Origin of the sequence: Streptomyces sp. CC0208 (assembly GCF_003443735.1) — a bacterium.
Lineage (GTDB): Bacteria > Actinomycetota > Actinomycetes > Streptomycetales > Streptomycetaceae > Streptomyces > Streptomyces sviceus.
In genome coordinates, this window is record NZ_CP031969.1 from 2,802,736 (window position 1) to 2,859,629 (window position 56,894).

Consider the following 56,894-nt stretch of genomic DNA (forward strand, 5'->3'; position numbering starts at 1 on the left):
GCCGCCAAGGCCGAGGACGGGAAGACGTACGGCGTCCCGGACGGCACCGACACCCGCGGGCTCTGGTTCGACAAGGGCATCTTCGCCAAGGCGGGCCTGCCCGCGGACTGGCAGCCGAAGACCTGGGACGAGGTCCTCGACGCGGCCCGCACCATCAAGCGCAGGGTCCCGGACGTCACGCCCCTCAACGTCTACACCGGCAAGCCCGCGGGCGAGGCCGCCACCATGCAGGGCTTCGAGATGCTGCTCTACGGGACCGAGGACCGGCTGTACGACGACTCCGCCAAGAAGTGGGTCGCCGGCAGCCAGGGCTTCGAGGACGCCCTCTCCTTCGTCGAGACGGTCTACCGGGAGAAGCTCGGCCCGGACGTCTCCACCGCCCTCGACCCCAACATCCAGACCATCGTCCGCGGCGACCTGCTCCCCAAGGGCAAGCTCGGCATCGACCTGGACGGCTCCTGGCTCCCGCAGGACTGGCTGCCCGGCAGCGGTCACGAATGGCCGGAGTGGTCCAGCGAGTTGGGGCTCGCGTACATGCCGACCCAGCACGGGCAGGCCCCCGGCAAGGTGAGCATGTCCGGCGGCTGGACCTGGGCGGTCCCGGCCAAGGCGGGCAACCCTGATCTCGCCTTCGAGTTCGTGAAGACCATGCAGACCAAGGCCAACGCGCAGAAGTGGTACGTCGCCAACTCCGGTATCTCCGTACGCGAGGACGTGGCCGCGGACCCGGCGTACGCCAAGGCCCAGCCCGGCATCAAGTTCTTCACCGATCTGGTCGTGAGCACCCACTACCGGCCCGCCTACCCGGCGTATCCGAGGGTCTCCACCGCGATCCAGGAGGCGATGGAGGGCGTGACGACCGGGGACCTCTCCGTCGAGGACGCGGTGAAGGGGTACGACGACTCGCTCAAGGAGGCCACGAACAACCAAGTGATCGAAAAGTGATCCCGCGCTCCCTCACCCGGGCCCTCCCCGTCACCCCCGCGCTCGTCCTGCTGCTCCTTTTCCTGGCCGGCCCGATCGCCTACTGCGCCTGGATCGCCTTCACCGACCTGCAGTTGACCGGCCAGGCGCAGTCGTCCTTCGTCGGCTTCGAGAACTTCCGCACGGCCTTCCGGGACGAGGAGTTCCTCAACGCCGTATGGCTGACACTGGTGTTCACGGTCGTGTCCTCGCTGCTCGGGCAGAACACGCTGGGGCTGGCCCTCGCTGCGCTGATGCAGCGCGCCTCGAAGCCCGTGCGCACGCTCACGGGTGGCATCGTCATCACCGCGTGGGTCCTCCCCGAGGTGGTCGCTGGCTTTCTCCTCTACGCGTTCTTCCGCAAGGAGGGCACCCTGAACACCCTGCTCGACCTGCTCCATCTCCCGTCCCAGAACTGGCTGTTCACGCTGCCGATCCTGGCGGTGTCCTTCGCGAACGTGTGGCGGGGGACGGCCTTCTCGATGCTGGTCTACTCGGCGGCGCTGAACGAGATCCCGAAGGAGATCACGGAGGCCGCCGAGGTCGACGGCGCGGGTGGCTGGCGCCGGATGTGGCACATCACCCTGCCCATGATCCGGCGTTCCATCGGTACGAACCTGATGCTGAACACCCTCCAGACGCTCTCGGTGTTCGGGCTGATCTGGGTGATGACCAGGGGCGGTCCGGGCGACAAGAGCCAGACGCTGCCCCTGTTCATGTACGAACAGGCCTTCCAGAACAGCATGATCGGCTACGGCACCGCGGTGGCGCTGCTGCTGCTCCTGGTGGGGTCCGTCTTCTCCGTGGTCTACATGCGCCTGCTGCGGACGGAGGTGTGACGGTGGCCAGGACACCGCTCGCCGACCGCCGCCGCAACCGCCGACTGGCCGCCGACGCGGGGCTGTTGGTGGTCGCCGCCGCGTTTGTGCTGCCGCTCGCCTGGGTGGTCCTGTCGGCGCTGGACCCGCATGCCGACCTGCGGGTGAAGGTTCCCGACGGTGTCACGCTCGGGAACTTCGACGCGATCCTGACCTCGGAGATCACCTTCACGCCGTTGCTCAACAGCCTGATCCTGTGCGGTGGGGCGACCTTGCTGACGGTGGTCTGCGCGGCCCTCGCGGCCTATCCCCTGTCCCGCTTCCGCTCCCGCCTCAACCGGCCGTTCCTGCTGTCGATCCTCTTCGCGACCAGTCTGCCCATCACGGCGATCATGGTTCCGGTCTACGCCCTCTTCGTGCAGGTCGACCTGATCGACACCCTCCAGGGCACGATCCTGTTCTTCGCCGCCTCCCAACTTCCCTTCGCCATCTGGCTGATGAAGAACTTCATGGACGGCGTGCCGAAGGAACTGGAGGAAGCGGCCTGGACGGACGGCGCGGGTTCCCTCCAGTCCCTGATCCGGATCGTGCTGCCCCTCATGGGCCCCGGAGTCGCGGTCGTGACCGTCTTCTCCTTCGTCATGATGTGGGGCAACTTCTTCGTCCCGTTCATGCTGCTGCTCACCCCGGACCAGATGCCGGCGTCCGTCAGCATCAACGAGTTCTTCGGCAACCGCGGAATGGTGGCCTACGGTCAGCTCGCCGCGTTCTCGATCGTCTACTCGACCCCGGTGATCCTGCTGTACGTGCTGGTCGCGCGGCGGTTGGGAGGCGGGTTCGCACTGGGCGGGGCGGTCAAGGGGTGACCGTGGGGATCACGCCCTCAGGGTCCGAAATCCCGCACCCGAAAGCAGGCTTGCCGACCACACCAGGGTGGGCTGCCGAGATGGGGCACCTGGTCGGGCCGGGGGCCGAGAGCAGGCTGCTTCGAGGCGTGCCCGAAGGGGAATGGACCCGGACCTGGAAACGGACACCGTTCCACGCCATCGACCGCGCCACGGGCCCAGGGCACGAAATCCGACTGCCATCCACCGACGAAGTTCACCGGGGACCAGCCCACCGCCCCCGCCCCACCGGCACCCAACCCCCAAAGCCCGGCACGACCCGCACCGGCCCACAGAACCCCTGCCCGACCGCACCCAGACCTGGAGACGGGCGGTCTACGAAGCCGGCTTGGGCCGCCCCGGACCTTAAGACGGGCACGTCCCACGACATCGACCGCGACGCGAGCCCAAGGAACGGAAGCCGACTGCCACGCGCCGACGAAGTTCACCGGGTTGCGACCCCGCGGCCGAGCCCGCCCGACCGGCAGCCAGCTCCCAGAGCCCGGCACGACCGACACGGGCCCACGCAACCCTGCTCGGCTGGACCCGGACCTGGAAGCGGGCGCCGTTCCACGAAGCCGGCCGGGCCGCCGGCCCAGGATGCAGGGGGCAATAGCCAGGCGCGGGCGGAAACCACCGACCCAGTCTCCGACCCCGCCCCACCGGACAGCCCGGCTGGACCCGGACCTGAAACGGACGGCGTTCCACGAAGTCGGCCGGGGCGCCGGCCCAGGGAGCGCGGGGGCACTAACCAGGCGCCGGCGGAATCCACCGCCCCCGCCCCACGGGCACCCAACCCCCAAAGCCCGGCACGACCGACACGGGCCCACACAACCCTGCCCGGCCACAACGGCATGTGCTGCGAAGCCGGCCGGGGCGCCGACCCAGGTTGCTCGGGCCGACTGCTAGGTGCCGGGTACCGGTGGGTGCGAGGAGGGGCCGGCCGCGGTCTCACTCCTCGGGCAGCACCCCGGGGCGGAACGGTTCCACGCCCACCACCCTGCGCACCCGCACCGGCTCGATCAGCAGCATCACCCGGCGCTCCCCCGCGAGCAGCCACGGGTACCGTTCCTCGCCGATGTACTTCCGGGTGAGCCGGTCCATGGAGCGTTCCGCCTCCTCGCCCTCCACGAACCGCACCACTCGGCCCCGGATCTCGACCCGGTCGTAGGGGTTCTCGGGGTCGTGGTGGGAGAGGGAAACGTTCGGATTGCGCCGCAGGTTTTCCTCCTTCACACGTCCGATCGCCGTGTTGACCATGACGTACTCACCTTCGAGGTCCGCCCACATGGGCGAGACCTGCGGCGCGCCGTCCGGACCGACCGTCGCGAGGTGCCAGAAGTTCGGCGCCAGCAGCCGCTCGCGAATATGCCCCTCTACCTTGCCATTCACTTCGTACACGAAGATCACACCTCTTTCCGGCCACCCGTCCGGGCACCCGGCGCCATCCTCGCCACCGTGCCCGCGCCCCCGACAGACGATCTTCGGCCAGCCCGAACCCACGGCCGAAACCGTAGGTTCCTACAATCCGTGATCCTGGCCGAACAGACCGTAGTCACCGCACTCCGGCACCCCTAGCTTGTGGCCCGTGCGCCGACCCCCCGCCCTGCCGAACCAGCCCGGACCGCCCTTCGACAACCTCACCGCCCGCAGACTCCGTGTCGCGCTCGGCATGGGTCCCGAGCACGTGGCCTACGGGCTGCGCGTCTCCTACGGGCTCCCCTACGTCACCCCGGATCTCGTGCTCGCCTGGGAGCGCGGGATCGTCTGTCCCACCAGCCCGGAACTCACCGCGCTCGCCGGTGTGTTGTGGTGCTCCCCCGGTGAACTCATAGGCCGCCCCCGCACCCTGCGCGAGCACCGCGTCTCGCGCGGCATCGCCCCCGAGGACGTCGCCCGTGCCGTGGGGGTCGAACTGCTCGTCTATCTCGGCATGGAGGAGCGCGACGAGTGGCGCGGCACCGACCGCCAGTCCGCCGCCCTCGCCGAGCTGCTGGAGCTGACCCTGCCGGACTTCGTCGCCGTCACGGGACGCGAGAAGCGGCTCGCCGAATGCCTGCGCGGCGCGGTCAGCACCCGCTGGCAGGCCTACGTCCGTCAGGTGGCGAAGATCGTGCCCCTGGACCGGCGCCTGGTGGAGGAGACCCTGATGGATCTGCACCGGCAGTACCAGGGGCAGATGGTGTCCACCCTGAGCTGGGGCGGGGGCGGCGAACGGTCCGGCGAGGCCGGCCAGGAGTTCCTGGACGAGATCGTGGAGCGGTTTTGGGAGGCGGTCGAGAGACGGCCGTAAACGCAGGTGGAAGGCCTAGAAGACCGACTCCGCCTCGTCCATCCGGTCCTTCGGGACCGTCTTCAGTTCCGTGACCGCCTCCGCGAGCGGCACCATCACGATCTCGGTGCCCTTGAGCGCGGTCATCCTGCCGAACTCGCCCCGGTGCGCGGCCTCCACCGCGTGCCAGCCGAAGCGGGTGGCGAGGACCCGGTCGTACGCGGTGGGTACGCCACCGCGCTGGACGTGACCGAGGATGACCGGCTTGGCCTCCTTGCCGAGGCGGCGCTCCAGTTCGTACGCCAGCGCCGTACCGATGCCCTGGAAGCGCTCGTGGCCGAACTTGTCGATCTCACCCGTGCCGTAGTCCATGCTGCCCTCGGCGGGGTGGGCGCCCTCGGCGACGCAGACGACCGCGAACTTCTTGCCGCGGGCGAAACGCTCCTCGACCATCTTGACCAGGTCGGCCGGGTCGAAGGGGCGCTCGGGCAGGCAGATGCCGTGGGCACCGGCGGCCATGCCGGACTCCAGGGCGATCCAGCCCGCGTGCCGGCCCATGACCTCGACGACCATCACGCGCTGGTGGGACTCGGCGGTGGTCTTGAGGCGGTCCATGGCCTCGGTGGCGACCCCGACCGCGGTGTCGAAGCCGAAGGTGCGGTCGGTGGAGGAGATGTCGTTGTCGATCGTCTTCGGGACGCCGACGACCGGGAGACCGGCGTCGAACAGCATGCGGGCGGCGGTCAGCGTGCCCTCGCCGCCGATCGGGATCAGCGCGTCGATGCCGAACTCGTGGATCATGTCGGAGGCGCTCTCGCACGCCTCGCGCAGCCGGTCGCGCTCCAGCCGGGAGGAGCCGAGGATGGTGCCGCCGCGCGCCAGGATGCCGCTGACGCTGTCCAGGTCGAGGGCGCGGTAGCGGCCGTCCAGGAGGCCGGAGTAGCCGTCCTCGAAGCCGATGACCTCGTCGCCGTAATTGTCGACCGCTCGGTGCACGACCGACCGGATCACTGCGTTCAGACCCGGGCAGTCGCCGCCGGCGGTGAGAACTCCGATGCGCATCGTGCTGTGTCTCCTGCTCGCTGTTGATACCGGTGAGCCTGTCCCGATTCTTTCACGTCCCGCGGAGCCCCGTCGCATCCCGTGCTGACGGGCGCCTTATCCATCGATCGGGGTACTGTCAAGAGGGTTTCCGCTCACCTCGGTGGGCGATTTTCATGACGCGAGTTTTCGTAGGCGATGAACGGAGATCAGGCGTGACCCGCAGCGTGTACGTGACCGGGATCGACCGCGGCGACGGCCGCCAGGTCGTCGAGCTGGGGGTCATGGAGCTGCTGACCCGCCAGGTCGACCGGGTGGGGGTGTTCCGGCCGCTGGTGCACCACAGTCCCGACCGGCTCTTCGAGCTGCTGCGCGCCCGCTACCGGCTCTCCCAGGACCCGGCCACCGTCTACGGCCTCGACTACCACGAGGCCTCCGCGCTGCAGGCCGAACGCGGCACCGACGAGCTGGTCTCCACGCTCGTCGACCGCTTCCACGTGGTGGCCCGCGACTTCGACGTCGTCCTGGTCCTCGGCACCGACTTCGCCGACACCCAGCTCCCGGACGAGCTGGCGCTCAACGCCCGCCTCGCCAACGAGTTCGGCGCCTCCGTGATCCCGGTCGTGGGCGGCCGCGCGCAGCCCGCCGAGTCGGTGCTCGCCGAGACCCGTAACGCCTACCGGGCCTACGACAGCCTGGGCTGCGATGTCCTCGCCATGGTCACCAACCGGGTGACCCGGGAGGACCGGGACAAGATCGCCGAGCGGCTCCGGGGGCGGATGCCCGTGCCCTGCTATGTCGTGCCGGACGAGCCCGCGCTCGCCGCGCCCACCGTCGCCCAGATCGGCCAGGCGCTCGGCGCGAAGGTGATCCTCGGCGACGACTCCGGGCTCGCACGGGACGCGCTGGACTTCGTGTTCGGCGGCGCGATGCTGCCGAACTTCCTGAACGCCCTGACCCCGGGCTGCCTCGTGGTCACCCCGGGCGACCGCGCGGACCTGGTCGTCGGCTCGCTCGCCGCGCACAGCGCCGGGACCCCGCCGATAGCCGGTGTGCTGCTCACCCTGAACGAGGTGCCGAGCGACGAGGTCCTCACCCTCGCCGCCCGCCTCGCCCCCGGCACCCCGGTGCTCTCGGTGCCGGGCAACAGCTTCCCCACCGCCGCCGAACTCTTCGCGCTGGAGGGGAAGCTGAACGCGGCCACCCCGCGCAAGGCGGAGACCGCGCTCGGTCTCTTCGAGCGGTACGCCGACACCGCCGAGCTCGCCCGCCGGGTCTCCGCGCCGAGCAGCGACCGCCTCACGCCGATGATGTTCGAGCACAAGCTCCTGGAGACGGCCCGCTCCGACAAGCGCAGGGTCGTGCTCCCCGAGGGCACCGAGCCGCGCGTCCTGCACGCGGCCGAGGTCCTGCTGCGCCGGGGGGTCTGCGACCTGACGCTGCTCGGTCCGGTCGACCAGATCCGCAAGAAGGCCGCCGACCTCGGCATCGACCTCGGCGGCTGCCAGTTGATCGACCCGGCGGCCTCCGAGCTGCGGGACACCTTCGCCGAGAAGTACGCGGCCCTCAGGGCCCACAAGGGCGTCACGGTCGAGCTCGCCTACGACGTAGTCTCCGACGTGAACTACTTCGGCACCCTGATGGTCCAGGAGGGCCTCGCCGACGGCATGGTGTCGGGCTCGGTGCACTCCACGGCCGCCACCATCCGCCCGGCCTTCGAGATCATCAAGACCAAGCCGGACGCCGACATCGTCTCCTCGGTCTTCTTCATGTGCCTCGCCGACAAGGTGCTGGTGTACGGCGACTGCGCCGTGAACCCCGACCCGGACGCCGTGCAGCTCGCCGACATCGCCATCCAGTCGGCGGCGACGGCCGAGCAGTTCGGCGTGGAGCCGCGGATCGCGATGCTGTCGTACTCCACCGGTACGTCGGGCTCGGGCGCCGACGTCGACAAGGTGCGGGAGGCCACCGAGCTGGTACGGCAGCGGCGGCCCGACCTCAAGATCGAGGGGCCGATCCAGTACGACGCCGCGGTCGAGCCGACCGTTGCGGAGACCAAGCTGCCGGGCTCCGAAGTTGCGGGGCAGGCCAGCGTGTTGATCTTCCCCGACCTCAACACGGGCAACAACACCTACAAGGCCGTGCAGCGTTCGGCCGGGGCGATCGCCGTCGGCCCGGTGTTGCAGGGCCTGCGCAAGCCCGTCAACGACCTGTCCCGGGGCGCGCTGGTCTCGGACATCGTCAACACCGTCGCCATCACGGCGATCCAGGCCCAGAACCCGACCGTCGCGACAGAGAAGGCTGCCCAGCTGTGAGCGCCACCCGCGTCCTCGTCCTCAACTCCGGCTCCTCGTCGGTGAAGTACCAGCTGCTCGACATGCGGGACAGCAGCCGCCTGGCCATGGGGCTCGTCGAGCGCATCGGTGAGCAGTCCTCGCGGCTGAAGCACACCCCGCAGGGGGGCGGGTCCCGGGAGTGGACCGGTCCCATCGCCGACCACGACGCCGCGCTGAAGGCCGTGGCGGAGGAGCTGGCGAAGGACGGGCTCGGGCTGGACTCCCCCGAGCTGGCCGCGATAGGCCACCGTGTGGTGCACGGCGGGAAGACCTTCACCGAGCCGACCGTGATCGACGAGGCCGTGCTCGCCGAGATCGAGCGGCTGATCCCGGTCGCCCCGCTGCACAACCCGGCCAACCTCACCGGCATCCGCACCGCGCGGGCGCTGCGCCCGGACCTGCCCCAGGTCGCCGTCTTCGACACCGCGTTCCACACCACGATGCCGGAGTCGGCGGCGCGGTACGCGATCGACGTGGAGACCGCCGACGCGCACCGCGTCCGGCGCTACGGCTTCCACGGCACCTCGCACGCGTACGTGTCCCGGGCGACGGCGAAGCTGCTCGGGAAAGCGCCGGAGGACGTCAACGTCATCGTGCTGCACCTGGGCAACGGCGCGAGCGCCTCCGCGGTCCGGGCAGGCCGGTGTGTGGACACCTCCATGGGGCTGACGCCTTTGGAGGGGCTCGTGATGGGTACGCGCTCGGGAGACATGGACCCGGCCGTCATCTTCCATTTGATGCGCGTTGGCAAAATGTCCACGGACGAGATCGACACTCTTCTCAACAAGAAGAGCGGTTTGATCGGGTTGTGCGGGGACAACGACATGCGGGAGATCCGCCGCCGGGTCGACGAGGGCGACGAACAGGCGAAGCTCGCATTCGACATCTACATTCACCGGTTGAAGAAGTACATCGGCGCCTATTACGCGGTGCTCGGCCAGGTGGACGCGATCGCGTTCACGGCCGGCGTCGGGGAGAACGCGGCACCGGTGCGCGAGGCCGCCGTGGCGGGCCTGGAGCCCCTGGGCCTGGCGGTGGACGACGCGCTGAACGCCGTACGGAGCGACGAGCCGCGACTGATCTCGCCGGCGGACGCCCGGGTGGCGGTGGCCGTGGTGCCGACGGACGAGGAATTGGAAATCGCGACACAGACCTACGCACTGGTCGGAGAAGAAAGCAACTGAGCAGTAACCGCAACTGAGCGCGGCCGCGCCCATTTGTATCTTCCGCCAGACGGAATATTCCGTTGCGAAACAAACCGATAGGATCGCCCCATGCGCCGTTCGAAAATCGTTTGTACTCTCGGCCCCGCGGTCGACTCCCATGAGCAGCTGGTCTCGCTGATCGAAGCCGGCATGAACGTGGCCCGTTTCAACTTCAGCCACGGCTCGCACGCCGAGCACCAGGGCCGGTACGACCGCGTCCGTGCCGCCGCCAAGGAGACCGGCCGGGCCATCGGTGTCCTCGCCGACCTCCAGGGCCCGAAGATCCGTCTGGAGACCTTCGCCGAGGGTCCGGTCGAGCTGGAGCGCGGTGACGAGTTCGTCATCACCGCCGAGGACGTCCCGGGTGACAAGACCATCTGCGGGACGACGTACAAGGGCCTGCCCGGTGACGTCTCCCGCGGCGACCAGATCCTCATCAACGACGGCAACGTCGAGCTGAAGGTCCTGGACGTCGACGGCCCGCGGGTCAAGACGATCGTCATCGAGGGCGGTGTCGTCTCCGACCACAAGGGCATCAACCTGCCCGGCGCGGCGGTGAACGTCCCGGCGCTGAGCGAGAAGGACGTCGAGGACCTCCGTTTCGCGCTGCGCATGGGCTGCGACATGGTCGCGCTGTCCTTCGTGCGGGACGCCAAGGACGTCGACGACGTCCACAAGGTGATGGACGAGGAGGGCCGCCGGGTCCCCGTCATCGCCAAGGTGGAGAAGCCGCAGGCGGTGGACAACATGGAGGGCGTCGTGATGGCGTTCGACGCCGTCATGGTGGCCCGTGGTGACCTGGCCGTCGAGTACCCGCTCGAGAAGGTCCCGATGGTGCAGAAGCGCCTCATCGAGCTGTGCCGCCGCAACGCCAAGCCGGTGATCGTGGCGACCCAGATGATGGAGTCGATGATCACCAACTCCCGCCCGACCCGCGCCGAGGCCTCCGACGTGGCCAACGCCATCCTGGACGGCGCGGACGCGGTCATGCTGTCGGCGGAGTCGAGCGTGGGCGCGTACCCGATCGAGACCGTGAAGACGATGTCGAAGATCGTCGTCGCGGCCGAGCAGGAGCTGATGTCGAAGGGCCTGCAGCCGCTGGTCCCCGGCAAGAAGCCCCGCACCCAGGGTGGTTCGGTCGCCCGCGCGGCCTGCGAGATCGCCGACTTCCTCGGCGGCCGGGGCCTGGTGGCCTTCACGCAGTCCGGCGACACCGCGCGCCGCCTGTCGCGCTACCGCGCCTCGCAGCCGATCATCGCCTTCACCACCGACGAGAACACCCGCAACCAGCTCACCCTCAGCTGGGGCGTGGAGTCGCACGTGGTGCCGTTCGTGAACACCACGGACGAGATGGTCGACATGGTCGACCAGGAGATCGCCAAGATCAACCGCTTCAACCCGGGTGAGATCGTCATCATCACCGCCGGCTCGCCCCCCGGCGTGGCCGGCACCACCAACATGCTTCGCGTCCACCACATCGGCGGCACCGCGCAGTAAGCACCCTGTACGACGCTGAGGGCGCCCCCCGTGACGGGGGGCGCCCTCAGTTTTTGCCTTCGGTGACTGGTGTGAATGCGGCCGTCCGAGCGCGGCGCTTCCAGCGGAGCGCTCAGCGCTGCCGGAGGGCGTCCACGGCGGCCTGCCTGATCCTCTTGGTCCGGCCCCTTCGTGAAACCACGCGCAGGACGTCCTGGTCGGCGGTCACGTGGACCGCTCTCCCCTGAAGCCAGTCGGACCATCCGTCGATGAGATCGGCGACGGAATCCGCCGGCACGGCGCCCCGCTGGAGCGATTCCAGGACCCCGAGGTCCCGCGCCCGGCGCGCGGAGAAGTCGCGCACCGCCGGCGGGAGGATCCCTACCCATCGCTCGCGCTCGTCCTCCGGCACGCGTTCCAGTACCTCACCGACGACTCCGGAGGCCAGCGGACCGTCCGGCTCCAGGGACACCGCCTCGAACAGCAGCGGCAGTGCAGCGGAGGTGTCCAGCGCCGCACGGTAGAGGGACCAGCGGTCGTGACCGTCGGCGAATGAGGCATCGTCCTCGGGCCGGCCGACGGCCCGAGCGAGGTGCCGCAGCGCCTCGACCATGGCCGGGGAAGGATCAGCAGCCACGCGCCTTGAACCTTTCCATGGCGACTCGGATGTTCTCCCTGATCGTACGGATGTTCTCGGTGACCACGGCCTGCTGATGCCTGGACAGTTCCGGGTCGCCGGCCAGCGGCTTCCCGTTCTGGCCGATGCGGACCTCGTCACCCTTGCCCTTCACGTGCGCGTGCGCCGGTGCGTGGTCGTTCGAGTAGATCTGGATCCTCACACCGTCCTGGCTCACGATGGTACCGACGCCCGGATACTCGGCGGCGGCCGCAGGGGCCGGCGCCGAGGAGGGCCGCACGGTCAGGCCCGTGGCGGACGGCACCATCAGAGCCTTGGGCTTCACCGGACAGGTCTTCACCTTCCCCTCACGGATGTCCTTGATGAGGGTGCGCATCCTGTCCAGCGTCCGCTTTGCCGTCACGGACTTCTCCAGGAAGCCGGTGATGCCTCTGGCGACGCGTACGACGGCCTTGGCGACCGCGGGGAACTTGAGGACCGGAATCGCCACCGACACGGCGTTCACCAAGGTCCACAGGCAGCTTTCGACGTCCCCCTCGTTGAAGCACCGCTTGACGTCGTTCACGCCGATGTACTCAAGCAGGATCTCGGCGCCGTTGGCCTTGATCCACTCCACGAAGCCCTGACCGGTGAGTGCTCTGGCCTCCCGGAACTCCTCGACACACTCCGGTCCGCAGCCGTCCAGGAGCAGCGACTCGTCATCGGCCGTGAGGTCTGCGCCGGCCCCGGAGCCGTCCGCCTCCAGCAGGGCCTGGGCGGCCTTGCGTTCCCGCTCCCGCTCCTCGGCCTCGGCGCGGGTGGCGGCAGCGTCCGCCTCCTTCGCCGAGTTCTCCGCGTTGGACGCCGCCTTCTCGGCCTTGACCGCGTCCGATTCGGCGTTGGTGGCGGTTCGGTCCGCTGCGGCCGCGTCGGACTCGGCTGCGGACGCCGCGGAGCGGGCGCTCGACGCGTCCCTCTCGGCCTCCGTGGCGTCGCGGGCGGCCTGGGCGGCCGCCGACTCGGCGTCGTTCGCGGCGAAGTTGGCGTAGAACGCGTCGGTGCCCGCCTGCTCATCGTACTTCTGAGCGTTCGCGTCGGCCTTCTTCGCGGCTGCCGCGTCGGTCGCCGCCGCGGCCGCCGAAGCGTTGGCCGCCGCCGCGGAGTTGACCGCCTGGACCGCATAGTCCGCGGCGTCAGCCGCCGCCTGGAGGGCGATCTTCGCGTCGCCGGCGGCTTTGTCGGCCAGTGCCTTGGCCTGCGCCGCCGCCTTCTTCGCCTCGTCCGACTTGGCCTTGGCCGCAGTGGCCTGCTGCTCGGCAAGGGTCTTGGAGGTCTGTCCGATCAGGACGGCGTACGCCGCCGAGGTGTCGCTCTCGCGGTACGGGGAGCCAATGGTGATCGCCTCGTCGGCCGCCTTGGTCACCGCGGTCGCGGCATCCCGGGCACCCTGCGCGTACTGCGCCGTGGCGGCAGCGTAACCGGCGGTCTTCGCCGACCACACGGCCGTCTTGGCGGCCTCGGCCACCGCCGCGGTGGCTTCCTTTCGCGCGGTGATCGCTGCGGCTTGAGCCTTCTTGGCCTCGGCGTCCGCCTTCTTGGCGTTCTCCTTCGCCGACGCCGCGGCGACGATCGCCTCGGCCGCCGCGGCATGCGCGGTGGCGGCGGCCGCGGCCGTCTTCGCGTACGCCGACTGCGCCGCTTCGGCCGCGGACCGGGACCGCTTGGCCGCCCCCTCGGCACGGGTCGCCGCCGCACGGGCGTTCACCGCGGCGGTGGTCGCCTCATTGGCCGCGCTGCGGGCTCGGGTCGCTGCGCCCGCCGCCTCGTTGGCGGCGGTACGGGCCTCCGTGGCCGCCTGCCGGGTCTCGGCCGCGGCGCTGGTGCCCTCCGCCGCCGCGGCTGCGGACTCCAGCGCGGCCGCTCGGGAGGCCGTGGCGTTCTTTTCCTGCTCAGCCTTGACCGCCTGATTGCGCGCGGTGAACGCGCGTGCCTCGGCGTCCTCGGCCGCCGCCAGCTTCTCCTCCGCCGTCGAACCGGCGGTCTCCGCGTCGGAGCGGGCCTGGCGGGCCTTGCCCTGCTCGCCCCGCGCACGCTCCTCGGCGGCGTTCGCCTTCGCCCGCTCGCTCGCCGCGTTGTCCCGCTCCCGCTCGGCGGTGGCCTTCTCGGCCTCGGCGATCCCGCGCTGCCGCTTCGCCTCGGCGGCCTGGGTCTTTGCGGTCTGCTCCGCCTTCTCGGCGGTCACACGGGCGGTTTTCGCGGTGGCGGCGTTGGCCGCTGCCTCAGAGGCCAGCTTGGCGGCGGACTCAGCCGCCGCCTTGGCCTGCGCCTTCGCCTCCAGCGCCGCCGTCTTGCGGAACTCCGTGTTCAGCGCGTGCGTCTGGGTCTTCGCCAGTGCCAGCAGCGTCTGGGAGTCCGCCACGGTGGCCTTCGCCGCGTTCGACGCCGTCAGCGTGGCCTTCGCCGCCGCCTGGGTGGCTGCTGCCGAGGCCTTCGCAACCTGCACCGACTGTTGCGCGTGCAGCAGGCCACGACCGCGCGGCAGCCGCGCGGCGTCCGCGATCGCCCATGCCTTCGTCTGCTGAGTGCTCGCCGTGTTCGCGGCCGTCTTCGACCGCGTCGCCGCCGCGTCCGCAAGGGGCACCTGCTTCGCGGCCGCCGCCTTCGCGGCGTTCAGATTCGCTGTCGCCTTGGTGAATTCGGCCTTCGTCGGGTAGAAGAGGGAATCCTTGTGCGCGGCCCAGTACTTCTGCCAGTACAGGATCTGGTCCGCCAGCCAAGCCTGCCGGACCGCCTCGATCATCGCCTCAGTGGCGACCCGCGTCTCCTTCGACGCGGCCGCCTCGGCGGTGACGATCTGCTTACGCTGCTCGGCTTGGCCGGCGTACTCCGCTTCCCATTCCGAGTACGCCTGCATGACCGGACCGGTCAGCACTCCGTAGCCGTCCAGCGGGTTGGCGCTGTCACAAGCAGCCCAGGCGGTCTTCAGGGCCTCGACCTCGGTGCGGAACTCCAGCGAGTCCGGCTCGGGGGCCGTGGTCGGGAAACCGCCGAACCGCAGGAACGTCGCGACGTCGTTCGCCGACGAGTAGCCCAGTTCGCTGGTGTCGAGCAGTTCCCGCCCAGCCCACTCTTTGTACGCGGCGGCCCACTCGTCATCGCCTGGGTCAAAAGCGTCGAGTACTTTCCTGGCCTGGTCCAGCGATGCCTGGCCCGGCCTTGGCGTCGGGTTGTCTGCCGCCTTGTAGTGCAGTTCGCGCTGGGTGCTGAGGGTGAAGGAGACGATGTCCTGGCCGAACTCGGGTGCCCAGTAATCCCGGCCGCCGTCGTCATTCACGGCGGCATAAGGCTTGTTGCTGGTGTTCAGTTTGTCCTGGCGGTCCCGGAAGGTGTTCAGGTCGGCGAGTCCCGCGTCGTCGTCGCGCTGGGCGGCCTGCTGCCAGTCCACGCCGAGGTGGCCCCAACGCACGAACTCGCGCAGGTCGGCATCCGTTCCGGTGAGCTTTGCCGCCGCGACCAACTTGAGCTCAGGGCCGCCGTAGTGCACGGCCCGTCCCGCTTGGCAGCGGTCCTTGCGCGCCTGCGCGCCCAGGCTGAGCCGCTTGGTCAAGTCCCAATCGGTCGGGTTGCCTCCCGGTTCGTCGGCGCTCGCGGGGGCGGCGGAGACGAGTCCGCCGAGCACAGCCGTAGCCGTGGCAAGCGCGATGGCCGCTACACCCCGCTGTAAGCGGCGTCGTTGAGGTTTTCTTCGAGCTGTCTGCACGTCGATGCCCTACCTGCATGGTCAGTCCGGATGGTCGGTCTCGTCCGAGCGGGAAGAAGGCATGACGAATCGCCGGCCGAGGCCGGTCGGTGGTCATGCCGACAGGCCTGGCGCACCGGAAGCAGCCAGGAAGTAGAGAGATCCCCGTTCATGCCGCATGCGGTCAACACGCGGGCCCCCGCAGCCCCTCCCCAGGGGACCGGATCATCATGGCAGTGGGAAAGTGTTTACGGAACCCTTAATTCGCCTTTAGGTTCGACACCTACTCCGCCCCACGCGTCCCGCTGGTGCATGAGGACGAGCGCCCCGGCCTTCTCACCGCCGCCCCCTCACCCAGGCACGACTGTGCCCCACCGGGCGGCACCCGGTGGGGCACCCGGCGGGGCACAGTCTTCTCGCGGCTCCCGGAAAGGTTCGTGAGGGGCGTCGGTCAGCCCTCGCTGTACTGGTGCATCCGGGGCACGGTCAGCGTTCCGCCGTACTGGGCGGCCTGCTGGACCGTCACTTTGGTGAAGTAGATGATCGGGATGTTCAGCGGCGGCGGGTTGTCCGGGCTGAACGTGATCGGGATGAGCCCCAGCAGGTTGCCGGAGATGCTCTCGGTGTACATGATCGTCTTGCCGTTGGTGATCGTGGACTTCGTGCCCTTGCCCGCCTGCACGTGGTACGTCTTGCCGCGCTCGGTGACGATCTGGTGGAGGTCACCGATCTCGGTGCCGTCGGATATGACGTACTTCAGCACCTTCTTGGTCTTACCGCTGGCGGTCTTGACCTTGACGATGCCCTGATAGTCGGCGCCCTTGAGGAGCAGCGAACTGGCCTTGAGGGTCCAGGCGTTGTCCGCCACCGTAATACCGGGCTCGGTGTCGCCCACGTCGTCCGTGGCGGCCGGGCAGTCCTCGGGGTCCGTGCTGGAGCTCGCCGAGGGGCTCGGGGAGGCCGTGGCGTCGGCCGCCGCCTCCTCTGCCGCCTTGGGCGCGTCCTCGACGGCCTTGGTGGTGTCCTCGGTCGCCTTGGACGCCTTGTCGGTCGTGTCCTTCACGGTGTCCTTCACCGTGTCGGTGACCTTCTCGGTCGTCTTGTCGACGGTGTCACCCGCGCTGTCGTCCGCGCTCTTGGACGCCGAGGCCGAGGGGGTCGGCGTCGGGGTGGCACTGGACGAACCGCTGGAGCCGGAGCCGCCCGTGAAGATCCCGGTGATCGCGTCGCCGATGTCCGTCAGGAGGTTGCCGTCGTCGCTCGCGGAGGCCGACGGGGACGGCGTGGTGCTGCCGGAGCCGGAGGAGGAGCTGCTCCCCTCCTTGCTCGCGGAGGCGGACGCCGAGGGCGTGGGGGTGGGCGTGGCCTGGTCGTCCGAACCTGAATCCGCCGAAGACGAACCGTCCGAGCCCGAGCCGGAGTCGGATCCCGAGCCGGAGTCCGATCCGGAGGAAGCCGACGGGGACGGTGTCGCCGTGACATCGCCATCGGAGTCCGGCGACGAACTCGCCGAGGCGGACGGGGAGGCGCTGCCGCTCAGTGCCGCGACGCAGTCCTTGTACTCGTCCGCCGTCAGGCTCTTCGCGGTCGGCGCGTCGTCGGCGAGGGCGAGCGTCGGCGTGAACCCGATGCCCATGAGGACGGCCGTCGGCATCGCCGCCATGGCTATCGCTTTGCCGGCCGGCATGTGGAACCTGTTGAACAGCGGTTTCTTGGGCGCCGCGTGCCGGGGGCCCGTTCTGACCTCCGCAGTGGCCGCGGAGCCCTCGCCATGAAGGTTCTCAGCCGACACGGTACCCCCCGTTCGCGTCGTCGCGGCCGGCCCAGGCACCCTCGGGCGTCCGGTCCGACGATCCGTCACGACCGGCCTCAGGCGCCTGGTACGCGGCGCCGGGCTCGTCCACCACGGGCCTGAGGATCGCGGTGTCGGGGTCGGCGCCCTGGGGCGCACCGCCCTCCGTCCCGCCCTCGCCCAGCGGCTGGGGCCGGGGCGGCGCGCCGGGTGCCCAGGAGACCGCGAGCGCTCCGCCGACCAGCGCGAACACGAAGCCCAGGATGAAGCCGCCGATGTTGGAGACCACCAGGGACACCAGGGAGAGGACGATCGCGGCGACACCGGCGAAGATCCGCGTGGCCTGCTGGAACCACATGGTCAGGCCCAGCGTGAACAGCAGTACGCCGATGATGAGGGAGCCCGCGCCGGCGGTGGTCGCCATGGCTAGGGACATGTTGCCCAGCTTGAGCGTGGCGTACGGGAAGTAGGCGATCGGCACACCACCGAGCAGGGTGAACAGACCTGCCCAGAACGGGCGGCGGCCTCGCCAGGCACGGAATCGCAGGCGCAACCGGGTGAAGGTCCCGGCGCTCTGGACCGGAGTCTCGGCACTCATGGAAAAAGCTCCCTGGGTCCGGAAGTACATACCGGCTCGGCCGTAGGCGTGGAGAACCGGAAAGTCTGTCTGGGTGCATGCGGTCCGGCGGGCACCGGACCGGCCATGCGGGGCGGAGAAGCGCCTGCCTCCCCGCCCCGGGGCCACTCAGCTGGGCCGAGTCACCCCTGCGGCCTCAGCCGTCAGAAGCACTCCATGGTGGAGTTGGTGCCGAGACGCATCTTCAGGCCGCTGAGCTTGAAGGTGCCGGCAGTGGTGGCCCACGCCGTCTGCTCGACCTTCGTCAGGTCGGCCGACTCCGCCTGCTGGGCGAAGCCGCCCGGCAGGACGTTGTCGCCGGACTTGAGCTCCGGACCCCGGCCACCCTTGCTCTTGGCCGTGTCCTGAGCCGCAACGCCGATGTCGATGTTCTTGAACGTCGCGTCGGCGTCGAGCTGGGCGACGTCGATGTAGAGGTTCTCGGCCTCGACCTTGTGGTCAGCGTCCGGACCCGCGTCAAGACGAAGGTAGACCGTCTTGCCTATGAGCGGGATCTCGGTCTTGACCGACTGGCACATGTTCGTGATCTGCGCCGTGCGGAACGACGAGATCGCGACCGGGTGGATCGCGCCCTTGTTCTTGCCGTCGGTCGACGTGTAGCCGCTGTCGATACCGCCGTACTGGGCGAAGCCCTGGCCCTCAAGGTGGCCGGCGGACACCTTGAACTCCTGGCCGGACACGCTGAACGACGCGGCCAGCGCACCCTGCGCCAGCCCGACACCCACACATGCGGCCGCGGCAACGCTGGGCACCATCACCACAGCGAACCGCTTCCATCTTGTCCCGCCACGCACCTGGGACTCCATATTTCCTCCTTCTCGGACGTACATCTCCTGGCCCTGACTGCCCTGTCGAAAGGACGGCTCAGCCGGGCAGGGATGGGAGAAGTGCTACGTCCTCGGGAAGGAGAGCGCCCGCACTCGGAGGCGCGAACCGCGCACCGATCACCGGCGATCACCCCCGAGCGACAACCACTGGTCGCGCCTGACACGCATCACGCACAACCTTGCTGGACAGGCTTCGCCGTTGGGCGAAGACCCCCCTGTCCAAGAGCCGGCGCACCTGTTCACCTGCTCTGCTCGGTGGGGACCCAGGGAATCCCGCGGCCCGACCGGCTGTCGGGGTACGGGAAAGGACCGAGCGTCGCCGATCGTGGTGCATTCTCGCCGCCCGCACAAGGGGCTTCGTTACTCAGTAGTAACGGGCGGATAACCGAACAACGACCCGCTGGTCTCGGTCGGCGACGCTGGGTGGCAAACAGGGGGAGGGCAAAGCAGTTGATCGATGGACAGAACCCGACAGATCAACGCGCCTGGCTTACTGGAAGTAACAGCGGCCACGATTACCAAGTTTTGGTAAAGCGCGGCCGCAGTGACACCCCGACGACGATTTTTTCACTCCGGCATCACATGCCGGGATGTTTAGCGACTGGTCAGAACAGGGCGCGGGACAGCGCCCTTCGGGCCGCCGACACCCGCGGATCGTCGGCGCCTACCACCTCGAAAAGCTCAAGGAGCCGCAGCCGTACGGTGTCCCGCTCGTCGCCCGCCGTGCGCCGCACGGTGTCGATGAGCCGTCCGAAGGCGTCCTCGACATGCCCACCGACCAGATCCAGGTCGGCGGCGGCGATCTGCGCCTGCGCGTCACCCGGCTTCTCGGCCGCCTCCTTGCGTGTCCGCTGCGGGTCGAGGCTCTGCACCCGCTGGAGCAACTCGGCCTGGGCGAGTCCCAGTTTGGCCTCGCTGTTGCCGGGGTCGTCACTCAGTACGTTCTTGTACGCCTGGACGGCCCCGCCGAAGTCCCCGGCGTCCAGGGCGTTTACGGCGGCTTCGAGGAGTGCGTCGTACGGCCCCGCCGGCACGGTCGCGGGCTGCGGAGCGGCGCCGGGGCCGGCGTCCGGGTCGACCGCGAGACCGGTCAGCCCGAAGCGCTGCTCGGCGACCTGCACCAACTGGTCCAGGGTCTGCTGGATCTGCTCCTTGCCGGCCGCGCCCTGGAAGAGCGGCAGGGCCTGGCCTGCGACGACGGCGAACACGGCCGGGATGCCCTGCACCCCGAACTGCTGCATCAGCATCTGGTTGGCGTCGACGTCGATCTTGGCGAGGAGCAGGCGTCCGTTGTACTCGAGGACGAGCTGCTCCAGCACCGGGCTCAGCTGCTTGCAGGGCTCGCACCACTCGGCCCAGAAGTCGATGACGACCGGGACCTCGGTGGACCGCTGCAGGACATCGCGCTCGAAACCCGCCTCGTCTACGTCGATGACGAGATCGGCCGGAGAGACGGCACCCGGGCCGCCGCCCTGCCTGGCCGCTTCGGCGCGCGCCTGCTCCGCCTTCGCCTTGGCCTCCTGGGCCGCTTTCACCGCGGCGAGGTCGACGACTCCGCTCATGGACATGTTCCGTGGCTGCATGCGTCTATCCTCCCCCGTGCGCGCGCGTCTGTGAAAAGCATGGTGAAAGCCGGTCGTGCAGCGCGGTCCTGACGCCGGGTCCCCACCCCGCGCCGTACGCACCGTCGCCCGCGTACGTCCCTCGCGAGCTTTCGCTACGAGTCGTAGCGTAATGGCACTGAGTGCCTGCCCGATACCCCACCCCGGTGATCTCCCTCACTGCACCTCGAGAACCGCCCGTTATGGTCGGAGAATGCAGAGCCGCACCCCCGCCCCCCGCGCCGCAGGACGCCCGCGCAGCGCTGCCGCGGACACGGCGATCCTCGCGGCGACGAGGGCGGCGCTGGTGGAGCTGGGCTGGTCGAAGCTCACGCTGGGAGATGTGGCTACCCGTGCGGGGGTCGCGAAAACCACCCTGTACCGCCGCTGGGCCGGCAAGAACGAGCTCGTCGTGGACGCGGTGGCCGAACTCTTCGACGAACTGGAACTCCCCGACTGCGGCACCCTGGCCGACGACATCGAGGGCGTGGTCCTGCAGTTCGCGGCGATCCTGGCCCGTCCGGAGGCCCAGAACGGGCTGATGGCGGTGGTGGCGGAGTCCTGCCGCGACGACGCGCTGCGGGAGCGCATCCGCGCGTCGATCGTCGACCGCCAGAAGCGGCTGGTCCTCCAGGGCCGGGAACGCGCCCAGGCCCGCGGCGAACTCCCTCCGGAGGCGGACCCCGTCGAGGCGGCCCGCACGGTCGACCTGATCTTCGACATGGTGGCGGGAGCGGTGGTCCACCGCACGCTGGTCAGCGCGGAGGCGGCGGACGCGCAGTGGGTGCACGACTTCACCCGGATCCTGCTGACGGGCCTGACGGGACCGTCCGCGGAGTAGCGGAACAGGGGACGGCCGCCGTCGCCCTCAGAATCCCGGCGGTTCCGTGTACACCCCCCACTCGTCCCGCAGCACCCCGCAGATCTCCCCGAGCGTCGCCTCCGCCCGCACCGCGTCCAGCATCGGCCCGATCATGTTGGACCCGTCGCGGGCGGCAACGAGCATGGCCTCCAGGGCGGTTCGCACGGCCGCTTCGTCCCGCTGCGCCTTGCGGCCGCCCAGGGCCCGCACCTGCTCCCGCTCCACCTCGTGACTCACCCGCAGGATCTCCAGGTCCCCGGTGACCGACCCGTGGTGGACGTTGACCCCCACGACCCGCTTCTCGCCCTTCTCCAGGGCCTGTTGGTACCGGAAGGCCGCTTCCGCGATCTCCCCGGTGAACCACCCGTCCTCGATCCCTCGCAGGATCCCGGACGTGATCGGGCCGATCGGGTGCCGCCCGTCCGGATGGGCCCTGAGCCCCCGCTCCCTGATCTGCTCGAAGATCGTCTCCGCCTCCGCCTCGATCCGGTCCGTCAGCTGCTCCACGAACCACGAACCTCCCAGCGGATCGGCCACGTTGGCGACCCCGGTCTCCTCCATCAACACCTGCTGAGTCCTGAGCGCGATCTCCGCGGCCTGCTCGCTCGGCAGCGCGAGGGTCTCGTCCAGGGCGTTGGTGTGCAGGGAGTTGGTCCCGCCGAGCACCGCCGCGAGCGCCTCGACCGCCGTACGGACCACGTTGTTGTACGGCTGCTGCGCGGTGAGCGAGACCCCCGCCGTCTGGGTGTGGAACCGCAGCCACTGCGCCTTCTCGGACCGCGCCCCGTACACGTCCCGCATCCACCGCGCCCAGATCCTGCGCGCCGCCCGGAACTTGGCGATCTCCTCGAAGAAGTCGAGGTGCGCGTCGAAGAAGAAGGAGAGCCCGGGCGCGAACACGTCCACGTCCAGACCGCGCGACAGCCCCAGCTCCACGTACCCGAACCCGTCCGCGAGGGTGTACGCGAGCTCCTGCGCGGCCGTCGAACCGGCCTCGCGGATGTGGTACCCGGAGACGGACAGCGGCTTGTAGGCGGGGATGCCGGCCGCGCAGTACTCCATCAGGTCGCCGATGAGACGCAGGTGCGGCTCGGGCTGGAAGAGCCACTCCTTCTGCGCGATGTACTCCTTGAAGATGTCCGTCTGGAGCGTGCCGTTGAGAACGGACGGGTCCACGCCCTGCCGCTCGGCCGCGACCAGGTACATGCAGAAGACGGGGACGGCGGGCCCGCTGATCGTCATGGAGGTCGTCACGTCGCCCAGCGGGATGTCCCGGAACAGGACCTCCATGTCGGCCGCCGAGTCGATGGCGACCCCGCAGTGCCCGACCTCGCCGAGCGAACGGGGGTCGTCGGAGTCCCGCCCCATCAGGGTCGGCATGTCGAAGGCGACCGACAGGCCGCCGCCCCCGTTGGCGAGGATCTTCTTGTACCGCTCGTTGGTCTGCTCGGCGTTCCCGAACCCGGCGAACTGCCGGATGGTCCAGGTCCGCCCCCGGTAGCCGGTCGGATACAGCCCGCGCGTGAAGGGGTACTCCCCCGGCCACCCGATCCGCTCGAAGCCCTCGTAGGTGTCCCCCGGCCGTGGCCCGTACACCGGCTCCACGGGATCGCCGGAGAGCGTGCTGAAGTCCGCCTCCCGCTTCCGCGAGGCGTCGTACCGGGCCTGCCAGCGTCGGCGGCCCTCTTCGATGGCGTCAGCGTCCATACCATCGAAGTTACTAGGACGTCCGAGTAAACGTCGAAGGACTACCGCCGTACGCGTGCCGTACGGCGGTGGGGGTTACGCCTTGACGGGCGCCGGGGTCCCGTCGACGACGCTGCCTTCCAGCTCGTGCGTGATCTTCCGCTCGACGAAGAACGCGGCGGTCGGGATCGTCCCGGAGAGCAGCACCCACGCCAGCTTGCCGAGCGGCCACTTGGCCTTGTTGCCCAGATCGAAGGCGAAGACCAGGTAGATGATGTAGAGGACGCCATGGATCTGCGAGACGACCAAGGTGACGCCCTCACCCATGTCGAAGCCGTACTTGAACACCATGCAGGTGCACAGCACGAGCAGCATGACGGCGGTGACATAGGCCATCACCCGGTAGCGGGTGAGCACGCTCTTCTTCATGGCGTCGAGCGTAACCGTACGTTCCGGGAGATCTTGCCCCGGGTCAGTCCTCGTCGAAGTCCCTCGCGGCGATCCTCAGCGGGCGCAGCATCGCGAAGATCTCCGCGCACTCCTCGGCGTCGTACACGCCGAGCCCGAAGTCCATCGCCATGAGGTCCCGCGTGGCGGCCTCGACGACCTCGCGGCCCTTGTCGGTGATGGAGGCGAGGGTGCCGCGGCCGTCGTTGGGGTTGGGGCGCTTGTCGACCAGGCCGGACCTGACCAGGCGGTCCACGGTGTTGGTGACGGACGTCGGATGCACCATGAGCCGCTCGCCGATCTTCGACATCGTCAGCTCGCCGGCCTTGGAGAAGTTCAGCAGCACGAGCGCCTCGTACCGCGCGAACGTCAGTCCGTACGGCTTGACCACCGCGTCGACCTCGCCGAGCAGGATCTGGTGCGCACGCATGATCGAGGTGATCGCCGCCATGGACGGCACGTTTCCCCAGCGCTGCTTCCAGAGTTCGTCGGCGCGGGCGATGGGGTCGAAGGGAAGACTGAGCGGCTTCGGCACGGCAACGACCTTACCGGCCGGTCACATGGTGGTCAGCAGTGTCTCGCCCTTCAGACTGTGTGGGTGCGGGTTGGGTGGGGGCGGGTGTTTTTGCGCAGTTCCCCGCGCCCCTGATGCCTGCGGCGGCCTGCGCGGCCTCGGTGGGGGCTTGTGTAGCGCGTGCGGTGTGGTTTGGGGTCGGGGCCGGGGTGGGGGGTGTCCGTCCTCGGTCCGGCGGCTCGGCTGCTTTAGCAGGGCCCTGTAACGGACGCCGGCCGCTGCGGGCGGACACCCCCCACCCCGTCCCCTTCCCGCCGTACGCGGCCAACGGCCCATTCCGACGCAGGGTGACTGCACCCACCCAGGGGCGCGGGGAACTGCGCGACCAGCCCCCACGCACCCGCACCCGCCCCACAACCGAACCCGGCACCCCCATAGGCGCCCCGCCCCAGCCCAGCGCAGCTACCGGCGGCCGGTTCTGCGGAGGTGGTGGCGTACCGCGCGTTGGGCGACCGGTCCCAGGTCCTCCAGCGCGGCGACGAGCACGCCGAGCTGCTCCAGGGCGTCCAGGGCCGCGGTGGCACCGGACGCGTCGACCCCTTCGTACAGCTCGATGCCCACGAAGGACGCGGCCACCGCCCGGGCCAGGCCCGCGGGGTCGGCGAACTCGCCGAAGGGCGTGGCCGCGAGGACTCTGGTGAGGACCTGCTCGATCTCGGTGATCCACAGCTCCAGGCCGGCAGCGGTGGCGGGGCCGAGGGTGGCGTGGGTCTGGGCGCCGGCCAGCAGCTGGCCGAGGAGGGCCACATGCCCTCCGGCCCGCTCCTCCTCGTGGACCTTGCGTCCCACCGCGAGGAGTTCGGACAGCGAGGTCACGGCGGCCAGCCGTGCCCGGTAGCGGGCCACGGCGCGCTCCGCGCCGTAGCGGCAGGCCGCGGCGAGGAGTTCGTCCACGGAACCGAAGTGGTAGAAGACCAGCGCCTGGTTGACCCCGGCGGCCGCCGCGACCGTACGGGCGGAGGTCTTGGCGATGCCCTGTTCGGTGAGGGTGCGCAGGGCGCCCTCCAGGAGTTTGGCCTTGGTCTCCAGGGACTTGGCGGACTCCGGGCTCACGCGCGCGCCTCCTCGCGGAGGGGACGGAGACCGGGGCGGACTCCGCAGGCCGCGATGTCGCTGTACGTCGCCTCGAAGCTGCCCTCGTAGCCGAAGAGCGGGCCGAAGTACCGGTTGACGACCCGGACGCTGATACGGAAACGGCCCGCCCGCTCGTCGTACGACTCCCTCACCTCCGCCGTCGCGCCGATCAGCTCGGGCACCCGGACGTCCACCAAGCCCTCCCGGAACCGGTGCTCCCCGGAGCGGATCAGCAGCGAGCCGTCGGGCTCGGCGCGGAAGTGCAGCTCGCTGGCCAGGTGCTGGTGGGTGCCGAGGTAGTCGAGGACGCGGTCGCCCTTGGGGCTCAGCACCATCTGGGCGTCGAAGCGGCGGGGGCGGCCGGGCAGGTGGAAGGTGCGCACGAAGGTCACCGTCTCACGGCCGTAGGTGTCCGCGTAGGGGACGTTCTCGATCACGAACGGCACGCTCCGCCCCGGTCTCGGCACCAGGATGTTGCGGGTCGTACCGAGGGCCAGGAAGGGCTTCACGAATGCCCCGCCGTGCCAGATGCGGTCCATGACGCCCCTGCCCGTGCAGGCCTCGCCGGTGGTCAGGCCGACCGAGAAGCGGCGCTGGAGCTGCGGGTGGAGGCGGTCGAAGTCGGCGCCCATCACCGTGCGGAACATCGAGGTCATCGCGGGGTCTCCAGGGTGCGAAGGACGCGCGGCGCACGCACGCGCGTGGGGGGCCGGCGCAGACACCGACGGGCGGCGGGGGTGCCGGGCAGGGGGGACTTGAACAGGGCCAGGGAGATGGCGAGGGCGAGGAGCAGCGGCGAGACGTAGGCCATGGACGCCGCCAGAGGGCCGAAGAAGTCCAGGAAGCGCTCCAGGGCGAGGCCGGTGCCGGCGACGAGCACGACGAGGGCGCGGACCAGGAGCTCGGCCAGCCAGTTCCACAGCGCCCGCTCTGGGGTGATCCCGCGCTCCAGCCACAGCCGCAGCCGGTCGAAGGACCAGGCCGTCGCCCAGCCGATGAGGGGGCGGAAGAGGAGGCGGTCGGCCACCGCGCCGACGCGGCCCCAGCGAGGGCGGTAGTCGTAGCCGGTGAGGAAGGTGACGCCGTCGCCGTCGGGGACGTAGCGCCAGTAGCCGCTGCCCTCCGCCAGGAGCGAGAGCGGGTGCGGGGAGGCGAAGCGCAGGGCGGAGGTGCGGGTGCCGTCGGGGCGTTCCCGCTCCCCGGCGGAGACACCGGTGCCCGCGACGGTGAGACCGGGCAGCACACGCGTGGCGTAGCGGAAGCGCTGTGGCTCGCCCTCCACGCGCGGGAGGTAGGTGATCCGGGTGAAGCGGAGGTCCCAGCGCTGGTGTTGGGACGGTTCCTGCGTCCGGGTCCAGAGGTCGTCGAGATCGGCACGGATGCGCGCCTCTATGTAGAGCCCCATCGATTCCCCTAGGTGAGCTCACTGTTTGAGCGACTGCTCAAACTCACTGGGCAGGAAGATACATGCTTTTGAGCGATCGCTCAAACATGAGGTACGAGAAAACCCCGGCCCGCGCGGGCCGGGGTTCGGGGACTCACTCAGTCGGCGAGGTGCCGCTCCACCGTCTCCACCTTGGAGGTCAGACCGTCCGTGACGCCGGGCCGGATGTCGGCCTTGAGCACCAGCGACACCCGCGGCGCCCGTGCCTCCACGGCGGCCACGGCACGCTTCACGACGTCCATGACCTCGTCCCAGTCCCCCTCGATCGAGGTGAACATGGCGTCGGTACGGTTCGGGAGCCCCGACTCACGGACGATCCGCACCGCGTCGGCGACGTACTCCCCCACGTCCTCGCCGACCCCGAGCGGGGTCACGGAGAAGGCGACGATCATGCGTTCACCTTTCCTTCCTGGCGAGCACGGGAGGCGATGACCGCGTCCTCGGCCTCACGCTTGAGCCTGCGCTCGGCGAAGAAGCCGCCGGTGGGCAGCACGGAGAGCACGAAGAACCAGATCCCCGTCTTCGCGGACCACTTGGCGCGGTTCCAGGCGTCCAGCCAGAAGATCACGTACAGGATGAACAGGACGCCGTGGACCATGCCCATCACCGGCACGGCGTTGAAGTCCGTGGTCCGCTTCAGCACCGAGCAGACGAGCAGGAGCAGGAACGAGACCGCCTCGGGCGCGGAGACAAGGCGGAGGCGTCGGATGGCGGAGGCTGTCTTGAGGTCCACGGGTCACCTTCGGTGGGAGGTCGCGGTTTGTGAACGAACGCACAAGCGTGCGTCCATTGTGACAAACGGTTCCACGGTCCAGTCCGGGGGGTCTGGCGCATACGGGGGTGCCGGGTCGGGTCGTCGGGCGGGTGCGGGCCGGTGGGGGCTGGTCGCGCAGTTCCCCGCGCCCCTAAGGAGTTGCGGTCACCCTGCGTCGGAATGGGCCGTGGGCCGTTGGCCGCGTACGGCGGGAAGGGGACGGGGTGGGGGGTGTCCGCCCGCAGCGGCCGGCGTCCGGTGCCGAGAACAGGAAAAGGGGCCGAGCCGCCGGACCGAGGACGGACACCCCCCACCCCGGCCCCGACCCACCCACCGAACCGAACGCGCTACACGAGCCCCCACCGGGCAGCAACGGGCCGCCGCAGGCATCCAGGGGCGCGGGACTGTGTCCGTGTGCGGCTCCGCCGCGTGGGCGCAAAACGCCCGCCCCCACCGAACCCGCACAAGAACCGCCCAACCGCCGAAGACTCCCGCAAGAGCCTTCCGCCAGCTACCTTCACTCCGTGGCGATGTTTCGACTCCAAGGCAGCAAGGTGCTCGCCGTCGACATGACCGGAGACGCCGTGAAGGCGAAGAACGGCTCGATGGTCGCGTACGACGGGCAGATGGCGTTCAAGAAGATGAGCGGCGGTGGTGAGGGGATCCGCGGCATGGTGACCCGGCGCATCACCGGCGAACAGATGACCGTGATGGAGGTGTCGGGGCACGGGACGTGCTGGTTCGCGGACCGGGCCTCGGAGATCAACCTCGTCAGTCTCCAGGGGGACAAGCTGTACGTGGAGTCGAGCAACCTGCTCGCGACCGACGCCGGGCTGAGGACGGGCACGTCCTTCACCGGCCTGCGCGGCGCCTCCCAGGGCAACGGGCTGTTCACGACCACGGTCGAGGGACACGGCCAGGCGGCCATCATGTCGGACGGCCCGGCGGTCGTCCTGCGGGTCAGCCGGCAGTACCCGCTGACCGTCGACCCCGGCGCCTACATCGCCCACCAGGGCAACCTGAGCCAGTCCTTCCAGTCCGGTGTGACGTTCCGCACGTTCATGGGCGAGGGCGGCGGCGAGGCCTTCCAGATCCGCTTCGAGGGGGACGGTCTGGTGTACGTCCAGCCCAGCGAGCGCAACACGATCGCGGGAGATGTGTGACATGCCCTTCCGCGAGATCAACTCCAAGATGGTCGAGGCCACGGTGATGCCCGGCCAGCGCCTGTTCAGCCAGCGCGGCGCGATGCTGGCGTACAAGGGCGAGGTGTCCTTCACGCCCAACATCCAGGGCGGCCAGGGCGGCGTCATGTCGATGATCGGCCGCCGCGTGGCCAACGAGGACACGCCCCTGATGACCGTCGAGGGCAGCGGCACGGTCCTGTTCGGGCACGGCGGGCACCACGTCACGGTCATCAACCTCTCCGGCGACACCCTGTTCGTCGAGGCGGACCGCCTGCTCGCCTTCGAGGGCACCCTCCAGCAGGGCACCATGTTCATGGGCTCCCAGGGGGGCGTCATGGGCATGGTGCGCGGCCAGATCAGCGGCCAGGGCCTGTTCACGACCACGCTGAAGGGCCACGGCTCGGTGGCCGTGATGGCCCACGGCGGGGTCTTCGAGGTCCCCATCACCCCACAGCGCCCGGTCCACGTCGACCCGCAGGCCTACGTCGCCCACTACGGCGACGTCCGCAACAAGCTGTCGACGGCGCTCGGCTGGCGCGACATGGTGGGCCGGGGCTCCGGCGAGGCCTTCCAGCTGGAGCTCAGCGGGAACGGCGTGGTGTACGTGCAGGCGTCCGAGGAGAAGCTGTGAGCCACTACCCGGGCGCGGGCCCGACCGTGTTCGACCCGATGACACTGCCGTCGGACGACAACGTCAACAACTACACCTTCTGCGTGGAGCTCAAGGGGAGCCAGTGGTTCCTGCAGAAGGGGAAGATGATCGCCTACTACGGGCAGATGGATTTCAACGGCATCGGACACGGTCGGCTCGACGGTCTCGTCCGCACGTCGTTCCATTCGCCTCTGCACGCGAGCGACTGGGTCGTGGCGCAGGGTTCGGGCAAGATGCTCCTCGCCGACCGGGCCTTCGACGTGAATTCGTACGACCTCGAAGACGGCAACCTGACCATTCGCTCGGGCAACCTGCTCGCTTTTCAGCCAAGTCTCGCGCTCAAGCAGTCGATCGTGCCCGGCTTCCTGACCCTCATCGGAACCGGAAAGTTCGTGGCCGCCTCCAACGGTCCGGTGGTGTTCATGGAGCCCCCGATCCGGGTGGACCCGCAAGCGCTTGTGGGCTGGGCGGACTGCCCCTCGCCCTGCCACCACTACGACCACGGCTACATGACGGGTCTGATGGGCGGTCTACGTGCGATGACGGGCCTCGGCGGGGCCTCCGGGGAGGAGCACCAGTTCGAGTTCGTGGGGGCAGGCACCGTACTGCTCCAGTCGACCGAGGTCCTGATGGCCGAGCAGGCCACGGGGGTGGTTCCGTCCGAGCCCGGAGTACCCGGCGGTTACGGGGCACCCGCAGGCCAGCCGCAGCAGCCGGGCGTACCGCGCCTTCCCGGACAGCTGGGGGACCTCCAGCGTCGCTTCGGGCTGTGAGCGGTAGTCTGCGGAGTGTGACATCGAACGCGTGCGCACAGTCACACCACCCTCATTAGTTCGCCTTTCAACATTTTAGGTAGACTTCATTCATGGAGACCGAGACGGCCACGCGCTGGCTGACCGATGCGGAGCAGTGCGCCTGGCGCACCCACCTGGAGGTCAACAGGCTGTTGACGTATCAGCTCGAGCGGGACCTTCAGCCGTTCGGGCTGACGATGAACGACTACGAGATCCTGGTCAATCTCTCCGAGTCGGAGGGCGTACGGATGCGGATGAGCGACCTCGCGTCCGCCACCCTCCAGTCCAAGAGCCGGCTCTCGCACCAGATCACCCGCATGGAGAACGCGGACCTGGTCCGGCGCGAGAACTGCGAGTCCGACCGCCGCGGCCTGTACGCCGTGCTGACCGAGCACGGCATGGAGACGATGAAGAAGGTCGCGCCGCATCATGTGGCGTCTGTACGGAGGCACTTCATCGACCTCGTGCAGCCCGAGTCCCTGAGGGAGCTGGACAAGGCCCTGAAGCCCATCGCGGAGCACCTGCGGGGGCACCGGGGACGTCCCTGACACCGGGGCACGGCTAGGCGGTCGGCAGGCGGAGTTCGAACAGGGCTCCGCCTGCCGGCGCGTCCCGGACCGTGAGCGTGCCGCCGTGCCGGGCGGCGACGTCCCGGGCGATGGCGAGACCGAGCCCGGCGCCCCCGTCGTCCCGCGCCCGCGCCTCGTCCAGCCGCACGAACCGCTCGAAGATCCGCTCCCGGTCTCCGGCGGGCACCCCGTCCCCGTCGTCGGCGACCTCGACCACCGCGTGGTGGTCCCCGTCCCGTCGTACCGTCACCACGACCGCCGACCTCGCGTGCCGCCGCGCGTTGTCCAGCAGGTTGTCGAGCACCCGCTCCAACTGCCCCCGGGACCCCGTCACTTCCACGGCCTCCGCCCGCACGCTCACCCCGGACCGCCCGGCGGCCCGCTCCCGTACCAGCGCCGCCAGTTCGACCCGGGCGTCGGCGACCCGCTCCCCCGCGTCCAGGCGGGCCAGCAACAGCAGGTCCGCGGCCAGGTGCTGGAGCCGTACCGTGTCCTCGACCGCGCCGTCCAGATCCAGCAACGCGGGGTGCGCGGCGGCCACTTCGAGCTGGGTGCGCAGTGAGGCGATCGGACTGCGCAGCTCGTGCGAGGCGTCGGCGACGAACCGGCGCTGCCGCTCGACGGAGGTCTCCAGGGCGGCCAGGGTCTCGTTGGTGGTGCGGGCGAGCCGGGCCACCTCGTCGTGGGTGTCCGGCACCGGCACGCGACGGGCGAGGTCCTCGGAGGCGGTGATCGCCGCCATCTCGCGGCGGATGGCCTCGACCGGGCGCAGGGCCCGGCGCGTGACCGTCCAGGTCACCCAGGCGACCACCGCGAGCAGCAGGGGCAGCCCGACGAGCATGACCGTGGCGGCGGTGTGCACGGCGTCCTGCTGGGCCTCGAGCGAGGCACCGGCGTACACCCGGACCGTCCGGTCGCCGCGGTCCGTGACCTCGACCTGGGCGAACCGGTACGCGACGCTCTCCCCGTCCACGGTGGCCCGGCCCTGGCCGTGCCAGGTGACCTCGCCGACCTCGCCCGCCTCGGCGTCGTCCTCGTCGCCGTCCGGCCGCGCGTCGGGGCGGGCGACGGGCGTGACGTCGCTGACGCCGGTGCCGCTGATCGCCTCCAGGTCCTCGCTCGCCGCGAGGACCCGCCCGTCCCGGTCGACCACCTGGGCCGGGTGGTCCCCGTCCAGGTCCAGCTCCCGGTACGGCACGCCCTGTGCGATCTGCGACGCCACATTGCGGGCGGCGCCGTCGGCGGCCGTGTCCGCCTGCCCCACGAGATTGCTGCGCAGCGACAGCAGGACGACGGCGCCCGCGGCGACCAGGGCCACGGCCACCACCGCGGTCGCGGCCAAGGTGGCCCGCGCCCGGACCGAGCCGAACAGCCGCCTCATCCGCCGGTCTCCAGTCGGTACCCGGCGCCGCGGACGGTCCGGATGAGCCCCGCGTCCAGTTTCCGGCGCAGGGTGCTGACGTACACCTCGACGATGTTGGGGTCGCCGTCGTACGCGAAGTCCCAGACGTGCTCCAGGATCTGCGCCTTGGACACCACCTCGCCGGCCCGCAGCGCGAGCTGTTCCAGGACCGAGAACTCCTTGGCGGTGAGGGTGACTTCGCTGCCGTCGAGGAAGACCCGGTGGGCGGCGGTGTCGATCCGCAGTTCCCCGAGTTCGAGCACCGGCGAGGCCCCGGCGCCGTTCCCGCGCCGCCGCAGCAGGGCCTTGATGCGGGCCACGAGGACGACGTAGGAGAAGGGCTTGGTCAGGTAGTCGTCGGCGCCGGTGTCCAGGCCCTCGGCCTCGTCGTACTCGCCGTCCTTGGCGGTGAGCATCAGGATCGGCACCTCGTGGCCGGCCGCGCGCAGGGCGGCGCAGACCCGGTAGCCGTTGAGGCCGGGCAGCATGATGTCGAGGATCACCAGGTCGTACGACCCCTCGGTGGCCCGGTGCAGTCCCTCGCGGCCGTCATGGACGACGTCGACGGCGTAGCCCTCGGCGGTGAGGCCCTTGGCGAGGGACAGGGCTAGGCGGCGTTCGTCCTCGACGATCAAGAATCTGAAGGGGGGACGCGAAGCGTCTCGAGCAGGGTGGTGGTGGGCGACGGGCGGGCGCATGCGTACAGACTCGCAAAGTGAACCTGAAGACGCCTTCAGGAGGCTTCAGGTCCGCTTCAGCTCCCCTCCGGCAGCTTGGTTGTCGTCGAAAGCCGACGCAGCAGAACGAAGCAGACCCGCTCTGGAGGAATCCCCATGAAGCGCAACATCGTCATCGCCACCCTCACCGCCGCCACGCTGGCCACCGGCGGCACCGTCGCGGCCTTCGCGTCGGGGAACGACGAGGCGACGGCGACGCAGCGCCAGGCCGACACGAGCGCCCAGGTCGCCGCGGACCGCGACGACGACTCCGCCGACGACCGGGACGACGACGCCTCCGAGGACCGTACGGCGGTCTCCGGCGGCAAGGTCAGCGCCGCGGAGGCGATCGCGGCCGCCCTGAAGCACACGCCGGGCACCGCCCTCTCCGCCGACCTGGACGACGACGGGGCCGACGCGTGGGAGGTCTCCGTGGTCAAGGGCGACGGCACCGAGTACGACGTGCGGATCGCCCCGGACTCCGGCAAGGTGCTCGGTGCGCAGCGCGACACCGACGACGACCGCGACGCCGACGACCGCGCAGAGCTCACCGCGGTGAAGGGTGCGCACACCGACGCCCGCGAGGCCGCGCTGGCCGCCGCCGCGAAGGGGACGGTCACCGAGGTCGGCCTCGACGACGAGCGGGGCACCGTGGTCTGGACGGCGGACACCGTGAAGGACGGCAGGCACAGCGAGTGGACGGTCGCCCTCGACTCGGGCAAGGTCACCCAGGACCGTGACGACGACGGCGACGACGCCTGAGTCGGCCGCTACCCGGCGGGCGTGGCGCTCCTCCCCACGGCCGGGGCCGTCAGGACGACCGCCACGCCCGTCGCCGCGAAGCACCCGGCCACCGCCCTGACGAGGGCGAGAGTGCCCGGACCGGGGGCGAGTCCCGCGCCGAGAACATGGCGGTCGACGTACCAGGGGCTCAGCCCCGGGTCAGGCCCTCGACCAGTTCGTCCGCCGCGCGGTAGGGGTCCAGCTCGCCGGCCACGATCCTCTCCGCTAGGGCGTCCAGGCGCCGGTCGCCGCGCAGGTCGTCGATGCGTTCGCGCAGGGCGGTGACGGCGATCGTCTCGACCTCGTGGGCGGCGCGGGTGCGGCGGCGCTCGGCGAGGACGCCGTGCTCCTCCATCCAGGCGCGGTGCTTCTCCAGGGCTTCCACGACCTCGTCGACGCCCTCCGCGCGGGAGGCGACCGTCTTGACGATCGGCGGGCGCCAGTCGCCGGGGGCGCGGGACTCGCCGAGGCCCAGCATGTGGTTGAGCTCGCGGGCGGTCGCGTCGGCGCCGTCGCGGTCGGCCTTGTTGACGACGTACACGTCGCCGATCTCCAGGATTCCGGCCTTGGCGGCCTGGATGCCGTCGCCCATGCCCGGCGCGAGCAGCACCACGGAGGTGTCCGCCTGGGAGGCGATCTCCACCTCGGACTGGCCGACGCCGACCGTCTCGACCAGGACCACGTCGCAGCCGGCCGCGTCCAGGACCCGGATGGCCTGCGGGGCGGCCCAGGCGAGGCCGCCGAGGTGGCCGCGGGTCGCCATGGAGCGGATGTAGACGCCGGGGTCGGAGGCGTGCTCCGACATGCGGACCCGGTCGCCGAGCAGCGCGCCGCCGGAGAACGGCGAGGACGGGTCGACGGCCAGGACGCCGACCCGCCTGCCCTGCTTGCGGTAGGCGGTCACCAGGGCCGAGGTGGACGTCGACTTGCCCACCCCGGGCGAGCCCGTCAGGCCCACCACGTACGCGTTGCCCGTCAGCGGGGCGAGCGCTTCCATGACCTCCCTGAGCTGCGGGGACGCCCCCTCCACGAGGGAGATCAGCCGGGCCACGGCCCGCGGCCGGCCCTCCCTGGCCTGGGCCACCAGGGTGGAGACGTCCTGCATCACAGCTCCGTTCACAGCGAGGTCCTGCACAGAGGTCCTACAAAGGAGAACTCAGGCCTTGGGTACCCGCACGACGAGCGCGTCACCCTGACCGCCGCCGCCGCACAGGGCCGCCGCGCCCACGCCGCCGCCGCGCCGCCTGAGCTCCAGGGCGAGGTGCAGGACGAGCCGGGCGCCGGACATGCCGATGGGGTGGCCGAGGGCGATGGCGCCGCCGTTCACGTTCACCTTTTCGGTGGACACGCCGAGGTCCTTCATCGACTGGACGGCGACGGCCGCGAACGCCTCGTTGATCTCGATCAGGTCGAGGTCGGAGACCTCCAGGCCCTCCTTCTTGAGGGCGTGCAGGATCGCGTTGGACGGCTGGGACTGCAGGGAGTTGTCCGGGCCCGCCACATTGCCGTGGGCGCCGATCTCGGCGATCCACTCCAGGCCGAGCTCCTGCGCCTTGGTCTTGCTCATCACGACCACGGCCGCCGCACCGTCCGAGATCTGCGAGGCGGAGCCGGCGGTGATGGTGCCGTCCTTGGTGAACGCGGGGCGCAGCTTGCCCAGGGACTCGGCGGTGGTGTCGCCGCGGATGCCCTCGTCCTTGCTGAAGACGACCGGCTCGCCCTTGCGCTGCGGGATCTCCACGGGGGTGATCTCGGCCTCGAAGACGCCGTTCTTCTGCGCGGCGGCGGCCCGCTGGTGGGACAGGGCGGAGAACTCGTCCTGCTCGGGGCGCTGGATGCCGAGGCGGGTGTTGTGCTTCTCGGTGGACTCGCCCATGGCGATGTTCTCGAAGGCGTCGGTGAGGCCGTCGTACGCCATGGCGTCGAGCATCTCGATCGCCCCGTACTTGAAGCCCTCACGGGACTTCGGGAGCAGGTGGGGGGCGTTGGTCATGGACTCCTGGCCGCCCGCGACGATCACGTCGAACTCGCCGGCGCGGATCAGCTGGTCGGCCAGCGCGATCGCGTCGAGGCCCGACAGACACACCTTGTTGATGGTCAGCGCCGGGACGTTCATCGGGATGCCGGCCTTGACGGCGGCCTGGCGGGCCGGGATCTGGCCCGCGCCGGCCTGGAGCACCTGGCCCATGATGACGTACTGCACCTGGTCGCCACCGATCCCCGCACGGTCGAGGGCGGCCTTGATCGCGAAGCCGCCGAGGTCGGCTCCCGAGAAGGACTTCAGCGAGCCCAGCAACCGCCCCATGGGCGTACGGGCACCCGCGACGATCACCGAGGTCGTGCTGTTCGATCCAGACATGAGCTGCGATCCCCTTTCGGCTGCACTGCCGAGGAGTGTGAACGAGGGTTTACTTCAAAGGTACTGAGTGGCACTCCGTGCCGTCATCGCCCCGTCGGTGTGATCGCGCGCACGTTGCGTAACCGTTTCGGGAGCGCTGCACTGACTACATGCTGACGCGAATCGACCACATCGGGATCGCCTGTTTCGACCTCGACAAGACCGTCGAGTTCTACCGGGCCACCTACGGCTTCGAGGTGTTCCACTCCGAGGTCAACGAGGAGCAGGGCGTGCGCGAGGCCATGCTCAAGATCAACGAGACCTCCGACGGCGGCGCCTCCTACCTGCAGCTTCTGGAGCCGACCCGCCCCGACTCGACCGTCGCCAAGTGGCTGGACAAGAACGGCGAGGGTGTCCACCACATCGCTTTCGGTACGGCGGACGTCGACCAGGACGCCGCGGACATCAAGGACAAGGGCGTACGCGTCCTGTACGAGGAGCCCCGACGCGGCTCCATGGGGTCACGGATCACCTTCCTGCACCCGAAGGATTGCCATGGTGTCCTGACAGAACTGGTCACTTCAGCGCCTGTTGAGTCACCTGAGCACTGACCCTCGTACATATGGGCCGGTAGGGTTGGGGGCGGTCGCCGCTCTTGCCAGGGCGACCGGGTCCTGCCCATGGCGGCAGAACCGAGCCGGGGTCCGGGTTTCGGGGGTCGAGCAGTGGGCATCAGCGCATGCTCCGCCGTTGATCTGACACCATTCCCCGGGGGCCCCGTTCGGCGGATGGACGGGGCTCGTTTGGAGAGACTTGCGACCAGGGGACGGATGGGACCGCGCAGTGCGGGGCTACGAACGCCAGGAGCGAGAGCCGGCGGCTGACGTCGACCACCTCTCTCGGTTCGAGGCCGAGATGGAGCGGCTGAAGACCGAGCGGGAAAAGGCGATCCAGCACGCCGAGGACCTCGGCTACCAGGTCGAGGTGCTGCGCGCCAAGTTGCACGAGGCGCGGCGCACCCTCATGTCCCGGCCCGAATTCGGCGGCGGCGACATCGGCTACCAGGCCGAGCAGTTGCTGCGGAACGCGCAGATCCAGGCCGACCAGTTGCGCCAGGACGCCGAGCGCGAACTGAGCCAGGTCCGCGCCCAGACCCAGCGCATCCTCCAGGAGCACGCCGAGCAGGCCGCGCGTCTGCAGGCGGAGCTCCATCAGGAGGCCGTCACCCGCCGCCAGCAGCTCGACCAGGAGCTGGCCGAGCGCCGGCAGACCGTCGAGTCACACGTCAACGAGAACGTGGCGTGGGCCGAGCAGCTGCGCGCCCGCAGCGAGTCGCAGGCCCGACGGCTCCTGGAGGAGTCGCGCGCCGAGGCCGAGCAGGCCATGGCGGCCGCCCGCGCCGAGGCCGAGCGGGTCACCACCGAGGCCCGCCAGCGCCTGCAGAGCGAGGCCGAGGCGGCCCGCACCGAGGCCGAGCAGCTGCTGCGCCGCGCCCGCGCGGACGCGGAGCGGCTGCTGGAGGCCGCCTCCACGCAGGCCCAGGAGGCCACCGACCACGCCGAGCAGCTGCGCACCTCCACCGCGACCGAGTCGGACAGCGCCCGCCGCCAGGCCACCGAGCTGAGCCGGGCCGCCGAACAGCGGATGGCGGAGGCCGAGGAGGCGCTGCGCAAGGCGCAGGCCGAGGCCGAGAAGGTGCTCACCGAGGCGAAGTCGGCCGCCGAGAAGACGCTCGCGAGCGCGGAGTCGGCCAACGAACAGCGCACCCGTACGGCCAAGGAGCAGGTCGCCCGGCTGGTCACCGAGGCCAGCGAGGAGGCCGAGGCCACCAAGGCCACCGCCGAGCAGATCGTCGCGGACGCCCGCGCCGAGGCAGAGAAGATCGTCACCGAGGCCGCCGAGAAGGCCCGCACGCTCACCGCCGAGGAGAGCGCGACCCAGCTGTCCAAGGCGGCCAAGACCGCCGAGGACGTCCTCAACAAGGCGCAGGAGGACGCTCAGCGGACCACCAAGGCCGCCGCCGAGGAGGCCGAGCGGATCCGCCGTGAGGCGGAGGCCGAGGCGGACCGGCTGCGCGCCGAGGCGCACGACATCGCCGAGCAGCTCAAGGGCACGGCGAAGGACGACACCAAGGAGTACCGCGCCAAGACGGTCGAGCTGCAGGAGGAGGCCCGCCGGCTGCGCGGCGAGGCCGAGCAGCTGCGTTCCGACGCGGTCGCCGAGGGCGAGAAGATCCGCGCGGAGGCCCGCAAGGAGGCCGTCCAGCAGATCGAGGAGGCGGCCAAGACCGCCGAGGAGCTGCTCTCCAAGGCCAAGGCGGATGCCGACGAGCTGCGCCAGACCGCCACCACGGACAGCGAGAAGGTCCGCACCGAGGCCATCGAGCGCGCGACCACGCTGCGCCGGCAGGCCGAGGAGACCCTGGAGCGCACCCGCAACGAGGCCGAGCGGCAGCGCGCCGAGGCCGTCGAGCTGTCCGAGGAGATCACAGCCGCCGCCGAGCGGGCCGCGAGCGAGCTGCGCGAGGAGACCGAGCGGGCCGTAGAGGCACGCCGTGCCGAGGCCGCCGAGGAGCTGACCCGGCTGCGCGCCGAGGCCGAGGAGCGTCTGGCCGCCGCCGAGCTGGCCCTGACCGAGGCTCGCGAGGAAGGCGCGCGGATCCGCCGCGAGGCCGCCGAGGAGACCGACCGGCTGCGTTCGGAGGCCGCCGAGCGGATCCGCACCCTCCAGCAGCAGGCCGAGGCCGAGGCCGACCGGCTGCGCACCGAGGCCGCGTCCGACGCGTCCGCCTCCCGCGCCGAGGGCGAGGCCGTCGCCGTACGGCTGCGTTCCGAGGCCGCCGCCGAGGCGGAGCGTCTCAAGACCGAGGCCCAGGACACCGCGGACCGGGTCCGGGCGGAGGCGCAGACCGCCGCCGAGCGGATCGCCACCGAGGCGTCCGAGACGCTGGCCGCCGCCCAGGAGGAGGCCAACCGGCGCCGTCGCGAGGCCGAGGAGTACCTCGGCTCGGCCCGCCAGGAGGCCGACCAGGAGCGTGAGCGGGCCCGCGAGCAGAGCGAGGAACTCCTCGCCTCGGCCCGTAACCGGGTCGAGGAGGCGCAGGCCGAGGCCGTACGGCTGGTCGAGGAGGCGGACCGGCGCGCCACCGAGATGGTGTCGGCCGCCGAGCAGCACGCCCAGCAGGTGCGGGACTCGGTCGCCGGGCTGCACGAGCAGGCGCAGGAGGAGATCACCGGGCTGCGCAGCGCCGCCGAGCACGTGGCGGAGCGCACCCGGCGCGAGGCGCAGGAGGAGGCCGACCGGGTCCGTTCGGACGCCTACTCCGAGCGGGAGCGGGCCAGCGAGGACGCGGCCCGGATCCGGCGCGAGGCCGCCGAGGAGACGGACGCCGCCAAGGCCCTCGCCGAGCGCACCGTCTCGGACGCGATCGCGGAGGCGGAGCGGCTGCGCTCGGAGTCGTCCGAGCTCGCCCAGCGGGCCCGCACCGAGGCCTCGGACACCATCGCCCAGGCCGACCAGGACGCCTCCCGTACCCGGGCGGACGCCCGCGAGGACGCCAACCGCATCCGCTCGGACGCGGCGAGGCAGGCCGACGCCCTCATCACCGAGGCGCGCAGCGAGGCCGAGCGGCTCACCGAGGAGACCATCGCCGACACCGACCGGCTGCGGACGGAGACGGTCGCCGAGGCGGAGCGTGTACGGGCCGAATCGGTCGCCCAGGCGGAGCAGTTGATCGGGGAGGCCACCGGGGACGCGGAGCGGCTGCGGGCCGAGGCCGCCGACACGGTCGGGCAGGCGCAGCAGCACGCGGAGCGGATCCGCAGCGAGGCCGAGCGGGTCAGGGCGGACGCGGCGGCCGCGGCCGAGGAGCTGGTCAACTCCGCGCGCGCGGAGGCCGATCGCACCCTCGACGAGGCCCGCCAGGAAGCCAACAAGCGGCGTTCCGAGGCGGCCGAGCAGGTCGACACGCTCATCACGGAGACCGCCGCGGAGGCGGACAAGCTACTCACCGAGGCGCAGCAGCAGGCGCTCAAGACCACCGCGGACGCGGAGGCGCAGGCCGACACCATGGTGGGCGCGGCCCGCCAGGAGGCCGACCGGTTGGTGTCCGAGGCCACGGTCGAGGGCAACGCGCGCGTGGAGAAGGCCCGTACGGACGCGGACGAGCTGCTCGTCGGCGCGCGCCGGGACGCCACCGCCATAAGGGAGCGTGCGGAGGAGCTGCGCGACCGGATCACGGGCGAGATCGAGGCGCTGCACGAGCGGGCCCGCCGTGAGGCCGCGGAGACCATGAAGTCGACCGGCGACCGCTGCGACGCGCTCATCAAGGCCGCGGAGGAGCAGCTCGCGAAGGCGCAGGCGAAGGCCAAGGAGCTGGTCTCGGAGGCCAATTCGGAGGCCGGCAAGGTGCGCATCGCGGCGGTCAAGAAGGCCGAGGGGCTCCTCAAGGAGGCCGAGCAGAAGAAGGCCACGCTGGTCCGGGAGGCCGAGGAGCTCAAGGCCGAGGCGATCCGCGAGGCGAAGCGCACGGTCGAGGAGGGCAAGCGCGAGCTGGAGGTCCTCGTCCGCCGCCGCGAGGACATCAACACCGAGATCTCCCGTGTCCAGGACGTCTTGGAGGCGTTGGAGTCCTTCGAGGCCCCGTCGGCGGGCAAGGACGGCGGCGTCAAGGCGGGCGCCACGGTCGGCGCCCCTCGTTCGGGTAAGCCGTCGGACAGCTGACCGACTGGTCGGAATCCGGTGCCGTCTGGGGCCTTTGACCAAGTTTTTGGCAAGCCGTCCCGGGGTTAGCCACTCAAAAGGGGTGTCATTCTCCAGATCAAACACGTATCCGCTCGATGACACACCGCTTCGGCCCCTAGGATTCCCCCTATCACCTCACCGGTCTCATTTGACAGGAACCCCATGAGCGACACTTCCCCCTACGGCTTCGAGCTTGTGCGGCGTGGGTACGACCGCGCTCAGGTGGACGAACGGATCTCCAAGCTCGTCTCCGACCGTGACAGCGCTCTCTCCCGCATCACCGCCCTGGAAAAGCGCATCGAGGAGCTCCACCTCGAGACGCAGAACGCCCAGGCCCAGATGTCCGACGCCGAGCCGTCGTACGCCGGGCTCGGCGCGCGTGTCGAGAAGATCCTCCGCCTCGCCGAGGAGGAGGCCAAGGACCTGCGCGAGGAGGCCCGTCGCGCGGCCGAGCAGCACCGCGAACTCGCCGAGTCGGCGGCCCAGCAGGTCCGCAACGACGCAGAATCGTTCGCTGCGGAGCGCAAGTCCAAGGCCGAGGACGAGGGCGTCCGGATCGTCGAGAAGGCCAAGAGCGACGCGTCCCAGCTGCGTTCCGAGGCCCAGAAGGACGCGCAGTCCAAGCGTGAGGAGGCGGACGCCCTCTTCGAGGAGACCCGCGCCAAGGCCGCGCAGGCCGCCGCCGACTTCGAGACGAACCTCGCCAAGCGCCGGGAGCAGTCCGAGCGCGACCTGGCGTCGCGTCAGCAGAAGGCGGAGAAGCGTCTCGCGGAGATCGAGCACCGCGCGGAGCAGCTGCGCCTGGAGGCCGAGAAGCTGCGCACCGACGCCGAGCGCCGCGCCCGCCAGACGGTGGAGACCGCGCAGCGCCAGGCCGAGGACATCGTGGCCGACGCCAACGCCAAGGCCGACCGCATCCGTTCGGAATCCGAGCGCGAGCTGGCGGCTCTGACGAACCGTCGCGACTCGATCAACGCCCAGCTGACGAACGTCCGCGAGATGCTCGCCACGCTCACGGGCGCCGCGGTGGCCGCCGCCGGCTCCCCGGCCGACGACGAGCCGATCTCCCGTGGGGTTCCGGCCCAGCAGTCCCGGTAACACCGCCTGACGGCATCAAGGGCCCGCACCTTCTCCCCCGACAGGTGCGGGCCTTTGGCGTGTCCGGGGGCGGGATGTTCCTCCCGCCGTCCTCCCACCCCCGCATGGCGCATTTTTGCCCTTCTCGTCGGTCTTCGTTTGCCCGCACGATTGGCATCTGCCGAACCCGCCCCCTAGCGTGGTCCGCATGATCGAGCTGGCGGGACTGACGAAGCGGTACGGCGAGAAGGTGGCGGTCAACAACCTGACCTTCACCGTCAGACCGGGCATCGTCACGGGCTTCCTGGGTCCCAACGGCGCCGGCAAGTCGACCACCATGCGCATGATGCTGGGCCTGGACCGTCCCACCGCCGGGGACGTCCGCATCGACGGCAAGCACTACGACCAGCTCAAGGACCCGCTCACGTACATCGGCGCCCTGCTGGACGCCAAGGCCATGCACGGCGGGCGCAGCGCCTTCAACCACCTGCTGTGCCTCGCGCAGAGCAACGGCATCCCGACGAAGCGGGTGCACGAGGTCCTCGACACGGTCGGTCTGACGGCGGTCGCGAAGAAGAAGGCCAAGGGTTTCTCGCTCGGTATGGGTCAGCGGCTCGGCATCGCGGGCGCGTTGCTCGGCGATCCGCGGATCCTGATGTTCGACGAGCCGGTCAACGGGCTCGACCCAGAGGGCATCCACTGGATCCGCAACCTGATGAAGTCCCTTGCCGCGCAGGGCCGTACGGTCTTCGTCTCCTCCCACCTCATGAGCGAGATGGCCCTGACCGCCGACCACCTCGTCGTCATCGGCCAGGGGCGGCTGCTCGCCGACACCTCGATGGCCGACTTCATCGCGCGCAACTCCCGGTCCTACGTCCGCATCCGGACCCCGCAGCGCGAGCGGCTGCTCGACGTGCTGCACGCGGCCGGGGTCACCGTGGTGGAGACCGGCAACGGCACGCTGGAGGTCGACGGCAGCAAGTCCGAGTACATCGGTGAGCTGGCCGCCCAGCACCAGCTCGTGCTGCACGAGCTGAGCCCCCAACAGGCCTCCCTGGAGGAGGCGTTCATGCAGCTGACCGCGGAGTCGGTCGAGTACCACGCCCACAGCGACACACCCGTCGACGCACCGCTGCCACCACAGCAGCAGTGGGGCGACGGCTGGAAGGGGAAGTGACCATGGCGGCGACCCAGGTCATCCGCTCCGAGTGGACCAAGATCCGGTCGGTGGCCTCCACGGTGTGGACGCTCTCCCTCGCCGTGGTCGTCACCATCGGGCTCGGCATCCTGATCTCGGCCCTGTCGAAGAACGAGTTCGACAACATGAGCCGCGAGGACAAGCTGTCCTTCGACCCCACCTTCATCAGCTTCGCCGGGATGAGCCTCGGGCAGCTCGCGATGATCGTGTTCGGGGTGCTCGTCGTCTCGAACGAGTACAGCACCGGCATGATCCGCACCTCGCTGGCCGCTGTTCCGCAGCGGGGCACCTTCCTGGTCAGCAAGATCGCGGTCGCCACCGTGCTCTCGCTGGCCGTCGGTCTCGTCACCAGCTTCGTCACCTTCTTCCTCGGGCAGGCGATGCTCGGCTCGCACCGGGCGGAGATCGGTGACACCGGGGTGCTGCGCGCGGTCATCGGCGGCGGCCTCTACATGACCCTCATCGCGATGTTCTCGATGGGCGTCGCCGCGATGCTGCGCTCGCCGATGCTGTCGCTGGGCATCCTGATGCCGTTCTTCTTCCTGATCTCCAACATCCTGGGCAACGTCTCGGCCACCAAGAAGATCGGCCAGTTCCTGCCGGACCAGGCGGGCAGCAGGATCATGCAGGTGGTCACCCCGATCGACGACGACACTCCCTACGGCCCCTGGGGCGGGCTCGGGATCATGGCGCTGTGGGTGGCGGTGGCCCTGATCGGCGCCTATGTCCTGTTGAAGAAGAGGGACGCGTGACGCGAAAGGCCTTTGCTTTCATTTGAGCGGAACCGTCAGCGCCCCGATAAGCTCCTAACCCTTACGGGGGGCGTGCGCCCCGCTGTCCTGAACCTTGCGATGGGTGCGGAGCATGATCGAGGCAGTCGGCCTGACCAAGCGCTACGGCGACAAGACCGCTGTGTACAACCTTTCCTTCCAGGTGCGTCCCGGCACCGTCACCGGCTTCCTGGGCCCCAACGGCTCGGGCAAGTCGACGACCATGCGGATGATCCTCGGCCTGGACAACCCCACGTCGGGGCAGGTGACGATCGGCGGCTACCCGTATCGCAGGCTGCCCAACGCGGCCCGGCAGGTCGGTGCGCTGATCGACGCCAAGGCCGTGCACGGCGGCCGGTCGGCCCGCAACCACCTGCTGTGCCTGGCCCAGCTGTCCGGGATCCCGGCCCGCCGGGTGGACGAGGTGCTGGGCGTGGTCGGCCTCCAGGATGTGGCCAGGAAGCGTTCCAAGGGCTTCTCGCTCGGCATGGGCCAGCGGCTCGGGATCGCGGCCGCGCTGCTCGGCGACCCCCAGGTGCTGCTCTTCGACGAGCCGGTCAACGGGCTCGACCCCGAGGGCATCCTGTGGGTGCGCAACCTGATGAAGGCGCTGGCGGCGGAGGGCCGTACGGTCTTCGTCTCCTCCCACCTGATGAGCGAGATGGCGCTGACCGCGGACCATCTCATCGTCATCGGGCGCGGGCAGCTGCTCGCCGACATGAGCGTCCAGGACTTCATCGCCGCGAACTCCGCGGGCTTCGCGCGCGTGCGGACGCCCGACACCGAGCCCCAGCTGCGCGAGAAGCTGTCGGGCGCGATCACCGAGGCGGGCGGGCACGTCCTGCCCGAGCAGGACGGCGCGCTGCGCGTGACCGGGCTGCCCCTCCCCCGCATCAGCGACATCGCGCACGCCACGGACGTACGCCTGTGGGAACTGTCACCGCACCAGGCCTCGCTGGAGGAGGCGTACATGCGGATGACGCAGGGCGCGGTGGACTACCGCTCGACCACCGACCAGAAGGCGGGGCTGATGCAGCCCCTCCCGCCGGGCGCGCAGCCGCCCATGCCGGTCCCGGGCCAGGGCCAGCCGGGCTGGTACGCCCCGCCGCCGCCCCAGCCGGGCGGGCAGCCGTTCGCAGGCCCGCAGGACCAGGCCGGCCCCTACGGCGGTCCCGGCGCGGGCACGCCCAACCCGTACGCCCAGGCGGGCCCGGCGGCTCCGCAGGGCGCGCCTCAGCCGCCGGCGCACACCCCCGCGGCGCAGCCCCCGGCCGTCGCGCCCGCACCGCAGACCTCCGCCCCCGCCACCCCGACCGAGCCCGAGGACGCCCGATGAGCACCCCGCAGCCTTCGATGCCGCAGGCCCAGGCCGCCGTACCGAACTGGCAGTCGGCGGGTGGGCCGTCGTACGCCGGTTACACCTCGCCGATCCCCGTGGTGCGCACGCATCTCGGGCACGCCATCGCGTCGGAGTGGACGAAGATCCGGTCGGTGCGGTCGACGATCTGGACGCTGGGCGTGTTCGTGCTGCTCGTGATCGGGATCGGGATCGGGGTCGCCGCGCTGGTCGCGGCCAACGCCTCCCCCGAGGACCTGAACAACGAGAGCCCGCTGTCGCTCGGCTTCTTCGGGCTGCTGCTCGGCAGCATGTGCGTCATCACGCTCGGTGTGCTGACCACGGCCTCGGAGTACGGCACCGGAATGATCCGTACGACGATGGTCGCGTGCCCCTCCCGCGGCCGCGTCCTCGCGGCGAAGGCGGTCGTGTTCTTCGCCGTCGCCTTCGTGACCACCCTCGTCTCGGTCCTCGTCGTCGCGCTGGCGGACGTGGCCCTGCTCGACGGAGCCCGGACGCCGACCGGCCAGGAGTGGCTGAAGGGCACCTTGGGCATCTCGCTCTACATCGCCCTGCTCGGCCTGTTCTCGCTGATCATCGGTTCGATCATCCGGCACTCGGCGGGCGCGATCACCATCATGATCGGTGTCGTGCTGGCCCCGCTGGTCATCGCGCTGTTCATGGTCTCCCAGTCCCTGGAGGGCCTGCGCCAGGCGCTGTTCGAGTACTCCATCCCGAACCAGCTCAGCGTGTTCTACTCCAACTCCCTCAGCGACAGCGGTCCCTCGGGCTGGGACCCGCTGTGGATCATCCTGGGCCTGACGGCCGTGGCGTTCGCCGGCGCCTACGCGCTGCTGGAGAAGCGGGACGTGTAGGAGCCCCCTTCCGGCATGTAGGAGCCCCCTTCCAAGGCTCAGAACCTCGGCGCGTTACGGGACCGCTGCACCCGCGTGGTGCGGCGGTCCCGCGCGTTCCAGCAGGCCTTGTGCCAGTGTCTGCGCTCGTCGACACCCGAGTGGTCCGGCCAGGCCACCACGTGCGGGACACCGTCCGGGATCATCTGGTCGCAGCCCGGGCAACGGTACGTCTTGCCCTGCGCGCTGGCCCCCGCCACATGCCGGATGTTCCAGTCCTCGCCCTGCCAGTGCGTCGACGACTGGAAGCCGCCGTAGCGGCCGGAACGGTCGTCCTCGGCACTCCGGCCGGCCGAGTCCGACGAACCGGAACCCTTGGGTCGGTTGCGACGCGGGGACACAGGACACCTCACGGGGCTATACAGGGAGCAGGGACCGTGTCCAGCCTACGCGGGACGTGACGGGGTACGCGTAGAGCACCAACCCCCACAAGTCCCCCTCCGGGGCGACCCATTCTGCAGACAATCGGCAAATCTCTCCACCAGGCCGTGTCCTCGGCACGTGTCAGGCGGTTATGCCGTGTGGGGGAGCTCCGTGTCGGAGCCAAGGAAGCAGGAAAAGCACATGCACGTTGGAAGTTTCGTGTTGGCGGCCCAGTTCCCGGGGCAGGGCCAGGGGGAGGCGCTGCACCGCGCGGTCCGCTCGGCCGAGGTCGCGGAGGAGGCCGGACTCGACGCGGTCTGGCTGGCAGAACACCACTTCGTACCGTACGGCACCTGCCCGTCGGCGATCACCCTGGCGGCGCTGCTGCTGGGCCGCACCCGCCGTATCCGCGTCGGCACCGCCGTGAGCGTGCTGCCCACGGTCCACCCCGTGGCCCTCGGGGAGCAGGCCGCGCTGCTGCACATGACGAGCGGCGGGCGCTTCTCGCTGGGCGTGGGGCGCGGCGGTCCATGGGTCGACCTGGAAGTGTTCGGGGCGGGTCTTCAGGCGTACGAGAAGGGCTTCCCGGAATCACTCGATCTGCTGGTGCGCTGGCTGCGCGAGCCGTCCGTCGGGGCGGCCGGCGAGCGCTTCCGCTTCCGCGAAGTGCCGGTCGTCCCACGGCCGTCGGAGGCGCTCACGGAAACGGACGGTCCCGAGGTCATCGTCGCCTGCACCTCCCCGGCGAGCGTCCGGCTGGCCGCCGAGCGCGGGCTGCCGATGCTGCTCGGGATGCATGTCGGGGACGAGGAGAAGGCGGAGATGGTCGCCCTGTGGCGCAGGCAGGCGCGCGCCGCCGGACACGCGCCGGAGAAGGTGCTGGACGCGCCCCATGTCTCGGCCGGTGTCTGCCAGCTCGCGGACCGGCGCACGGACGCGGTGGAGGCCCTGGTGAAGGCGATGCCGGGCTGGCTCAGGCAGGGACTCGGCGCCCATGTCACGGTCGACGGCCGCGCCCGACAGATGCGCGATCCGGTGGCGTACACCGAACTGCTCTGCGGACTGCACCCGGTGGGCACTCCGCGGCTCGCCGCCGACCGCCTCGCGGCGACCAGCGAACGGACGGGTGTCTCCCGTTTCGCCCTGCTCGTCGAGGGCTCGGGGGATCTGGCGGCCACCGAGGAGAACGTACGGCGGCTGGGTGCGGAAGTCCTGCCGCATCTGACCTGAAACGGAACAACCCTGTCCGGCGGGAGCTTGCCGCCCCGGTACTGATGCACCTCCCGCGTACGGAGCGGCAAGCGAGCGGCGCCGCGTCAGCAGTCCCGGAACTCCGGAGACTGGTTCAGCAGCTGACTGCGCACCGAGGTGAAGCGGACCAGCGTCTCGTCGACGGAGGAGTCCAACGGGAACACCGCCACCCGGTGGCAGTTCTGGAAGGCCAGCCGCACACCGAAGTGCCGCTGAAGCGCGCCGCGTATCGCGTCACTCGCAAGCGCACGCAGCAGCTGACCGCGTGCCTGCTCGTCCGGCGGGGGCGTCTGGTTGTCGGCGAAGTTGCCGCCGTCGACCTTCAGCTGGGCCACCAGGGAGCTGATCATCTCCCATGCGTAGGGCAGGGAGGTCCGGACGCAGTCGACGAATTCGGCTTCGTCGACCTCGCCTCGCTCGGCCTTCTCGAGTAGGGCCGGTGAGACGTCGAGCGACATGGGTTCTCCTCTCGCACCCCTGATTCCTCAGGGGTTGCCGGACAGATGAGGGAGTCCGCGCTGCCGACACGCTCAGTGCACGCCTCGCGACCTCCCGTTCACTACGGTAGGCAACGGACCGTGACGGCACCAGGAGAATGCGAACAAAGGGCGCTCTCAACAGGCCCACAATCGGCCACAAATGAACAGGCTTTCTCCACAGCCTTACGGGCCGAATCGCGTGGACATGCGCCCGTCGAGTAGCGTTGCCGACCATGCGTCTCGTCATTGCCCGGTGTTCCGTCGACTACGCGGGCCGGCTCACCGCCCACCTGCCCTCGGCCCCCCGTCTGATCCTGGTGAAGGCCGACGGCAGCGTCTCCATCCACGCCGACGACCGGGCCTACAAGCCCCTGAACTGGATGTCGCCGCCCTGCACGTTGAAGGAGGGGACCGGCGACGAGGAAGGCGTCTGGACCGTCATCAACAAGGCGGGCGAGAAGCTCATCATCACGATGGAGGAAGTCCTCCACGACTCCTCGCACGAACTGGGCGTCGATCCGGGCCTGATCAAGGACGGCGTGGAAGCACACCTTCAGGAACTGCTCGCCGACCGCATCGACACCCTCGGCGACGGCTACACCCTGATCCGCCGCGAGTACATGACGGCCATCGGCCCGGTCGACATCCTGTGCCGGGACGCCGAGGGGCAGACCGTCGCGGTGGAGATCAAGCGGCGCGGTGAGATCGACGGCGTCGAGCAACTCACCCGCTACCTCGACCTGTTGAACCGCGACCCCCATCTCGCCCCGGTCCGCGGCATCTTCGCCGCCCAGGAGATCAAGCCCCAGGCCCGCGTCCTCGCGACCGACCGCGGTATCGGCTGCCACATCATGGACTACGACGCGCTGCGGGGCATCGAGGACGACAAACTGCGGCTGTTCTGACAGCGCCTTTTCCGCTACGCCGAGTTCTTCCACGAAGAGGGCCGGGTCCGTTTCCGGACCCGGCCCTCTTGTGTCGCGCCGTGTTCCTAGATGACCGGCCCGCTCGGCGAGCTCACGCTGCTGCTCTCCGGGGCACTGGCCGAGCTGCTGGTCTCCACCGGGGCGGTGGAGGCGGGGCCGCTGGCCGAGTCGGAGGTGGAGGGCGCGGTCGTGGGCGTGCTCGTCGGCGTCTCAGTCGGGCCGGTCGACGTCGCGGTGCCTGTCGGCGTCGATGTGGCGGAACCCGTCGGCGTCGACGATGTCGACGGCTTCGACGCCGACGGCTTGGGGGACGTCGGCTTCGGCGAACTCGGGGTGCTCCCCGACCCCTTCGTCCCACTGGGATCGTCGGACGGCTCCGGCGCCCCCGTTGGCGTCGGATCGTCCGAAGTGCCGTACGTGCCGTCGGGCCCCGGGTCGGTCGGACGGGACGTGGCCGTGCCCGTGTCGGCCTTGCCGTCGTCGTTCTTCGGGACGTCCGCGCCGAGGTTGCCGTCGTCGATGCCGACGCTGGCCGACGGGTTGACGCCGACCTGGTCGGACGGGGCGTTCGGGTCGTTGTCGGAGGTGGCGCCGAGGGTCACGACCGTGCCGAGCACCGCGACCAGCAGGGCGCCCGCGCCGGCCGCGACGAGGTTGCGCTTGGCGAGGCCCTTGAGTCCGCCCCGGGCCTTGCGCGAGGGCGCGGGCGTGGACGGCGAGCGGTGGACGACGATCGTCTGCGACTCGGCCGGCGGCTGGAGCTGCGGGAAGGCCGCGGGGACTCCCCCGGGCGGTGAGGCGGACTCGTCGTACCGGGCGTCGGGCAACTCCTCGCCCGCCGCCGCGCCGAGGCCGACCAGGCCGGGCGCGCTGCCGTCCCGGTCGGAGACCAGGGTGAGGGCACGGCGGCCCGCGACGGTGCCGCGCTTGTCGGCGAGGGCGCCGCGCAGGCCGACGGAGGCCTCCAGTTCGGCGCGGGCCCGGTCGAGCTGTCCGCCGCAGAGCGCGAGGATGCCGAGCTCGTGGTGGAAGTAGGCCTGGTCGGAGACCTCACCGGCCAGCCGGGCTGCCTCGGAACCGGCCCGGAGGCAACGCTCCCAGGCGCCCCAGTGGCCGCCGGCGGCGAACGCGGGCGCCGCCGTGCGGGCCAGCTGCACGGTCACGGCCTCCTCGCCCTCCTCGGGCGCGGTGGTCACCGGGACCAGGACGGTGAGGGCGGCCAGCAGGGCGTCGGCCTCCGCGCACACCCGCTCGGGGGTGACCGAGGGGTGCCCGGCCCACCAGGCGTAGTGCTGGGCGGCGGTGAGGGCGCGGCTCTCGATGTCGTCGCCGTATCCGGCGGCCTCCAGCTGGGCGAGGACACCGGCGGCGAGCCGGTAGCGGGAGCCGACCGGGGAGACCAGACCGCAGTCCGCGAGCTCACCGAGGGCGGCGTCCGCGTGGGTGTCGCCGATCAGGGCGGGGAGGTGGGCCTGGTGGGGCACCTCGCCGCCGAGCGCGACCGCGAACCGCAGGGTGGCGCGCGCGGACTCGCTCAGCCGGGAGGCGAGCAGCGGGGCGGGGGCGGCGGCCTCGCCGAGCGCGGGCAGGGGTATCTCCTCGCCCTCGTCGGGGGCGAACAGCGCGTCGACCGGGGCCGCGTCCGCGAAGACGCCGAACTCGTCGACGGCACTGGTCCCGGCCCGCAGCCGGTCGCGCTGCCTGAGCAGGGCCCCGGCCTGGACGAAGCGCAGGGGCAGGCCCTCGGACTCGAACCAGAGGTCGCCCGCCCAGTTCGACTCCTCCTCCGTCAGCACCCGGCCGACGGAACGCTCCAGGAGCTCCACACCGTCGGCGCGCTCCAGGCCGCTGAGGAAGACCTCCTCGACGGCGGAGTCGGCCGAGGGCGCGGGCACGTCGGGCGTCGCGCCGATCACGAAGGCGCACTCGGGGGTGGCGTCGAGCAGTTCGTCGAGGGCCGCGCCGCCGAACTCGATGTCGTCGAGGACGACGACCGCGCCGATCTCCCGCACGCAGGAGAGCAGCTCGTCCCGGTCGGGGCGGTGCAGGGGCGCGTCGAAGACGGCGTAGAAGAGGTCGTACAGCAGCTCGGTCGCCGTGCGGTGGAAGCCGGTGAGGCGGACCACGCCGTCGGGGGCGAGGTCCGAGCAGTCCTCGGCGACGACGTCGAGCAGGCTGGTGCGGCCGGAGCCGGCGGGGCCGGTCAGGCGTACCGAGCGGCCGCGGGCGAGCAGCCGTACGAGTCGCTCGCGTTCGTCCTGGCGGGCCAGGAGATGCAGCGCCGTGCGGGTCGGTCCGGCCGGGACGGGCGGGCGGGCCGCGCGGTCCACCTCGGCGCGTTCGGCGGTACCGAACTTCGCGGGGCGGGCGGGTCGCTCGCCGGGCGGGCAAGCCTCTATCTCGCTGCCGTCGACGGGGTTGACGGTGAGCAGGAAGTCGCCCGCGACGAGCTGCACGGTGCGGGCGAGCGCGGGCGTGTGCTGGCCGAAGTCGGATGTGAGGGAGTCCCTGGGAGGCCGCTGACGCGGCGAGCCGCCGTCGTCGTCATGGCCGTACTCCTCGGGTCCCCGGTTGTTCGGGTCCATAGGTTCAAGCCCCCCAAAAGCGTCTCGTGTGCCGACAGTGGCCCCTCCCGGCCTGCAGCACACCGCGCTGTCGCTTCTGGTCCGGGCCCGCTGGAAGGGATGCAGACAGCAGGCGACCGAACCCTAAACCTTCGCACAGTATCTACGACAGCCCGGGGTACCGCGCCGTCCGAGACGTCACAGTCTCGTGAGGATTGCGCGGGACCTGCGTTTCGCCACGTCGGAGCGGGTCAGACGCGGGGCAGCGACTCCACGCCGATGCCGCCCTCGATCGCCAGGATCCGGTGCAGCCGGGTGGCGACCAGGAGGCGTTGCATCTGCGCCGGTACGTCGCGCAGCACCAGCCGGCGGCCGCAGCGGCCGGCCCTGCGATGGGCGCCCATGATCACCCCGAGGCCGGTGGCGTCCCAGGAGTCCAGCTCGGACAGGTCGAGCACCAGGTCGCCGACTCCGTCGTCGACGGCCGAGTGCAGGACCGTACGGGCGTCCGCCGCGCTGCGGACGTCGAGGCGGCCCCCGACGACCAGCTCGGCGTGGTCGCCCCTGATGTACATATGCGCTCCCCGAGAGTGCCTGTAGTACTCCACGAATCTGATGTCCAGTGATGACACCTCTGACTGCGTAGGGCGGCCGGAGGTTGCCGTCTGTAAGCGAACCGATACCGAATTCACCCCCGCGGGTGAAACCAGAGGGGCTTGTGCGGTTACGGGGACGGAAAAAGCCGTCAGTGCTTGTAGAAGCCCTGCCCGCTCTTGCGTCCGATGTCACCGGCGTCCACCATCCGGCGCATCAGCTCCGGCGGGGCGAACTTCTCGTCCTGGGACTCGGTGTAGATGTTGCTGGTGGCGTGCAGCAGGATGTCGACGCCGGTCAGGTCCGCCGTGGCGAGCGGTCCCATGGCGTGGCCGAACCCCAGCTTGCAGGCGAGGTCGATGTCCTCGGCGGTCGCGACGCCCGACTCGTAGAGCTTGGTCGCCTCGACGACGAGGGCGGAGATGAGACGGGTGGTGACGAACCCCGCCACGTCCCGGTTCACGACGATGCAGGTCTTGCCGACGGACTCGGCGAACTCCCGCGCGGTGGCGAGGGCTTCGTCGCTCGTCTTGTAGCCGCGGACCAGCTCGACGAGCTGCATCATCGGCACCGGCGAGAAGAAGTGCACCCCGACGACCCGTTCCGGGCGCTCGGTGGCCGCCGCGATCTTGGTGATCGGGATCGCGGAGGTGTTGGAGGCCAGCACGGCGTCCGGGCGCACGATCTTGTCCAGCGCGCGGAAGATCTCGTGCTTGACTTCCAGCTTCTCGAACACGGCCTCGACGACGATGTCGGCGTCGGCGGCCGCGTCCAGGTCGGTCGTCGCGGTGATCCGGGCGAGGGCCGCGTCGGCGTCGTGCGCCTCCAGCTTGCCCTTGCTCACGAACTTGTCGTACGAAGCCTTGATGCCGTCGGTACCGCGCTTCAGCGCCTCGTCGGTGACGTCCCGCAGGACGACGTCCCAGCCCGCCTGCGCGGATACTTGAGCGATACCGGAACCCATCAGGCCGGCGCCGATGACGGCAAGCTTCCGTGCCACTGTTGCGACTCCCCTTTGAAACGCCTTACGCCCTGTTTACGTTGCCTCTGCGGCGGACACTAGCGCTCGTGAAGGGCTGTGTGACCGGTTAGTAATGCGCGTCACGTCTCATCTGACGGACATCACACCGGTAGCTGTCACGAGTGGTCTCGTACGGCGTAGTTGAGCACCTTATCGCTCAACAACTCCTCCATGTCGTCGAGAAGCGCGAGTGTCTCTCGTGATACTTCGTCCGGTTCGCGCCCCGCGACCATCTCGCGCCCGATGCTGCCCATGACCGTCTGGTGGATCCAGTTGATCTGACCTGCGATCAGGGCGGGCAGCGGATCGCCGGGAGCCGCGCCCGTCTCCTCCCGGAGGGTCGTCTCCAGGTTCTCCTGGACCTCCTGCTGGATGCTCCACAGCCGGGAGCGGAGCGGGGGTGCGTCGTGGATGACCCGCATGAAACGGTCATAGCCCGGCATCAGGCCGACCCGGGGCGAGACCGCCTCGACCTCGTCGCGCAGCTCCCTCAGTACGGCAGCCGCCGCCGACTCACCCACGTCCCGCCCGCGCACCCAGCGCGAGAGGCGGTCGACGACGCCCTTGCTGCGATCGAGGAAGAGGTCCTCCTTGGTCGGGAAGTAGTTGTAGACGGTGTTCACGGAGACGTCGGCGGCGTCCGCCACCTCGGCGATCGTCACCGTGACGAAGCCGTGCTCCAGGAACAGCCCGGTGGCGATGTCCGAGATCCGCTGCCTGGTCTCGCGCTTCTTCCGCTCCCTGAGCCCCTCTGCCATGAGTCGAATGCTAGCTTCGTGGGCCGTCTGAAATTTTGGGGCCATTGCAAACTTTAAGAGACTCTGTTTTTCTTGGCCCATGCCCATCATCAGTACGGCCTCGCTCGCCCGTACCTTCCAGACCCGGCGTGGTCCCGTGGAAGCCGTGCGCGGTATCGATCTGACTGTCCGCGAGGGCGAGATCCTCGGCTTCCTCGGCCCGAACGGCGCCGGGAAGACCACCACCCTCCGGATGCTCACCACCCTGCTCGAACCCACCGGCGGCGCGGCCACCGTCGCCGGCCACGACCTCGCGACCGACGCCGCCGGGGTGCGCCGGGTGTGCGGGTACGTGGCCCAGTCCGGCGGGGTGGATCCGCAGATCTCCGTGCGGGAGGAACTGGTCACCCAGGGCCGCCTCTATCGCCTGACCAAGGCCCAGGCCGCCGACCGGGCCGCGGAGTTGGCCGGCGACCTGGATCTCACCGACCTGCTCGACCGCAGGTGCGGCACGCTCTCCGGCGGTCAGCGCCGCCGACTCGACATCGCGATGGCGCTCACGCACCGCCCGAAGGTGCTGTTCCTCGACGAGCCGACGACCGGCCTGGACCCCGCGAGCCGCGCCGACCTGTGGGACCTGGTCCGCAGGCTGCGCGACGCGCACGGCACGACCGTCTTCCTGACCACGCACTACCTCGACGAGGCCGACGCCCTCGCGGACCGCCTCGTGATCGTCGACCAGGGCGTGGTCGTGGCCGAGGGCACACCGAGCGCCCTGAAACTGGAGTACGGCGGCTCGATCGACGCCTCGCTCCAGGACACGTTCCTCGCGATCACCGGCCGGGGTCCCGTCCCGGCCGACGCCGCCCCCGTAGCCGTATAGGACAGCCATGCTTCTTCACGACACCGCGATCATCTACGGCCGTTATCTGCGCCAGTCCCTGCGCTCCCGCTTCGCGCTGCTGTTCGGCGTCCTGATGCCCTTGCTGTACCTGGTGTTCTTCGGTCCGCTGCTCACCGGTCTCCCGCTCGGCGGGAGGGGCGATTCCTGGCAGGTCCTGGTACCGGGGCTGCTGCTCCAACTGGGGCTTTTCGGGGCGCTGTTCGCGGGCTTCATGATCATTATGGAGAACGGTCAGGGCGTGGTGGAGCGGATGCGGGTCACTCCGGTCAGCCGGCTCGCCCTGCTGCTGGGCAGGGTGCTGCGGGAGGCGACGGTGTTCGTTTTCCAGGCGGTGCTGCTGGTGCTCGCCGCCGTGGTGATGGGGCTGCGGGCACCACTGGCCGGGATCCTGATCGGCTTCGCGTTCGTCGCCCTGCTGACCGTCTCGCTGGCCTCACTGTCGTACGCGCTGGCGATGAAGGTCCGTACGCCCCAGGAGTTCGGCCCGCTGATCAACGCCGTGTCGATGCCGTCGATGCTGCTGTCCGGCCTGATGCTCCCGATGACCCTGGGCCCGGCCTGGCTGAACGTCCTGTCGCACTTCATGCCGTTCCGCTATCTGGTGGACGCCATGCGGGACGCGTACGTCGGCGCGTACACGACGGATCACATGCTGTACGGCGTCCTGGTCGCCGTCGGCTTCGCGGTCCTGGCCGTGACGGTCGGCACACGCGTGTTCCGCACAGCCGGGGCGTAATTACCCTGGCCTCATGGTCAATCTGACGCGCATCTACACCAGGACCGGCGACCAGGGCACCACCGCCCTCGGCGACATGAGCCGGGTCGCCAAGACCGATCTGCGGATCTCCGCGTACGCGGACGCCAACGAGGCGAACGCGGTGATCGGCAGCGCGATCGCGCTGGGCGGGCTCGACGAGGAGGTCGTCAAGGTCCTCACCCGGGTGCAGAACGACCTCTTCGACGTCGGAGCCGACCTGTCCACGCCCGTGGTCGAGAACCCGCAGTTCCCGCCCCTGCGGGTCGAGCAGTTCTACGTCGACAAACTGGAGGCGGACTGCGACCGCTTCAACGAGCGGCTGGAGAAGCTCCGCTCCTTCATCCTCCCGGGCGGCACCCCGGGCGCGGCCCTGCTCCACCAGGCCTGCACGGTCGTACGCCGGGCCGAGCGCTCGACGTGGGCGGCGCTGGAGGTCCACGGCGACCACATGAACCCGCTCACGGCGACCTACCTGAACCGGCTCTCGGACCTGCTCTTCATCCTTGCCCGTACGGCCAACAAGGACGTCGGGGACGTGCTGTGGGTGCCGGGCGGGGAGCGTTAGCGCTCGCGCTTCGGAAACAGCGTGTAGCTGCCGGCGATGACCAGGTTGATGCCGATCAGCCACAGCATGCGCTGCTGCCAGGCACGCAGCGAGTCGGTCTGCCCGTCGCCGACGTACCAGACCGCGGCCTGGAGCAGCACCACGGCGACCACCGCGGCAAGGATCCAGCGGCCCGCGACCTTCCACTCGTGGACGGCGCGGGCCCTGCCGTACTTCGGCGGCTTCACCGGCGGCGGGCCACCCGCGAACCGGTGGGCGACCCGGGCGTCCGCCCACTTGATCGTCGAGTGCCCGAGGCCCACGGTGAAACCGATGTAGACGGCGGCCAGGCCGTGCTTCCAGTCGGGCTCGGCACCGTTCCTGAGGTCGATCGCGGTGACCGCGAACAGCACGAGCTCCAGCAGCGGCTCGCACAGCAGCAGGGCCAGTCCGACCCGCGGCATGCGCAGCCCGTAGCGGAAGGTCAGCCCGGCTGCCAGCAGCACCCAGAAGGCCACCTCACAGGCGACGATCAGTCCGACGATCACGACCGCTCCCTTCGTCTCCCTTCCAGGCTGCCGACGTGCGCGGTCCCTTTCGTCGTCGGCGGTGAGGAAACCGCCGTACATCGAAAGATGCAGTCCAGGACCGTTCCCGGGGATCAGGCGGCGGGCGCTGACACCGTGTTGGATGGGAGTCATGGCCCTCCCCCGCCCGCACCGCTTCGACGTGTACATCGCGGCCGGCGGGCTGCTCGGCGGCCTGCTGCTGGTGGGCATCGGCCTCGGGACCCGGCCGTCCAGCGACCCGATCACGCTCTTCGACGGACCCTGGCCGGTCCTCCTGCCGCTCACCGTGCTGGCCGGGTGCGAGCTGCTGCGCCGCACGGCCCCTCGCGCGGCCCTGCTCACCGGGACCGCCGCGATCTGCGCCGACCTCGTGACCCAGGGCAACCTCGCCACGATCCTGATGTTCACCGACGTCGTCTACGCGGCCGTGCTGTACGGCCCGCTCGCCTCGGCCCGCCGCATCCAGTGGATCACCGGCCTGCTGACCGTGGCCGGGACGCTGGTGCCGTTCGCGGTGTGGCGGGTGCCGGAGGCGCTGCTGATCGGCGTGGTCGTCGGGGTGGTGGCGTACGGGCCCGCCGCCACCGGGTGGATCGTGCGCAACCACCGTGACGCCGCCGAGGCCGCCCGGCTGCGCGCCGAACAGACCGCGCTGCTCGCC

53 protein-coding genes (2 of these 53 only partly in view) are annotated in these 56,894 nt (G+C 70.4%); 26 read left to right on the forward strand and 27 right to left on the reverse strand.

The annotated features are described in order from the left end of the window. The 3 genes in view from D1369_RS12525 to D1369_RS12535 are tightly spaced (at most 2 nt apart) and all read left to right on the forward strand, a layout consistent with a single transcriptional unit that may run on beyond the window. A protein-coding gene (locus D1369_RS12525; protein ID WP_037901463.1) for an extracellular solute-binding protein crosses the window boundary here: on the forward strand, positions 1-945 show its 3' portion. Its footprint begins 423 nt before the window's first position; the window shows 945 of its 1,368 coding nt (coding positions 424-1,368); its start codon lies beyond the left edge, outside the window; it ends in the stop codon at positions 943-945. Further along, positions 942-1,802 carry a sugar ABC transporter permease gene (locus tag D1369_RS12530; protein ID WP_007384785.1) on the forward strand — a complete coding sequence of 287 codons (861 nt, stop codon included), beginning with the start codon at positions 942-944 and terminating at the stop codon, positions 1,800-1,802. Before D1369_RS12525 ends, D1369_RS12530 begins: the two co-directional genes overlap by 4 nt. 2 nt (positions 1,803-1,804) lie before the next feature. After that, complete coding sequence (locus tag D1369_RS12535; RefSeq protein WP_037901461.1) at positions 1,805-2,647, forward strand: carbohydrate ABC transporter permease; 843 nt, start codon at positions 1,805-1,807, stop codon at positions 2,645-2,647. A 969-nt stretch (positions 2,648-3,616) separates the two neighbouring features. On the opposite strand, the gene D1369_RS12540 is transcribed toward D1369_RS12535, so the two are convergent. Next, the gene (locus D1369_RS12540) at positions 3,617-4,075 is read right to left on the reverse strand and encodes a PPOX class F420-dependent oxidoreductase (RefSeq protein ID WP_007384783.1); all 459 of its coding nucleotides are present in this window, start codon (positions 4,073-4,075) and stop codon (positions 3,617-3,619) included. Between the two features lie 178 nt (positions 4,076-4,253). On the opposite strand from D1369_RS12540, the gene D1369_RS12545 reads away from it, so the two are divergent. Then, positions 4,254-4,958 carry a helix-turn-helix transcriptional regulator gene (locus tag D1369_RS12545; protein ID WP_086023223.1) on the forward strand — a complete coding sequence of 235 codons (705 nt, stop codon included), beginning with the start codon at positions 4,254-4,256 and terminating at the stop codon, positions 4,956-4,958. A 15-nt stretch (positions 4,959-4,973) separates the two neighbouring features. Here the strand turns inward: D1369_RS12545 and D1369_RS12550 are convergent, their stop codons facing one another. Continuing rightward, a complete protein-coding gene (locus tag D1369_RS12550; RefSeq protein WP_007384781.1) occupies positions 4,974-5,999 on the reverse strand; it encodes an ATP-dependent 6-phosphofructokinase in 1,026 nt (341 codons plus the stop codon). A gap of 194 nt (positions 6,000-6,193) precedes the next feature. Here D1369_RS12550 and pta point away from each other — a divergent pair, with 194 nt between their 5' ends. From pta to pyk, 3 genes are all read left to right on the forward strand, one after another. Continuing rightward, the gene (gene pta, locus D1369_RS12555; RefSeq protein ID WP_007384780.1) at positions 6,194-8,293 is read left to right on the forward strand and encodes a phosphate acetyltransferase; all 2,100 of its coding nucleotides are present in this window, start codon (positions 6,194-6,196) and stop codon (positions 8,291-8,293) included. Next, positions 8,290-9,498: an acetate kinase gene (locus tag D1369_RS12560; protein WP_007384779.1), complete on the forward strand. Its 1,209-nt coding sequence runs from the start codon at positions 8,290-8,292 to the stop codon at positions 9,496-9,498. The genes pta and D1369_RS12560 overlap by 4 nt, the downstream gene beginning before the upstream one ends. A 90-nt stretch (positions 9,499-9,588) precedes the next feature. Next, positions 9,589-11,016, forward strand: coding sequence for a pyruvate kinase (gene pyk, locus D1369_RS12565; RefSeq protein ID WP_007384778.1), 1,428 nt, complete (start codon positions 9,589-9,591; stop codon positions 11,014-11,016). A gap of 112 nt (positions 11,017-11,128) precedes the next feature. On the opposite strand, the gene D1369_RS12570 is transcribed toward pyk, so the two are convergent. The 6 genes from D1369_RS12570 to D1369_RS12595 form a co-directional block, all read right to left on the reverse strand. Next, on the reverse strand, positions 11,129-11,632 hold the full coding sequence (locus tag D1369_RS12570) for a hypothetical protein (protein WP_007384777.1): 504 nt from the start codon (positions 11,630-11,632) through the stop codon (positions 11,129-11,131). Then, positions 11,622-15,290 carry a DUF4160 domain-containing protein gene (locus D1369_RS12575; RefSeq protein WP_118082452.1) on the reverse strand — a complete coding sequence of 1,223 codons (3,669 nt, stop codon included), beginning with the start codon at positions 15,288-15,290 and terminating at the stop codon, positions 11,622-11,624. The genes D1369_RS12570 and D1369_RS12575 overlap by 11 nt, the downstream gene beginning before the upstream one ends. 511 nt (positions 15,291-15,801) lie before the next feature. Next, positions 15,802-17,037: a hypothetical protein gene (locus D1369_RS12580; protein WP_007384774.1), complete on the reverse strand. Its 1,236-nt coding sequence runs from the start codon at positions 17,035-17,037 to the stop codon at positions 15,802-15,804. Between the two features lie 94 nt (positions 17,038-17,131). Then, positions 17,132-17,740 carry a DUF6114 domain-containing protein gene (locus D1369_RS12585; protein ID WP_037901457.1) on the reverse strand — a complete coding sequence of 203 codons (609 nt, stop codon included), beginning with the start codon at positions 17,738-17,740 and terminating at the stop codon, positions 17,132-17,134. 182 nt (positions 17,741-17,922) lie between these two features. Next, positions 17,923-18,585 carry a DUF6230 family protein gene (locus D1369_RS12590; protein WP_007384772.1) on the reverse strand — a complete coding sequence of 221 codons (663 nt, stop codon included), beginning with the start codon at positions 18,583-18,585 and terminating at the stop codon, positions 17,923-17,925. Positions 18,586-19,211: 626 nt separating this feature from the next. Further along, entirely contained in the window at positions 19,212-20,189 is a 978-nt protein-coding gene (locus D1369_RS12595) for a tetratricopeptide repeat protein (protein WP_007384770.1), read from the reverse strand. Between the two features lie 232 nt (positions 20,190-20,421). Here D1369_RS12595 and D1369_RS12600 point away from each other — a divergent pair, with 232 nt between their 5' ends. Further along, the gene (locus D1369_RS12600) at positions 20,422-21,048 is read left to right on the forward strand and encodes a TetR/AcrR family transcriptional regulator (protein ID WP_037901455.1); all 627 of its coding nucleotides are present in this window, start codon (positions 20,422-20,424) and stop codon (positions 21,046-21,048) included. Between the two features lie 27 nt (positions 21,049-21,075). On the opposite strand, the gene D1369_RS12605 is transcribed toward D1369_RS12600, so the two are convergent. The 8 genes from D1369_RS12605 to D1369_RS12640 all read right to left on the reverse strand — a co-directional run bounded on the left by D1369_RS12605 (position 21,076) and on the right by D1369_RS12640 (position 27,027). Further along, positions 21,076-22,776, reverse strand: coding sequence for a methylmalonyl-CoA mutase family protein (locus D1369_RS12605; protein WP_007384768.1), 1,701 nt, complete (start codon positions 22,774-22,776; stop codon positions 21,076-21,078). A gap of 75 nt (positions 22,777-22,851) precedes the next feature. Beyond that, positions 22,852-23,184 (reverse strand): DUF3817 domain-containing protein, encoded by a 333-nt coding sequence (locus D1369_RS12610; RefSeq protein ID WP_007384767.1) that lies wholly within the window; start codon positions 23,182-23,184, stop codon positions 22,852-22,854. A 43-nt stretch (positions 23,185-23,227) separates the two neighbouring features. After that, entirely contained in the window at positions 23,228-23,737 is a 510-nt protein-coding gene (locus D1369_RS12615) for a MarR family transcriptional regulator (RefSeq protein WP_007384766.1), read from the reverse strand. A 441-nt stretch (positions 23,738-24,178) separates the two neighbouring features. Continuing rightward, complete coding sequence (locus D1369_RS12620; protein WP_007384765.1) at positions 24,179-24,829, reverse strand: TetR/AcrR family transcriptional regulator; 651 nt, start codon at positions 24,827-24,829, stop codon at positions 24,179-24,181. After that, a complete protein-coding gene (locus tag D1369_RS12625; RefSeq protein ID WP_007384764.1) occupies positions 24,826-25,506 on the reverse strand; it encodes a DUF4166 domain-containing protein in 681 nt (226 codons plus the stop codon). The genes D1369_RS12620 and D1369_RS12625 overlap by 4 nt, the downstream gene beginning before the upstream one ends. Beyond that, positions 25,503-26,255: a hypothetical protein gene (locus D1369_RS12630; RefSeq protein ID WP_007384763.1), complete on the reverse strand. Its 753-nt coding sequence runs from the start codon at positions 26,253-26,255 to the stop codon at positions 25,503-25,505. Before D1369_RS12630 ends, D1369_RS12625 begins: the two co-directional genes overlap by 4 nt. 137 nt (positions 26,256-26,392) lie before the next feature. After that, positions 26,393-26,686, reverse strand: coding sequence for an MTH1187 family thiamine-binding protein (locus tag D1369_RS12635; protein WP_007384762.1), 294 nt, complete (start codon positions 26,684-26,686; stop codon positions 26,393-26,395). Next, a complete protein-coding gene (locus D1369_RS12640) occupies positions 26,683-27,027 on the reverse strand; it encodes a DUF3817 domain-containing protein (protein ID WP_007384761.1) in 345 nt (114 codons plus the stop codon). Before D1369_RS12640 ends, D1369_RS12635 begins: the two co-directional genes overlap by 4 nt. A gap of 551 nt (positions 27,028-27,578) precedes the next feature. On the opposite strand from D1369_RS12640, the gene D1369_RS12645 reads away from it, so the two are divergent. From D1369_RS12645 to D1369_RS12660, 4 genes are all read left to right on the forward strand, one after another. Further along, positions 27,579-28,211 carry an AIM24 family protein gene (locus D1369_RS12645; protein WP_031051516.1) on the forward strand — a complete coding sequence of 211 codons (633 nt, stop codon included), beginning with the start codon at positions 27,579-27,581 and terminating at the stop codon, positions 28,209-28,211. A 1-nt stretch (position 28,212) separates the two neighbouring features. Further along, positions 28,213-28,863 carry an AIM24 family protein gene (locus D1369_RS12650; protein ID WP_037901451.1) on the forward strand — a complete coding sequence of 217 codons (651 nt, stop codon included), beginning with the start codon at positions 28,213-28,215 and terminating at the stop codon, positions 28,861-28,863. Next, complete coding sequence (locus D1369_RS12655) at positions 28,860-29,657, forward strand: AIM24 family protein (protein ID WP_007384758.1); 798 nt, start codon at positions 28,860-28,862, stop codon at positions 29,655-29,657. The genes D1369_RS12650 and D1369_RS12655 overlap by 4 nt, the downstream gene beginning before the upstream one ends. Positions 29,658-29,749: 92 nt before the next feature. Next, positions 29,750-30,226, forward strand: coding sequence for a MarR family transcriptional regulator (locus D1369_RS12660; protein ID WP_007384757.1), 477 nt, complete (start codon positions 29,750-29,752; stop codon positions 30,224-30,226). A gap of 13 nt (positions 30,227-30,239) precedes the next feature. Here the strand turns inward: D1369_RS12660 and D1369_RS12665 are convergent, their stop codons facing one another. After that, positions 30,240-31,628 (reverse strand): HAMP domain-containing sensor histidine kinase, encoded by a 1,389-nt coding sequence (locus D1369_RS12665; RefSeq protein ID WP_118082453.1) that lies wholly within the window; start codon positions 31,626-31,628, stop codon positions 30,240-30,242. Further along, positions 31,625-32,284 carry a response regulator transcription factor gene (locus D1369_RS12670; protein ID WP_007384755.1) on the reverse strand — a complete coding sequence of 220 codons (660 nt, stop codon included), beginning with the start codon at positions 32,282-32,284 and terminating at the stop codon, positions 31,625-31,627. Before D1369_RS12670 ends, D1369_RS12665 begins: the two co-directional genes overlap by 4 nt. 198 nt (positions 32,285-32,482) lie before the next feature. Between D1369_RS12670 and D1369_RS12675 the strand changes: the two genes are divergently transcribed. Beyond that, a complete protein-coding gene (locus D1369_RS12675) occupies positions 32,483-33,127 on the forward strand; it encodes a PepSY domain-containing protein (RefSeq protein WP_007384754.1) in 645 nt (214 codons plus the stop codon). Positions 33,128-33,296: 169 nt separating this feature from the next. Here D1369_RS12675 and meaB read toward each other — a convergent pair whose 3' ends face one another. Next, positions 33,297-34,253 (reverse strand): methylmalonyl Co-A mutase-associated GTPase MeaB, encoded by a 957-nt coding sequence (meaB, locus tag D1369_RS12680; protein ID WP_007384753.1) that lies wholly within the window; start codon positions 34,251-34,253, stop codon positions 33,297-33,299. A 51-nt stretch (positions 34,254-34,304) separates the two neighbouring features. Next, positions 34,305-35,507, reverse strand: coding sequence for an acetyl-CoA C-acetyltransferase (locus D1369_RS12685; RefSeq protein WP_007384752.1), 1,203 nt, complete (start codon positions 35,505-35,507; stop codon positions 34,305-34,307). 149 nt (positions 35,508-35,656) lie between these two features. Between D1369_RS12685 and mce the strand changes: the two genes are divergently transcribed. The 7 genes from mce to D1369_RS12720 all read left to right on the forward strand — a co-directional run bounded on the left by mce (position 35,657) and on the right by D1369_RS12720 (position 45,485). After that, on the forward strand, positions 35,657-36,097 hold the full coding sequence (gene mce, locus D1369_RS12690; protein WP_007384751.1) for a methylmalonyl-CoA epimerase: 441 nt from the start codon (positions 35,657-35,659) through the stop codon (positions 36,095-36,097). Between the two features lie 232 nt (positions 36,098-36,329). Next, on the forward strand, positions 36,330-40,208 hold the full coding sequence (scy, locus tag D1369_RS12695; RefSeq protein WP_118082454.1) for a polarized growth protein Scy: 3,879 nt from the start codon (positions 36,330-36,332) through the stop codon (positions 40,206-40,208). Between the two features lie 183 nt (positions 40,209-40,391). Continuing rightward, positions 40,392-41,327 (forward strand): cellulose-binding protein, encoded by a 936-nt coding sequence (locus tag D1369_RS12700; protein WP_007384748.1) that lies wholly within the window; start codon positions 40,392-40,394, stop codon positions 41,325-41,327. Positions 41,328-41,514: 187 nt separating this feature from the next. Then, entirely contained in the window at positions 41,515-42,483 is a 969-nt protein-coding gene (locus D1369_RS12705; RefSeq protein ID WP_037903648.1) for an ABC transporter ATP-binding protein, read from the forward strand. A 2-nt stretch (positions 42,484-42,485) separates the two neighbouring features. Next, entirely contained in the window at positions 42,486-43,256 is a 771-nt protein-coding gene (locus D1369_RS12710) for an ABC transporter permease (protein WP_037901445.1), read from the forward strand. A 112-nt stretch (positions 43,257-43,368) separates the two neighbouring features. Further along, positions 43,369-44,610, forward strand: a complete 1,242-nt coding sequence (locus D1369_RS12715; RefSeq protein WP_037901444.1) for an ABC transporter ATP-binding protein — start codon at positions 43,369-43,371, stop codon at positions 44,608-44,610. Then, complete coding sequence (locus D1369_RS12720; protein ID WP_007384744.1) at positions 44,607-45,485, forward strand: ABC transporter permease subunit; 879 nt, start codon at positions 44,607-44,609, stop codon at positions 45,483-45,485. Before D1369_RS12715 ends, D1369_RS12720 begins: the two co-directional genes overlap by 4 nt. 38 nt (positions 45,486-45,523) lie before the next feature. On the opposite strand, the gene D1369_RS12725 is transcribed toward D1369_RS12720, so the two are convergent. Further along, entirely contained in the window at positions 45,524-45,865 is a 342-nt protein-coding gene (locus tag D1369_RS12725; RefSeq protein ID WP_007384743.1) for a hypothetical protein, read from the reverse strand. Between the two features lie 223 nt (positions 45,866-46,088). Here D1369_RS12725 and D1369_RS12730 point away from each other — a divergent pair, with 223 nt between their 5' ends. Continuing rightward, positions 46,089-47,117 (forward strand): LLM class flavin-dependent oxidoreductase, encoded by a 1,029-nt coding sequence (locus D1369_RS12730; RefSeq protein ID WP_007384742.1) that lies wholly within the window; start codon positions 46,089-46,091, stop codon positions 47,115-47,117. Positions 47,118-47,203: 86 nt separating this feature from the next. Here the strand turns inward: D1369_RS12730 and D1369_RS12735 are convergent, their stop codons facing one another. Beyond that, positions 47,204-47,596, reverse strand: coding sequence for an SCO5389 family protein (locus D1369_RS12735; RefSeq protein WP_007384741.1), 393 nt, complete (start codon positions 47,594-47,596; stop codon positions 47,204-47,206). A 254-nt stretch (positions 47,597-47,850) separates the two neighbouring features. Between D1369_RS12735 and nucS the strand changes: the two genes are divergently transcribed. Then, a complete protein-coding gene (nucS, locus tag D1369_RS12740) occupies positions 47,851-48,522 on the forward strand; it encodes an endonuclease NucS (RefSeq protein ID WP_007384740.1) in 672 nt (223 codons plus the stop codon). Between the two features lie 86 nt (positions 48,523-48,608). Here the strand turns inward: nucS and D1369_RS12745 are convergent, their stop codons facing one another. The 4 genes from D1369_RS12745 to D1369_RS12760 all read right to left on the reverse strand — a co-directional run bounded on the left by D1369_RS12745 (position 48,609) and on the right by D1369_RS12760 (position 53,480). Then, positions 48,609-51,128, reverse strand: coding sequence for an ATP-binding protein (locus tag D1369_RS12745; RefSeq protein ID WP_118082455.1), 2,520 nt, complete (start codon positions 51,126-51,128; stop codon positions 48,609-48,611). 230 nt (positions 51,129-51,358) lie between these two features. Beyond that, complete coding sequence (locus tag D1369_RS12750; RefSeq protein ID WP_007384738.1) at positions 51,359-51,682, reverse strand: STAS domain-containing protein; 324 nt, start codon at positions 51,680-51,682, stop codon at positions 51,359-51,361. A gap of 170 nt (positions 51,683-51,852) precedes the next feature. Further along, the gene (locus D1369_RS12755) at positions 51,853-52,701 is read right to left on the reverse strand and encodes a 3-hydroxyacyl-CoA dehydrogenase family protein (RefSeq protein WP_007384737.1); all 849 of its coding nucleotides are present in this window, start codon (positions 52,699-52,701) and stop codon (positions 51,853-51,855) included. A gap of 137 nt (positions 52,702-52,838) precedes the next feature. Next, positions 52,839-53,480: a TetR/AcrR family transcriptional regulator gene (locus D1369_RS12760; protein WP_007384736.1), complete on the reverse strand. Its 642-nt coding sequence runs from the start codon at positions 53,478-53,480 to the stop codon at positions 52,839-52,841. Positions 53,481-53,559: 79 nt separating this feature from the next. Here D1369_RS12760 and D1369_RS12765 point away from each other — a divergent pair, with 79 nt between their 5' ends. From D1369_RS12765 to D1369_RS12775, 3 genes are read left to right on the forward strand one after another with little or no spacing between them, the layout of a single operon-like run. Continuing rightward, positions 53,560-54,342: an ATP-binding cassette domain-containing protein gene (locus D1369_RS12765; protein ID WP_007384735.1), complete on the forward strand. Its 783-nt coding sequence runs from the start codon at positions 53,560-53,562 to the stop codon at positions 54,340-54,342. 7 nt (positions 54,343-54,349) lie between these two features. Next, positions 54,350-55,099 (forward strand): ABC transporter permease, encoded by a 750-nt coding sequence (locus D1369_RS12770; protein ID WP_007384734.1) that lies wholly within the window; start codon positions 54,350-54,352, stop codon positions 55,097-55,099. Positions 55,100-55,112: 13 nt separating this feature from the next. Beyond that, a complete protein-coding gene (locus tag D1369_RS12775) occupies positions 55,113-55,685 on the forward strand; it encodes a cob(I)yrinic acid a,c-diamide adenosyltransferase (RefSeq protein WP_007384733.1) in 573 nt (190 codons plus the stop codon). Here D1369_RS12775 and D1369_RS12780 read toward each other — a convergent pair. Further along, on the reverse strand, positions 55,682-56,212 hold the full coding sequence (locus D1369_RS12780; RefSeq protein WP_037903646.1) for a hypothetical protein: 531 nt from the start codon (positions 56,210-56,212) through the stop codon (positions 55,682-55,684). The two genes, D1369_RS12775 and D1369_RS12780, sit on opposite strands and share 4 nt — an antisense overlap. 151 nt (positions 56,213-56,363) lie before the next feature. Between D1369_RS12780 and D1369_RS12785 the strand changes: the two genes are divergently transcribed. Beyond that, a protein-coding gene (locus D1369_RS12785) for a histidine kinase (RefSeq protein ID WP_037901441.1) crosses the window boundary here: on the forward strand, positions 56,364-56,894 show its start. Its footprint extends 633 nt past the window's final position; 531 of the gene's 1,164 nt are visible here — the first part of the coding sequence; it begins with the start codon at positions 56,364-56,366; the stop codon falls past the right edge of the window.

Bases quoted from the DNA above. Each gene is read 5' to 3' on its own strand.
- D1369_RS12550 (WP_007384781.1), bottom strand. From the start codon at position 5,999: ATGCGCATCGGAGTTCTCACCGCCGGCGGCGACTGCCCGGGTCTGAAC.
- pyk (WP_007384778.1), top strand. From the start codon at position 9,589: ATGCGCCGTTCGAAAATCGTTTGTACTCTCGGCCCCGCGGTCGACTCC.
- D1369_RS12580 (WP_007384774.1), bottom strand. From the start codon at position 17,037: ATGCCGGCCGGCAAAGCGATAGCCATGGCGGCGATGCCGACGGCCGTC.
- D1369_RS12585 (WP_037901457.1), bottom strand. From the start codon at position 17,740: ATGAGTGCCGAGACTCCGGTCCAGAGCGCCGGGACCTTCACCCGGTTG.
- D1369_RS12590 (WP_007384772.1), bottom strand. From the start codon at position 18,585: ATGGAGTCCCAGGTGCGTGGCGGGACAAGATGGAAGCGGTTCGCTGTG.
- D1369_RS12595 (WP_007384770.1), bottom strand. From the start codon at position 20,189: ATGCAGCCACGGAACATGTCCATGAGCGGAGTCGTCGACCTCGCCGCG.
- D1369_RS12600 (WP_037901455.1), top strand. From the start codon at position 20,422: ATGCAGAGCCGCACCCCCGCCCCCCGCGCCGCAGGACGCCCGCGCAGC.
- D1369_RS12605 (WP_007384768.1), bottom strand. From the start codon at position 22,776: ATGGACGCTGACGCCATCGAAGAGGGCCGCCGACGCTGGCAGGCCCGG.
- D1369_RS12610 (WP_007384767.1), bottom strand. From the start codon at position 23,184: ATGAAGAAGAGCGTGCTCACCCGCTACCGGGTGATGGCCTATGTCACC.
- D1369_RS12625 (WP_007384764.1), bottom strand. From the start codon at position 25,506: ATGACCTCGATGTTCCGCACGGTGATGGGCGCCGACTTCGACCGCCTC.
- D1369_RS12630 (WP_007384763.1), bottom strand. From the start codon at position 26,255: ATGGGGCTCTACATAGAGGCGCGCATCCGTGCCGATCTCGACGACCTC.
- D1369_RS12635 (WP_007384762.1), bottom strand. From the start codon at position 26,686: ATGATCGTCGCCTTCTCCGTGACCCCGCTCGGGGTCGGCGAGGACGTG.
- D1369_RS12645 (WP_031051516.1), top strand. From the start codon at position 27,579: ATGTTTCGACTCCAAGGCAGCAAGGTGCTCGCCGTCGACATGACCGGA.
- D1369_RS12650 (WP_037901451.1), top strand. From the start codon at position 28,213: ATGCCCTTCCGCGAGATCAACTCCAAGATGGTCGAGGCCACGGTGATG.
- D1369_RS12660 (WP_007384757.1), top strand. From the start codon at position 29,750: ATGGAGACCGAGACGGCCACGCGCTGGCTGACCGATGCGGAGCAGTGC.
- D1369_RS12665 (WP_118082453.1), bottom strand. From the start codon at position 31,628: ATGAGGCGGCTGTTCGGCTCGGTCCGGGCGCGGGCCACCTTGGCCGCG.
- D1369_RS12675 (WP_007384754.1), top strand. From the start codon at position 32,483: ATGAAGCGCAACATCGTCATCGCCACCCTCACCGCCGCCACGCTGGCC.
- meaB (WP_007384753.1), bottom strand. From the start codon at position 34,253: ATGCAGGACGTCTCCACCCTGGTGGCCCAGGCCAGGGAGGGCCGGCCG.
- D1369_RS12685 (WP_007384752.1), bottom strand. From the start codon at position 35,507: ATGTCTGGATCGAACAGCACGACCTCGGTGATCGTCGCGGGTGCCCGT.
- mce (WP_007384751.1), top strand. From the start codon at position 35,657: ATGCTGACGCGAATCGACCACATCGGGATCGCCTGTTTCGACCTCGAC.
- D1369_RS12700 (WP_007384748.1), top strand. From the start codon at position 40,392: ATGAGCGACACTTCCCCCTACGGCTTCGAGCTTGTGCGGCGTGGGTAC.
- D1369_RS12705 (WP_037903648.1), top strand. From the start codon at position 41,515: ATGATCGAGCTGGCGGGACTGACGAAGCGGTACGGCGAGAAGGTGGCG.
- D1369_RS12710 (WP_037901445.1), top strand. From the start codon at position 42,486: ATGGCGGCGACCCAGGTCATCCGCTCCGAGTGGACCAAGATCCGGTCG.
- D1369_RS12715 (WP_037901444.1), top strand. From the start codon at position 43,369: ATGATCGAGGCAGTCGGCCTGACCAAGCGCTACGGCGACAAGACCGCT.
- D1369_RS12720 (WP_007384744.1), top strand. From the start codon at position 44,607: ATGAGCACCCCGCAGCCTTCGATGCCGCAGGCCCAGGCCGCCGTACCG.
- D1369_RS12730 (WP_007384742.1), top strand. From the start codon at position 46,089: ATGCACGTTGGAAGTTTCGTGTTGGCGGCCCAGTTCCCGGGGCAGGGC.
- D1369_RS12735 (WP_007384741.1), bottom strand. From the start codon at position 47,596: ATGTCGCTCGACGTCTCACCGGCCCTACTCGAGAAGGCCGAGCGAGGC.
- nucS (WP_007384740.1), top strand. From the start codon at position 47,851: ATGCGTCTCGTCATTGCCCGGTGTTCCGTCGACTACGCGGGCCGGCTC.
- D1369_RS12745 (WP_118082455.1), bottom strand. From the start codon at position 51,128: ATGGACCCGAACAACCGGGGACCCGAGGAGTACGGCCATGACGACGAC.
- D1369_RS12750 (WP_007384738.1), bottom strand. From the start codon at position 51,682: ATGTACATCAGGGGCGACCACGCCGAGCTGGTCGTCGGGGGCCGCCTC.
- D1369_RS12760 (WP_007384736.1), bottom strand. From the start codon at position 53,480: ATGGCAGAGGGGCTCAGGGAGCGGAAGAAGCGCGAGACCAGGCAGCGG.
- D1369_RS12765 (WP_007384735.1), top strand. From the start codon at position 53,560: ATGCCCATCATCAGTACGGCCTCGCTCGCCCGTACCTTCCAGACCCGG.
- D1369_RS12770 (WP_007384734.1), top strand. From the start codon at position 54,350: ATGCTTCTTCACGACACCGCGATCATCTACGGCCGTTATCTGCGCCAG.
- D1369_RS12775 (WP_007384733.1), top strand. From the start codon at position 55,113: ATGGTCAATCTGACGCGCATCTACACCAGGACCGGCGACCAGGGCACC.